General features: G+C 56.7%; 38 protein-coding genes, 1 other RNA gene and 3 pseudogenes (1 of these 42 running past the window's edge). 21 read left to right on the top strand and 21 right to left on the bottom strand.

The window, feature by feature from the left end; all coding sequences use genetic code 11:
* Positions 1–720 carry the 3' portion of a DUF5722 domain-containing protein gene (locus tag DW082_RS11675; RefSeq protein WP_118458782.1) on the top strand. The gene continues 1,512 nt to the left of window position 1, outside the view, so 720 of the gene's 2,232 nt are visible here — the last part of the coding sequence; the start codon falls outside the window, past its left edge; it ends in the stop codon at positions 718–720.
* A 211-nt stretch (positions 721–931) separates the two neighbouring features.
* The gene (locus DW082_RS11670; RefSeq protein WP_118458781.1) at positions 932–1,369 is read left to right on the top strand and encodes a PepSY-like domain-containing protein; all 438 of its coding nucleotides are present in this window, start codon (positions 932–934) and stop codon (positions 1,367–1,369) included.
* A 102-nt stretch (positions 1,370–1,471) separates the two neighbouring features.
* On the opposite strand, the gene DW082_RS11665 is transcribed toward DW082_RS11670, so the two are convergent.
* From DW082_RS11665 to DW082_RS11655, 3 genes are all read right to left on the bottom strand, one after another.
* Positions 1,472–2,014, bottom strand: a complete 543-nt coding sequence (locus tag DW082_RS11665) for a porin family protein (protein ID WP_101571323.1) — start codon at positions 2,012–2,014, stop codon at positions 1,472–1,474.
* Positions 2,015–2,359: 345 nt separating this feature from the next.
* Entirely contained in the window at positions 2,360–3,265 is a 906-nt protein-coding gene (locus DW082_RS11660) for a Ppx/GppA family phosphatase (protein WP_118458779.1), read from the bottom strand.
* 21 nt (positions 3,266–3,286) lie between these two features.
* On the bottom strand, positions 3,287–5,338 hold the full coding sequence (locus DW082_RS11655; RefSeq protein ID WP_118458777.1) for an RNA degradosome polyphosphate kinase: 2,052 nt from the start codon (positions 5,336–5,338) through the stop codon (positions 3,287–3,289).
* 282 nt (positions 5,339–5,620) lie between these two features.
* Between DW082_RS11655 and DW082_RS11650 the strand changes: the two genes are divergently transcribed.
* On the top strand, positions 5,621–6,916 hold the full coding sequence (locus DW082_RS11650) for a cysteate synthase (protein WP_101571317.1): 1,296 nt from the start codon (positions 5,621–5,623) through the stop codon (positions 6,914–6,916).
* A 98-nt stretch (positions 6,917–7,014) separates the two neighbouring features.
* Here DW082_RS11650 and DW082_RS11645 read toward each other — a convergent pair whose 3' ends face one another.
* The 5 genes from DW082_RS11645 to DW082_RS11625 all read right to left on the bottom strand — a co-directional run bounded on the left by DW082_RS11645 (position 7,015) and on the right by DW082_RS11625 (position 15,004).
* Positions 7,015–7,473 carry a GNAT family N-acetyltransferase gene (locus tag DW082_RS11645; protein ID WP_118458775.1) on the bottom strand — a complete coding sequence of 153 codons (459 nt, stop codon included), beginning with the start codon at positions 7,471–7,473 and terminating at the stop codon, positions 7,015–7,017.
* 64 nt (positions 7,474–7,537) lie between these two features.
* Positions 7,538–9,529 (bottom strand): glycoside hydrolase family 127 protein, encoded by a 1,992-nt coding sequence (locus DW082_RS11640; RefSeq protein ID WP_118458773.1) that lies wholly within the window; start codon positions 9,527–9,529, stop codon positions 7,538–7,540.
* A gap of 52 nt (positions 9,530–9,581) precedes the next feature.
* Positions 9,582–10,895 carry a TolC family protein gene (locus tag DW082_RS11635; RefSeq protein WP_118458771.1) on the bottom strand — a complete coding sequence of 438 codons (1,314 nt, stop codon included), beginning with the start codon at positions 10,893–10,895 and terminating at the stop codon, positions 9,582–9,584.
* A complete protein-coding gene (locus tag DW082_RS11630) occupies positions 10,892–13,921 on the bottom strand; it encodes an efflux RND transporter permease subunit (protein WP_055202023.1) in 3,030 nt (1,009 codons plus the stop codon). The genes DW082_RS11635 and DW082_RS11630 overlap by 4 nt, the downstream gene beginning before the upstream one ends.
* A gap of 12 nt (positions 13,922–13,933) precedes the next feature.
* Positions 13,934–15,004: an efflux RND transporter periplasmic adaptor subunit gene (locus DW082_RS11625; protein ID WP_118458769.1), complete on the bottom strand. Its 1,071-nt coding sequence runs from the start codon at positions 15,002–15,004 to the stop codon at positions 13,934–13,936.
* Positions 15,005–15,224: 220 nt separating this feature from the next.
* Between DW082_RS11625 and DW082_RS11620 the strand changes: the two genes are divergently transcribed.
* Entirely contained in the window at positions 15,225–16,505 is a 1,281-nt protein-coding gene (locus tag DW082_RS11620; protein ID WP_118458767.1) for a mechanosensitive ion channel family protein, read from the top strand.
* Here the strand turns inward: DW082_RS11620 and DW082_RS11615 are convergent.
* Positions 16,399–17,313 carry a hypothetical protein gene (locus DW082_RS11615; protein WP_147387026.1) on the bottom strand — a complete coding sequence of 305 codons (915 nt, stop codon included), beginning with the start codon at positions 17,311–17,313 and terminating at the stop codon, positions 16,399–16,401. The two genes, DW082_RS11620 and DW082_RS11615, sit on opposite strands and share 107 nt — an antisense overlap.
* Positions 17,314–17,389: 76 nt before the next feature.
* Positions 17,390–18,352 (bottom strand): nucleoside hydrolase, encoded by a 963-nt coding sequence (locus tag DW082_RS11610; RefSeq protein ID WP_259335618.1) that lies wholly within the window; start codon positions 18,350–18,352, stop codon positions 17,390–17,392.
* A 189-nt stretch (positions 18,353–18,541) separates the two neighbouring features.
* Here DW082_RS11610 and DW082_RS11605 point away from each other — a divergent pair, with 189 nt between their 5' ends.
* The gene (locus DW082_RS11605; RefSeq protein ID WP_118458763.1) at positions 18,542–19,882 is read left to right on the top strand and encodes a Gfo/Idh/MocA family oxidoreductase; all 1,341 of its coding nucleotides are present in this window, start codon (positions 18,542–18,544) and stop codon (positions 19,880–19,882) included.
* A gap of 80 nt (positions 19,883–19,962) precedes the next feature.
* Here DW082_RS11605 and DW082_RS11600 read toward each other — a convergent pair whose 3' ends face one another.
* The 4 genes from DW082_RS11600 to DW082_RS15195 form a co-directional block, all read right to left on the bottom strand.
* On the bottom strand, positions 19,963–20,598 hold the full coding sequence (locus DW082_RS11600) for a hypothetical protein (RefSeq protein ID WP_118458761.1): 636 nt from the start codon (positions 20,596–20,598) through the stop codon (positions 19,963–19,965).
* Between the two features lie 25 nt (positions 20,599–20,623).
* Positions 20,624–22,690 (bottom strand): M3 family metallopeptidase, encoded by a 2,067-nt coding sequence (locus tag DW082_RS11595; RefSeq protein WP_055202011.1) that lies wholly within the window; start codon positions 22,688–22,690, stop codon positions 20,624–20,626.
* 80 nt (positions 22,691–22,770) lie between these two features.
* The gene (locus DW082_RS11590) at positions 22,771–24,600 is read right to left on the bottom strand and encodes a putative LPS assembly protein LptD (RefSeq protein WP_259335617.1); all 1,830 of its coding nucleotides are present in this window, start codon (positions 24,598–24,600) and stop codon (positions 22,771–22,773) included.
* Positions 24,591–25,517 (bottom strand): putative LPS assembly protein LptD, encoded by a 927-nt coding sequence (locus tag DW082_RS15195; protein WP_259335616.1) that lies wholly within the window; start codon positions 25,515–25,517, stop codon positions 24,591–24,593. The genes DW082_RS11590 and DW082_RS15195 overlap by 10 nt, the downstream gene beginning before the upstream one ends.
* Positions 25,518–25,605: 88 nt before the next feature.
* Between DW082_RS15195 and DW082_RS11585 the strand changes: the two genes are divergently transcribed.
* The 4 genes from DW082_RS11585 to DW082_RS11570 all read left to right on the top strand — a co-directional run bounded on the left by DW082_RS11585 (position 25,606) and on the right by DW082_RS11570 (position 32,407).
* Positions 25,606–26,787 (top strand): N-acetylmuramoyl-L-alanine amidase, encoded by a 1,182-nt coding sequence (locus tag DW082_RS11585; protein WP_101571301.1) that lies wholly within the window; start codon positions 25,606–25,608, stop codon positions 26,785–26,787.
* 43 nt (positions 26,788–26,830) lie between these two features.
* Positions 26,831–27,781 carry an MlaD family protein gene (locus tag DW082_RS11580; RefSeq protein WP_101571299.1) on the top strand — a complete coding sequence of 317 codons (951 nt, stop codon included), beginning with the start codon at positions 26,831–26,833 and terminating at the stop codon, positions 27,779–27,781.
* Between the two features lie 37 nt (positions 27,782–27,818).
* Complete coding sequence (locus DW082_RS11575) at positions 27,819–30,311, top strand: endonuclease MutS2 (RefSeq protein ID WP_118458759.1); 2,493 nt, start codon at positions 27,819–27,821, stop codon at positions 30,309–30,311.
* A 197-nt stretch (positions 30,312–30,508) separates the two neighbouring features.
* Positions 30,509–32,407 carry an ATP-binding protein gene (locus DW082_RS11570; protein WP_118458757.1) on the top strand — a complete coding sequence of 633 codons (1,899 nt, stop codon included), beginning with the start codon at positions 30,509–30,511 and terminating at the stop codon, positions 32,405–32,407.
* A 196-nt stretch (positions 32,408–32,603) separates the two neighbouring features.
* Here the strand turns inward: DW082_RS11570 and DW082_RS14335 are convergent, their stop codons facing one another.
* Entirely contained in the window at positions 32,604–32,819 is a 216-nt protein-coding gene (locus tag DW082_RS14335; RefSeq protein ID WP_055202000.1) for a hypothetical protein, read from the bottom strand.
* 321 nt (positions 32,820–33,140) lie between these two features.
* Between DW082_RS14335 and DW082_RS11560 the strand changes: the two are divergent.
* Positions 33,141–34,543: pseudogene (locus DW082_RS11560) on the top strand (DUF4419 domain-containing protein).
* A gap of 90 nt (positions 34,544–34,633) precedes the next feature.
* On the opposite strand, the gene ssrA reads toward DW082_RS11560, so the two are convergent.
* Positions 34,634–35,033: a transfer-messenger RNA gene (ssrA, locus tag DW082_RS11555) on the bottom strand.
* Positions 35,034–35,271: 238 nt separating this feature from the next.
* Here ssrA and DW082_RS11550 point away from each other — a divergent pair.
* The 6 genes and pseudogenes from DW082_RS11550 to DW082_RS15190 all read left to right on the top strand — a co-directional run bounded on the left by DW082_RS11550 (position 35,272) and on the right by DW082_RS15190 (position 42,976).
* Positions 35,272–36,012: a cell division ATP-binding protein FtsE gene (locus tag DW082_RS11550; protein WP_118458786.1), complete on the top strand. Its 741-nt coding sequence runs from the start codon at positions 35,272–35,274 to the stop codon at positions 36,010–36,012.
* A 142-nt stretch (positions 36,013–36,154) separates the two neighbouring features.
* Positions 36,155–38,119, top strand: a complete 1,965-nt coding sequence (gene gyrB / locus DW082_RS11545; protein WP_055201970.1) for a DNA topoisomerase (ATP-hydrolyzing) subunit B — start codon at positions 36,155–36,157, stop codon at positions 38,117–38,119.
* A gap of 56 nt (positions 38,120–38,175) precedes the next feature.
* Positions 38,176–38,622 (top strand): GatB/YqeY domain-containing protein, encoded by a 447-nt coding sequence (locus DW082_RS11540; RefSeq protein WP_101571287.1) that lies wholly within the window; start codon positions 38,176–38,178, stop codon positions 38,620–38,622.
* Between the two features lie 269 nt (positions 38,623–38,891).
* Positions 38,892–41,372 carry a TonB-dependent receptor gene (locus DW082_RS11535; protein ID WP_147387024.1) on the top strand — a complete coding sequence of 827 codons (2,481 nt, stop codon included), beginning with the start codon at positions 38,892–38,894 and terminating at the stop codon, positions 41,370–41,372.
* A 17-nt stretch (positions 41,373–41,389) separates the two neighbouring features.
* Positions 41,390–42,199 (top strand): DUF5689 domain-containing protein, encoded by an 810-nt coding sequence (locus DW082_RS11530; protein ID WP_101571283.1) that lies wholly within the window; start codon positions 41,390–41,392, stop codon positions 42,197–42,199.
* A pseudogene (locus DW082_RS15190) lies at positions 42,180–42,976 on the top strand (DUF5689 domain-containing protein). Before DW082_RS11530 ends, DW082_RS15190 begins: the two are co-directional and overlap by 20 nt.
* On the opposite strand, the pseudogene obgE reads toward DW082_RS15190, so the two are convergent.
* Positions 42,970–43,967: pseudogene (gene obgE / locus DW082_RS11515) on the bottom strand (GTPase ObgE). The pseudogenes DW082_RS15190 and obgE sit on opposite strands and share 7 nt — an antisense overlap.
* A 72-nt stretch (positions 43,968–44,039) precedes the next feature.
* Between obgE and DW082_RS11510 the strand changes: the two are divergent.
* From DW082_RS11510 to era, 3 genes are all read left to right on the top strand, one after another.
* Complete coding sequence (locus DW082_RS11510) at positions 44,040–44,912, top strand: DNA/RNA non-specific endonuclease (RefSeq protein WP_101571279.1); 873 nt, start codon at positions 44,040–44,042, stop codon at positions 44,910–44,912.
* A 145-nt stretch (positions 44,913–45,057) separates the two neighbouring features.
* Positions 45,058–45,519 carry a DUF4890 domain-containing protein gene (locus tag DW082_RS11505; RefSeq protein ID WP_118458747.1) on the top strand — a complete coding sequence of 154 codons (462 nt, stop codon included), beginning with the start codon at positions 45,058–45,060 and terminating at the stop codon, positions 45,517–45,519.
* 132 nt (positions 45,520–45,651) lie between these two features.
* Positions 45,652–46,533, top strand: a complete 882-nt coding sequence (gene era, locus DW082_RS11500; protein ID WP_055201954.1) for a GTPase Era — start codon at positions 45,652–45,654, stop codon at positions 46,531–46,533.
* A gap of 69 nt (positions 46,534–46,602) precedes the next feature.
* Here era and DW082_RS11495 read toward each other — a convergent pair whose 3' ends face one another.
* From DW082_RS11495 to DW082_RS11485, 4 genes are read right to left on the bottom strand one after another with little or no spacing between them, the layout of a single operon-like run.
* Positions 46,603–49,392, bottom strand: a complete 2,790-nt coding sequence (locus tag DW082_RS11495) for an alpha-L-rhamnosidase (protein WP_118458745.1) — start codon at positions 49,390–49,392, stop codon at positions 46,603–46,605.
* 20 nt (positions 49,393–49,412) lie between these two features.
* Positions 49,413–50,996, bottom strand: coding sequence for a glycosyl hydrolase (locus tag DW082_RS11490; RefSeq protein ID WP_259335619.1), 1,584 nt, complete (start codon positions 50,994–50,996; stop codon positions 49,413–49,415).
* Complete coding sequence (locus tag DW082_RS15185; protein WP_259335615.1) at positions 50,915–51,577, bottom strand: hypothetical protein; 663 nt, start codon at positions 51,575–51,577, stop codon at positions 50,915–50,917. Before DW082_RS15185 ends, DW082_RS11490 begins: the two co-directional genes overlap by 82 nt.
* A gap of 22 nt (positions 51,578–51,599) precedes the next feature.
* A complete protein-coding gene (locus DW082_RS11485; RefSeq protein WP_118458741.1) occupies positions 51,600–52,832 on the bottom strand; it encodes a glycoside hydrolase family 99-like domain-containing protein in 1,233 nt (410 codons plus the stop codon).
* A 194-nt stretch (positions 52,833–53,026) separates the two neighbouring features.
* Between DW082_RS11485 and DW082_RS11480 the strand changes: the two genes are divergently transcribed.
* A complete protein-coding gene (locus tag DW082_RS11480; RefSeq protein WP_118458739.1) occupies positions 53,027–55,435 on the top strand; it encodes an outer membrane beta-barrel family protein in 2,409 nt (802 codons plus the stop codon).
* 264 nt (positions 55,436–55,699) lie between these two features.
* Positions 55,700–57,616 carry a BACON domain-containing protein gene (locus DW082_RS11475; protein WP_118458737.1) on the top strand — a complete coding sequence of 639 codons (1,917 nt, stop codon included), beginning with the start codon at positions 55,700–55,702 and terminating at the stop codon, positions 57,614–57,616.
* Positions 57,617–57,671: the final 55 nt, after the last annotated feature.

The following is a 57,671-nucleotide window of genomic DNA, read 5'->3' as shown; positions in this document are numbered from 1 at the left end:
ACGAACATGGGCGTCAAGCCGATCACCATTTATACGGATACGTATCTCAAGTCGATGCGAATGTGCTACAACATCGCTCGGCAGTACGATCCGAATACCGAGGTGTTCGCTTCCTTTACGCATTCGTGGACGGAGGCCGCTTCGGACAGTTACGCTTCCCGCGACATGCTCGATCTGCTGAGGAAATTCGGTACGGCGGAAGGCGACTTCCAATGGGCGGTGGCTTACCATCCTTATCCGCAGGATCTGAACGATGCGAAAACCTGGAACGATAATAAGGCTTCGTTCAACATGAATACGAAGCTGGTGACGTTCAAAAACCTCGAAGTGCTGAGCGCCTGGGCCCAAAAATCGGAAAATAAGTACAAGAAGACGATCAAGCGTTCGGTATGGCTTTCCGAAAACGGAACCAATTCGAGAACCTATGCGGACATGTATCTTAAAGAACAGGCCGCCGGTTTCGCTTATGCCTGGAAAAAGCTGAAAAAGCTCGACGGCATCGACGCGATGCAGTGGCATAACTGGATCGATCATCCCGAGGAATACGGCCTGCGGATCGGATTGCGCAAATTCCCGAACGATCCCGACGATCCGATGGGTAGAAAACTCGTATGGTATGCCTATCAGGCAGCCGGGACGTCAACCGAGGATGCGGTTTTCGAACCTTATAAGGCGGTGATCGGAATCGACAATTGGAATATTATCCAAGAGGTTCAGTAATCCGTTCGAAAAATTACGGGGTTCGGAATTGTTCCGGACAGGAACCGAAGTAAAGCAAAGACGCTGATTGAAAGCGTCTTTGCTTTTCCGTATTCCGAGCGTAGCCGGGCCGCGCCTCCGGCGTTCGTCCGTAAACTGCGGCCCGATAAGTTTTAGGTATTACCTTTGCAGGGAGTCTAAACGATTATTATTTAAAAAAAAATTAGGAGCTATGAAAAAAGCGTTTGTTTTGTTGGCCTGCCTGTTCGCGATGCAACTCACCGTTTCCGCCGACGACGGCACGCCGATCGAGGTGAACAACCTGCCGGTAAAGGCGCAGCAATTTCTGAAAGCCTGTTTCCCGGATAACACGGTGTCTTACGCCAAAGTGGAAAACGAGTGGACCGGCAAAGAGTACGAGGTGTTGTTCGAGGATGGCACCAAAGTAAAATTCGACAAAAAGGGAGAGTGGGAGGAAGTAGACGGCGGATATGCCGTTATTCCGGCTAACACCGTTCCCGTTTTGATCAAAAAGCACGTTGCCGAGAAGCATCCGAAGCAGAAAATCGTGAAGATCGAACGGGATCGTAAAGGTTACGAGATCAAGTTGGATAACGGTTTCGAGCTGAAATTCGATACTAAATTCAAGCTGACCGGTTACGACGATTAGCGAAAAGCAACATGAGAAACAGGGCGTCTTTCGAAAGAAAGACGCCCTGTTTTTTTAAATCCGCTCCGGTCGTATCCGGGCGTTTGCCTGTCTCGGTCGCGATTAAAATCTCCAACCGGCGGTAACGGCGAATACGCTGTTGCGCGTGACGATGTCCTTGTCTTTGGCGAGGCTGGTCAGGCCGATGTTGTAGCGGGCGTCCAGGATCAGGCCGCAGTTGAACAGGTATGAAACGCCGACCGGTACGGCAACGTCCGCTTTCTTGTAAGCAGCCTTGACGTCGACGTCGTTGTTTTTGGCTTTGAGCAGAAAGCCCGGCTGAATACCGGCTTTGACGGCCAGTCCTTTTACGAGGTAGAAGTTCGCCAGGATCGGTATGTTCAGGTTATCGGTCTTCACTTTGACGCCTTCGCCTTTGGTTCCCTGACGCGAGTAGAGTACGTCTGCCGACAGGGCGAACAGGTTGCTGAAACGGTAGTCTGCGAATACGCCGGCTGTCAGGCCCGTTTTGTAATCTCCGTCGAGCAGGGTTTGGTTCGACAGGTTGATGCCCACTTTGGGGCCGAATCCGAATCCGGTTTCCTGGGCGGATGCATAGGTAGCTACCGTAAATAAAGCCGCGATCGATAACAGTACTTTTTTCATGACGATTAAGTTTTTTAGTTAAACAATTCAAGAGCGTTAAAACACTTGGTGCGCGCCCGCTTTTGTGCGGGACGTTTCGGTTGATTTTAACGACACGCCGGCTTGGTCGTCTTTGTTGAGAGTAGAACGGCCGGAGCTTCGTTTAGTTACAAAGTCCGGTCGTTTTTGAAATGCGTAAAATGTGTTTTTGTTCGGAACGTATGCTGTAATAGTTTTGTTGTCAGCGTATTGGCGCGTGTGTTGGAGAAGTGAAAAATTATATTGCGGAACTGTTTTTTCCGGTGCGGCCGTCCGCAGTACTGTGGCGTTCCGGACTTTTCCGTTCGAAAAAACGGGAGCCTGCCGTCAGTCTTCCCGGTCGTTCAGGTAACGGATGTAAAGCGCGTGCGCGATGCCGTCGGTAATGCCGATCGTCGGCACGCAGATGCTGTCCGCATGGACCCGTTCGGCGATGTTCAGGAAGATTTCCGCTGCCGGGATGATGACGTCGGCCCGGTCGGGGTTCAGGCGGAATGCGGAGATCCGCTCTTCGACCGTCAGCGCTTTCAGTTCGTCGTAGATGGCCTTCAGGTCGGCCACGTCGAGCCGGTTGTCGTTCTTATTGCCTTTGAGCCGGTAGAGCTTGTTGATGTTGCCGCCCGTGCCGATGATTTTCAGATCCGGATAATCGGCGGCCAGTACGGCCAGGTCGCGGTTCAGCGACTCGATGTCGGCGAGTTTGACCATGCCGCCCAGCGAGCGTACCGTCCCGATGTCGTACGAGTTGGAACCGATCAGTTTCCCGTTCGAGATGACGCTGACTTCGGTGCTGCCGCCGCCGACGTCGACATAAATGTAATGTCCTTCGCGGCCGAGCAGGTCGGCAATGTGGCTGTCGTAAACCATCCGCGCCTCTTCGAGCCCGTTGATGATTTCCAGCCGGATGCCGGTCTTGTTGTGCACTTTCCGGGCGATCTGCATACCGTTCGAGGCGTCGCGCATCGCCGACGTCGCGCAGGCGCGGTAGGCCGTTACGTCGTACACTTTCATCAGCAGTCGGAAAGCCTTCACCGTGCGCAGCAGTTGTTTCTCCTTTTCGTCGGAAATGCTTCCCGTGCCGAATACCTCTTCGCCGAGCCGCAAAGGGACGCGTAGCAGTACGGTTTTGGTCATTTTGTCGGGCGAGTCGCCGTCGTTGACGCTTTTAATCAGCAGTCGTACGGCGTTCGATCCGATGTCGATCGCCGCGAAATTCAGTTTTTTGTTTTGCATGTTTCGGAAAGAGTTTAAAAGTTACAGGTCTCCGCTGAGGTCGTGATAGTGTTCGTATAGTTTCTGTTGCGAACGGAACGGCGGTTCTCCGTTGTCGTAGATGAGGTTTCGGCCGGTGCCGTCGACGATCCGCGCCGCCACGTTGTCGGCCAGTCCGAATTCGACGATCGTTTTCAGTTCCCGTCGGATCTCCGGATCGTAGACCGGGGCGTAGGCTTCGATCCGGTGGTCGATGTTGCGCGGCATCCAGTCGGCCGATCCGATATAGTATTGTTCGTCCCCGCCGTTGCAGAAGATCAGGATACGCGCGTGTTCCAGGTAACGGTCGATGATGCCGCGGATTTCGATGCGATCGCTTTTCGGACCGAGTCCGGCGACCAGGGAACAGTTGCCCCGCACCAGCAGGCGGATCCTGACGCCGGCCGCCGAAGCTTCATACAGTTTCTGGACGATTTTGGCGTCGGTGATGTGGTTGATTTTACACAAGATATAGGCTTCTTTGCCGTTTTTGGCATTGAATATTTCGTTGTTTATCAGCGCGTACAATTTTTTGCGCATCCCTTGCGGCGAAACGATCAGCTTCCGGAAGGCGATCGTTTTGTATGGCTGGTGGATGAATTCGAATACCCGGTCGACTTCCCGGACGATCGTTTTGTCGGCCGTAAAAAGGACGGTGTCGGTGTAGGTGCGGGCGTTTCCTTCGTGAAAGTTGCCGGTGCTGATGCAGGCGACATTGCCTTTTGTCGAGGCGATATGGGTCAGTTTGCAGTGTACCTTCAGTCCTTCGACGCCGAAAAGCACCTGGATGCCGGCGTCCTGCATTTTTTTCGACCAGCCGATGTTCGACGCTTCGTCGAAGCGGGCCATCAGTTCTACCATGACCGTTACTTTCTTGCCGTGCTTGGCGGCGCAGATCAGCGCTTTGACCACTTTGGAATCTTTGGCGAGCCGGTAAACCGTCGTTTTGATGCTGCGCACGTCGCGGCTCAGCGCCGCTTCCCGCAGCACCTTGATATAGTTCGAAAAGCTGTGGTAGGGATAGTGCATAAAAACGTCCCGGCGGCGGATCTCGTCGAGCGCGCTGCCGAGGCTGTCCATCGACGGAACGGGGGCGGGCACCCGCTTTTCGAACTTCAAATCGCTGCGGCTGCAATCCGGGAAAGCCATCAGGTCTTTCATATTGTGGTAGCGCGACCCGCCGACGCAGGCGTCGTAGCGGTCGATGCGGAATTTGCGCTTCAGATAGCGCAGCATCTCTTCGGGCATTCGCTGGTCGTAAACGAAGCGGATCGCTTCCCCCTTTTTGCGGTTCCTGACGCCCCGGGCCACTTTTTCGACCAGTCCTTCGTCGATGTCGCCGTCCAGCGCCATCTCGGCGTCGCGCGTGAATTTCAGCGTGTAGGCTTCGAACGATTCGTAACCCAGCCCGGCGAAGATGAACGGCAGGCAGAAACGCACCACGTCGTCGAGGAAGATGATGCAGGTCGTGTCGCCGTCCGACGGCAGCACGATGAAACGGTCGAACTCGCGGGTCGGCAGTTCGATCAGCGCGAAGTCGCGCACCGGTTTTCCGGTTGCGACATTTCGGCGAATCATTTTGATGGACAGATAGATGCTTGAGTCCGTCAGTTCGTCGAGCTTCGATCCCTGCGTCATGATCAACGGATAGGTGGCGCTGTTCAGATCCGTCCGGTACACCGTGCGGATGTAGCGCTGCTGCTCATCGGTGAGCTGCTGCTCGTTGACGATGAAAATGCCTTCGGAGGCCAGTTTTCCCTTTAGGTTTTCGAACGTTTCGTCGAATTCCTGCGAATAATCTTTGGTCAGCCGGGTGATTTCGCGCAGCTCGCGGATGGTCGATGCGGGCCGGTTCTGCGGTTCGTTGTCGTATTCCACGATCCGTTTCATCGTGGAGACCCGCACCCGGAAAAATTCGTCGAGGTTGTTCGAATAGATGCCGAGGAACTTCAGCCGTTCCAGCAGCGGAACATTGTCCCGTTGCGCTTCCTGTAGAATCCGGTGATTGAAATACATCCAGCTGATGTCGCGGTCCAGTGTCGTTTTTGCTCCCATGTCAGTCTCCGTCTTTTGATTGCCCGCCACTAAGGTAGGCTTTTCCTTCCGGAAAAAAAAGAGCGCTGCTCCCCGGATTTTGTGCGATGGCCGATCCGGTCGCATTCGTCGGGCAAAGGGGAAATCGGACGTAAGTATAAAGACGTATTTTGCGGTATCTGTGGTTGTTGCGGGGTCTGTATCCGGTCGTTTCTGTTGGCTGTTTCTTAAAATTGTCCTACTTTTGTAAAGCGTCCCGGTCGTTCGGGAAACGCAGAAACGATAGTTCATCCGATTAAGAACATGGAAAATTTTAACGCCACCAGGTATAAGTTGCAGAATGTCGCGACGAAACGGATTTTCGAAGACGAGGGCTGGACGCTCGACGATACGCAGAGTTCGCATCCGTCGCTGATCCGCGCCGTTTACGAATCGCAGCAAATCCATCCGCACGGCGAGGAGCACGGGATTTACCGTTTCGCCGAATGGTTGCCGGTCAAAAGGATGCTGGCTGGTTCGTGCGCGCCGGTAACTTACAAGAGCAAAGGGCTTGCGCAGAAACTTGGGCTTAAAAATTTGTATATTACGTTCAACGGTTATTTCCCGGAGATCGGGGCCCGGATGTCTACCTGCTCGTTCAAAGAGACGGAGGCGTATTCGGTTTGCGGAAGGCTGAACGGCAGCCACAAGGACAAAGTGCTGGTGGTGGCTTCGGCCGGCAATACGGCGCGCGCTTTTGCCAAAGTCTGTTCCGATAACCGTATTCCGCTGCTGCTGAGCGTGCCGGAAGACAACATCGACGCGCTGTGGTTCGACGCGCCGCTGAACGATTGCGTGAAACTGATCGTTTCGCAGAAGGGAAGCGACTATTTCGATGCGATCCATCTGAGTAACCTCGCCCTGCAATCCGATAAATTTTTCGCAGAAGGCGGCGCCAAGAACGTGGCTCGCCGCGACGGGATGGCGACCACGGTGCTTTCGGCCGTAACGCATATCGGCCGGATTCCGGACTACTATTTCCAAGCCGTAGGCAGCGGAACCGGAGCGATCGCCGCCTGGGAAGCCAACCTGCGCCTGATCGAGGACGGTCGGTTCGGCAATCACAAAATGCGGCTGATGGTGTCGCAGAACGCGCCGTTCGTGCCGATGTACAATGCATGGAAAGCCCGCTCGCGCGAAATGCTGCCTTACAACGACGACTGCGCCCGTATCGACGCCGAAGAGATCGACGCCAAAGTGCTGTCGAACCGCAAGCCGCCCTACGGGATCAAAGGCGGGCTCTTCGATGCGTTGACCGATACCGGCGGCGATATCCTGGTTGCGACCAACGAAGCAGCGCGCGCCGCTAAAGAGCTTTTCCTGGAGTGCGAAGGCGTGGATATTTACTCCGCTCCGGCCGTGGCGCTGGCTACGCTGATCCAGGCGGTGCGCGACGGCGAGGTCGATCCGGAAAAGATCGTTATGCTGAACGTTACCGGCGGTGGGGAGAAACGCTTTATGCAGGGCAAAAAATTACATTACCTGAAGCCGTCGGCCGTCTTCCCGATCGATCCGGATGCAAAAGAGGTGGCCGAAAAAGTAGGTCGCCTGTTTTCGTAGCGAGGCGCGACTTATATAAGAACGAAAAACGACCGGCAGTCTGTCGGTCGTTTTCCTTTTTTTCGTAATTACGGGATTTCGCCCGCCGGAACGTTTTCCTACTCGGGAAATTTTTCCAGATAGACGAGCCACATTCCGGGATAGGCCTCTCTTTCACGGAAAGGACGGTAGTCCAGCCGCCGATAAAGAGCCTGGTTCCGAACGCTGCTATGGCTTGTGAAGAGTTCGCATCGCATCGGTGGATACTCTTTTTCGATCGATCCGAGCAGTTCGGTGCCGATCCCTTTTCTCCGTTGTTGATGCCCGACGATCAGTTTGCCGATGAATAGCGTGCGACCGTCCGTATGCGCGCGGACGGAGCCGACGATTCTGCCGCAGCCGTCGGTCGCTTTCAGTACGACGCCCGTTTCGAATTCCGCTCGCAGCTCTTGCAGCGTTTGCAGCAAAGGGGGAATCCGGAAGTCGTTCAGCAATTCGGCTTCGCTTCGGTAAGCGAGGTATTGCAGATCCAGGATCTGTTGCAGGTCGCATCTTTCCGCCCGGGTTATCGTCGTCATATCCGTATTCACGTTCGAAGCGCTGCACGACTCGTGCAGGCGCTTCGAACATAGGGTGAAAATATTATTTCTTATAAATGTCCGGAATCTCGGGACGCCCGACGCCTACGGTCACGTTGACGCGCCAATCCACGTTGTTCGTGTACAGGTGACGGAAGTCGAACGGCTGTTGCGCCCATACGCGGAAGATATTGCCTTCCTGCCAGGTATTTCCGGCCGAGGTGTAGTCGCACATCCGCAGGATGTGTTTGTTGCCCGCTTCGTCCTTGCACGGTACGTCGAACGTCATCCAGATCGCCGGCGTTTCCGGGTTTTCGACCAACTGAACGTCGATGTAGTTGTCCGTGTCGCGCATGAATTCGTAGCGGTACATCGGCGGTTCGGTCACGCCGTCGCGACGCGGAATCAGCCGCGAGTCGAACGCCAGGACGATCGGCCCGCGGACAATGGCGGCGTCGCCTACGCCCGACGGCGCATCGACCACGCGCGCGCGCATGTCCAGTTCGACCTCGATCTTATCGTTGTCGTTCCAAGTGCGTTCGATCGAAGCGTACGTGCCCGGCAGGATGTAACCGTCGTAAGGTTCTCCGTTGATCTTGATGGCAGTGCGCTTGCTCCACTGCGGGATGCGCAGTTCGAGCGCGAAGGCTTCGCTTTGGGGCAAATTCACGGTCGCCGCCACGTTCCCCTGTACCGGGTATTCGCTTTCCATATTGATTTTCAGCGGTTGTCCGGAAGGCGTCTTGACGGTGCTGTTCATTTTGCCGTACAGGTTGATTGCGGCGCCGTCGGCGGTGGTCATCACGGCCCAGGAGGGAGTGATCATCAGTCCGCGCGGACCGTTGGCTACGCAGCAGCTCATCACCACGTCCGGGAACTGCTGGTGGCTGTGTACCCGTTCGCCCATCAGGCCGGCGTAATACGACCACCATTCTCCTTTCGGCGACATCGAGGCGAGCAGGGCGTTGTAAAGGCTGGTTTCCAGTTCGTCCGCATAGCGGCTGTCGCCGGTCAGGCGCAACATTTGATACAGGAACTTCATCCAGGTTGCCGTCACGCAGGTCTCCATCCCCTGATACATCGGTTCGGTTTGGCGCATCTTGCCATGGCACCAGATTTCGGCCATCGAACCCGATCCGACGATCATGATTTCGTCGCGGATGATCGTGTTGATCAACTTGTGGCAGGCCTCGAAATAGAGCGGATCGCCCGTAATGCGGTACATTTCGCACAGCCCTTCGAAACACGACATCATTTCGTAGGCTTTCGGCGCGCCGCTCATTTTCCATAACGGAGTGCCCGACACGGCTTCCTGAACCAGCCGTAGTCCGGTCGGCGTCAGCTTGTTCGGCGTGTCCCACGACTTGATGATATATTCGGCGAAATCGAGGTAGCGTTTATCCCCGGTTTTCTGGTACAGCAGCGCGATCGGTTCCAATACCGAGCAGGAGGCCAGCCCTTTCCAGCCGATCCATCCGGTTGCGGCGATGTTGACCCCGCTTCCCGGACCGGTTTCTGAGATCAGGTTGTCGGCCACTTTACAGGCGGCGTCGAGCACGCTTTTGTCCTGCGTCTGGTCGTAATAGGCCAGCAGGCCGAGCATGACGTATTTACGGCCCCAAATATCCCATTCGCCGAGGTGGTTCTCGTCGAGATAGGTGCCGATGTATCCGTTTTTGTCCTGCGTGGCGATCAGTTCCTGGACGGCTTTATCTACCACGGCGCGGTTCTCGGCGGTCGGCGCATAACCGTAGCCCTGCATGGCCGCTGTGTACCATTTACCCCAGAACTCGGAGCGGAAGCCCCAATTTCCGTCCGGTTTGTCGCGGAACGGCTGTACGACCCGTTCGATGTCTTGGGCCATCAACCGGTTGTCGATGCACAGGTCGAGTTTTTCGCCCAGGTAGCCGCCGAAATGGGTGGCTCCGTAAGCGGCCGGTTCGAGCACGTTGCGTACTTTGATCGTGGAGGCCGGCGCGGAAGTTTTTTTCTCTTTCCCGTAAGCTTGGGGGGCGAGCAGCGCTGCGGCTGCGGCGAGAAGTAAAAGTTTTTTCATAAGGTTGATTCGGTTCTTCGTTTATTGTACAAAGATAAAAAATTGTACGGAGTTATTCCAGATAAGACAAAATGTTTCCGCTGATCTGCTGTAACGAGATTTCGCACAGCTTCGTGTTGTATTGCGCCGAGAGAATGCGTTCCTCGGCGTCCAGCAGGCTTTTTTGGGCTTCCCGCATCTCGATGCCCGACAGGTCGCCGAGCAGGTAGCGCTCCATTGCGATTTCGTGGTTCTCGGTCGCTGCGACGAGGTTCTCCTCTTCGAGTTTCAGCAGTTCGAGGTTGTTGCGGTAAGCCTGCCAGAAGTCGGCCAGGTCGGCCCGTAGCGACAGTTCGAGCTGTTGCCGGGTGAGCTCGGCGTTTTCGATCTGGATGCGGGCGTTGCGTTGTTCGCGCCGTCGGTTGCCGTCGAACAGCGTGATGCCGAGCGTCGCGCCGACGTCCGGACCCCAGGTTTGCCGCTGCCGGTTGGCGTTGTTGCCGTAACGGTTCAGTTGGTAACCGTATCCTGCGTTCAGTTTGACGTAAGGATAGTTTCGAGCTTGGAGCGTTTTCAGATCCAGTCCGGCGAGCGCCGTATTGCGGTCGGCTTTGAGCAGCGAGGCGTTCGTTTGCAGCATCCGCTCGAGCAATTCACCTTCTTCGAGCCGGCTGTTGACCCGGATCAGCGAGTCGCAGATTTGCAGCGGAGCGTTGACGTCCGGGCCCGCCATCAGTTCGTTCAGCCGGATCAGCGACGCCTGCACCAGTTCCTGCTGGTTGATATACTGCGAACTGTCGGCATTGAAATCCACGCGCGCTTGTTGCAGGTCGAGCCGCGAAAAGTTACCGATCCGGTAACGGGCTTCGACGATCCGCAGCCGCTCTTTCGACAGCGAGACGGCGTAAAGAAAATTTTTCAGCCGGATTTTCTGCTGTACGTAATTGTAATATTCGGCGGTCAGTCCCGCTACGAAATCCTCGATAGCGATCCGCGCATTGACTTCGCCGAGACCGCGCAGTTCCTCCAATCGCTTGTAATTGGTTTGCACCCGGAATCCGTCGAAAAGCGTCCAGCCGAGGTCGAGTCCCGCGTTTACCGTTTGGTCGTAAACTCCGGAAACGCTGCCGCGTTCTCCTTCGGCGCTTTCAGTGCGGTTTTCGCTCAGGGCGCCCGAATAACCGGCCGCCAGGTCGAGCGACGGCAGGCGGCCGGCATTGGCCGCCGTCACGTTGTTCGCGGCGATCTGTTGTTCGTTTTTCGAAATGCGGATCGCGTAGTTCTTCTCGAGTCCCTCCTGCAGGCAGGTTTGCAGCGTGTAGGTCTGCTGTGCCGACAACATTCCGCACAGACATCCCGCTACGATCGACAAAACGTATTTTCTCATGCTTGCTTCTTTAATCGGTTCGTGGAGACATAGGTGTATATGGCCGGGACGATGTACAGCGTCATGATCGTCGAAACCAGCATGCCGCCCACCACGGCGATCCCCATTGCAATCCGTCCGTTGGCTCCCTCTCCGGTGGCGAAGGCGAGCGGCAGCAGCCCGAGAATGGTAGAGGCGCTGGTCATCAGGATCGGGCGTAGGCGTTGCAGCGCCGCTTCTTCGATGGCCTGCATCTTGGCGACGCCCGTTCCCTGTTTCTGGTTGGCGAATTCGACGATCAGGATACCGTTCTTGGCGACCAGGCCGATCAGCATGATGATCCCGATCTGGCTGAAAATATTCATCGTCTGCCCGGTCGCGAACATAAATATCAGCGCTCCGGCGACAGCCAGCGGTACGGTCAGCATGATGACGAACGGGTCTTTGAAACTTTCGAACTGGGCGGCGAGGATCAGGTAGATCAGTACGATGGCCAGCACGAAGGCGAACATCAGGCTCGACGAACTTTCGCGGAACTCTTTCGAGTCGCCGGCCAGCGCGGTGCGGAACGTGTCGTCTAGTACCTCTTTCGCGATTTTGTCCATCTCGTCGAGTCCCTGACCGATCGTTTTGCCTTCGGCCAGGCCTGCGGAGATCGTGGCCGAAACGAAACGGTTGTAGCGGTAGAGCTGCGGCGGCGCGATGCCTTCGGCCAGGCTCACCAGGTTGTCCAACTGGATCATCTCGCCTTTGTCGCTGCGGATATAGATCGATTTCAGGTCGACCGGCTTGTTGCGCTGCTGCCGGTTGATCTCGCCGAGTATTTCGTATTGTTTCCCGTTCATGTAGAAATACCCCATGCGCTGGCCGCTGAGCCCGTATTGCAGCGTCTGCGCGATGTCGCGGGTGCTGACGCCCATCAGGTTGGATTTGTCGCGGTTGATCGAAATGCGGGCTTCGGGTTTGCTGAATTTTAGGTTGACGTCGGCCATCTGGAAGGTCGGGTTGTCGTAGACCCTGGCCATGAACTCCGGCAGTACCTCCTGCAATTTTTCGAGGTTGGTAGCCTGTAACACGTACTGAATCGGCATCGATCCGCGTCGGCCGCCGAAAGTCGATTGCTGCTGCACGAACGCGCGGGCCATCGTCTTGCTTTTGACCGCTTTGGATAGCTGTTCGGCGATATCCATCTGCGACCGTTGGCGTTCGGTGATGTCTTTCAGCGCGATCTGCACGTTTCCGCTGCCGCTCGATACGCGGGCCGTGACGGCCCGGGATTCGGGAACCAGCGTATCGACCAGCCGGTTGATGTCCTCGGTATAGTCGCGTATGTATTCGTAAGTGACGCCTTCCGGTCCGCGCGTATTGATCGTAATCATCGAACGGTCTTCCAGCGGCGCCATCTCGGACGGAATCCGGCTCCACAGGACGTAGATAATGCCGACCATCGCCAGCACGATCGGGAAGGCGAGCACCCTGCGGCGCAGGAACGCCGCCAGCGTGCGGCTGTAAAAACGGTTCATGCCGACGAAGAACGGTTCGGTCTTGCGGTAGAACCACCCCGGCCGGTCGCGGTGCTTCAACAGCTTGGTCGCCAGCATCGGTGTGAAAGTCAGCGCCGAGAATGCCGAAATGATCACCGCGCCGGCCACTACGAGGCTGAATTCCCGGAACAGCCGGCCGGTCATGCCCTCCATGAATACGATCGGGAAAAAGACGGCCACCAACGTGATGGTCGTCGAGATGACGGCGAAAAAGATCTCCTTAGCTCCTTCGATACCGGCCTCCTTCGGACTCATGCCGCGTTCGATGCGGATGTAGATATTTTCGGTCATCACGATCGCGTCGTCGACGACCAGTCCGACGGCCAGCACCACGGCCAGCATCGACAGCACGTTGATCGAGAATCCGGCCAGGTACATCACGAAGAACGATCCGATCAGCGAGACGGGGATTACTACGCACGGCACCAGCGTCACGCGCCAGTCGCGCAGGAACAGGAAAATGATGACGATCACCAGGAAGAAGGCTTCGTATACGGTGCTTTCGACTTCGTTGATCGAGGCGCGGATGAATTTCGTGTTGTCGAATCCGTAGCTGGTTTCCACGTCTTCGGGCAGATCCTTTTTCATCCGTTCCATCCGTTCGTAGACCGCGTCGGCGATCTCGATGTGGTTGGCTCCGGGCTGCGGGATCACGACGACGCCGACCATCGGCACCCCGTTCATCTTCATGTAGCTGCGGGTGTCCTGCGGGCCGAGCTCCGCCCGTCCGATGTCGCGGAATCGGATGATTCGGTTGTTCTCTTCTTTGATTATTAGACTGTTGAATTCTTCTGCGGAGTGCATCAGTCCGAGCGTGCGAATGGTCAGTTCCGTGGTGTTTCCCTCGATGCTGCCCGACGGGAGTTCGACGTTCTCGCGGTCTACGGCGTTTTTCACGTCGACCGGCGTAAGGCCGAAACCGGCCATTTTGACCGGGTCGAGCCACAGCCGCATCGAGTAGCGCTTTTCACCCCAGATCGAAACGCTGCTGACGTCGCTGATCGTTTGAAGTTGTTCTTTAACCGTCAGGTCGGCGATTTCGCTCAGTTCCAGCAGCGAGCGTTTGTCGCTGCGGATGGCGACCATCAGGATCGGCGAAGCGTCCGCATCGGCTTTCGATACGGTCGGCGGATCGCAGTCGCGCGGCAGGTAGCGTTGTGCGCGCGAGACTTTGTCGCGCACGTCGTTGGCGGCGGTTTCGAGGTCGACCGACAGTTCGAATTCGACCGTGATGCGACTCGATCCCTGGCTGCTGACGCTCGACAGCGAGCGGATGCCGGGGATGCCGTTGATGTTTTGTTCGAGCGGCTCGGTAATCTGGTTCTCGATTACGTCGGCGTTCGCGCCCGGGTAGGAGCACGAGACTGAAATGATCGGGTTGTCGACGCTCGGATACTCCCGCACGCCGAGGTAATTGTACCCGATGAGGCCGAACAGCAGGATGATCACGGTCATCACCGTGGCGAGCACCGGCCGCCGGATACTGATTTCTGAAATATTCATACGGCGGCGGAATTAGTCGATACGGTCGAGTTTCACTTGCAGTCCGGTACGCAACTGCAACGTTCCAGAGGTAATCAGCGTGTCGCCCGTCTGCAATCCGCTGACCACTTCGACCTGAGCGTCGGTGCGCAGTCCGGTTTCGATCTGCACCGGCTGGGCTGTTCCGTTCCTGTACAGGAAGACCTTGTCTACGCCCAGTTCCGGGACGACGGCTTCGGTCGGAATGACAATGGCGTTCAGTACCTTGCGCGTTTGCGCATACACGTTGGCGAAGCGGCCGGGCATCAGTTTCCGGTCGGCGTTCGGATAGAGCGCTCTCACCGGAAGCAGGTGGTTGGCGTCGAGGCTCGAACCGATGGCGTAAACCGAGGCTTCGAACGGTTTGAGTTCCCCGGTCAGCCGGAAAGTGACGCGCGTTCCCTTACGGATCTCGGACGCGTATTGTTCGGGTACCGAAAATTCGATTTTCAGCGGAGAAGTCTTGGTCAGTTTGGCCACGACTACCGACGGCGAAGCGTAAGCCCCCTCGCTGACGTGGCGCAGCCCGATGATCCCGTCGAACGGCGCACGCAGTTCGGTCAGGCCGATATTGGCTTTGACCAGGGCGATGTCGGCGTTCAGGGTCGCCAGTTCGGTGCGCGCCTGTTCGTAGGCTTCCTGGCTGACGGCATCCTTTTCGAGCAGTGCGCTCTGACGGTACACGCGGTCTTCGGCCAGCTTCAATTGGGCTTCGAATTTCGATAGCTGGGCCTGAAGCGGCTTGTCGTTCACTTTGGCCAGCAGATCGCCTTTGCGCACGACGGTTCCTTCGGTAAAATTGATCTGCTCGATTTTGCCGGATGTTTCGAACGTCAGGTCGACTTCCTCATCCGGAAGCAGGGTGGCGATTGTGAAAATGCCGTCGCTCAGTTCCTGTTCGCGGACGATCTGCGCGTTTACGTTCAGTATGTTGGCTCTGGAAGAGGCCGGCGGTGCGTCGATACCGGCATCCGGTTTTTTTTCGCGTATCAGCCGGTAAGTGCCCAGACCGATCGCGACGACAAGAATCAGGGCGGTAATTGCCCATTTCGTCTTTTTGTGCATGCGAAGTAAAAAGTTAAGTTAAGGAAGTCAGGTTCCTGCAAATATAGAAAATTCGTTTCAAAATCGAATGTGCCCCGGACGTTTTTTCGTATTCTTTTGCCTGGCGGGCAGACGTTGCGCGGGCGTTTGTTTGCCGGTTTCCGGCATTTGTCGCGGGCGGTTCGGGCATTGGCCAAATATTTGCTCGTAAACTTCGGATAAATGTTGATTTTCAGTTTTTATGGAAGATAGTGTTCTGGTTAAATGGGCGCACAACCTGCTCGTGCAGGTCGGTATCGAGCCCGAGACGGCCCATCTGCTCGATCAGTTCGTCATCATCGCGATGATCCTGCTTTGCGCGTTGGCGGCCGACGTCATTTGTCGTTTCGTCATTCTCGCCGTCGGCAGGCGGATCATCGTCCGGACGAAGAAGCGTTGGGGCGAACTGTTGTTCAATCGGGACGTGCTGCGCAAGTTCTCGAACATCGTTCCGGTCGCATTGATCTATATCCTGATTCCGCTGGCTTTTCCGGAACATTCCGAAACGCCCGTGCTGCTCCGGAAAATCTGTTTGCTGTACGTTATTTTCGTGGTCGTCATGTTCGTCAACATGCTGCTGAAGGTGTTTTTCGGCATTTTGGAACAGAAAGAAACCCTGCACGACCGCCCGTTGAAAGGCCTGCTTCAAATCCTGCAGGTCGGTCTGTTCTTTTTGGCGGCGATCGTGGTGACCAGCCTGCTGATCGGCCGTTCGCCGCTGAAGCTGCTGGCCGGGTTGGGCGCTTCGGCGGCGATCCTGATGCTGATATTCAAGGACACGATCATGGGGTTCGTGGCCGGAGTCATGTTGTCCGCCAACAAAATGTTGAGACCGGGCGACTGGATCAGTATGCCGAAGTACAACGTGGACGGCACGGTGCTCGAAGTGACGCTGAATACGGTCAAGATACAGAATTTCGACAATACGGTTACGACCGTTCCGCCTTTCATCCTGACCGGCGATTCGTTCCAGAACTGGCGCTGGATGCAGGAGTCCGGCGGCAGGCGGATCATGCGTTCGATCAACATCGATTTGGGCAGCGTCCGGTTCTGTACGCCCGAAATGACCGAAAAATATAAGGATATAGAGCTGTTGCACGACTATGTCGTTCAGCGCGAGACCGAATTCGACCGGTACCGTAACGGTGCGGAAAACCCGAACGGCGCCGATTTTTTCCGGCTGACCAACCTGACTGTTTTCCGAGCTTACCTGAACCTCTACTTGAAAAAATTGGCCGTCGTCAACCACGAGCTTACCTGCATGGTGCGCCATCTACAGCCCACTCCGAACGGGATTCCGGTCGAGGTGTACTGTTTTTCGGTCATCAAGGAGTGGGTCGCCTACGAAAGCGTCCAGGCCGATCTGTTCGACCATATCATCGCGGTCGTGCCCGAATTCGACCTGGTGCTGTTTCAGAATCCTTCCGGCAACGACATCCAGCGGATTTTCCGTCCGGCGCGGAATGTTGCGGCCGGAGCGTAGGGTCAGCGGCGATAACTTTTGTTATTTTCCTTTTTATCGACCTTTTGCGTCCGATCCTTCTCTCGGTCGTTGCGGCGGTCGTCGTTTCTCCGCGAAGCGTCGCGCGCGCTACGTCCGGAGATGGATTTTTGGTTCCGCGGACGGTATTCGGGGCGCTGCGGCCGGTCGGTGCTCGAGGCCGCTGCGGCCGAACCGGATGTCCCGGCGGAACGGCGGGACGGTTGCCCGGCATTTGCGGACGCGGAGGGTGCGGGGGGCGTACGACCGGGCGCGGAGGTTTGGGCGCGGGCCGACGGTGCGGCGCATCGGGCCGGAAGTAAGACCAGCCGTGGCGGTAAACGGGAGGCGGAACCCGTCCCGGATGACGGTGCGCGTAGTATGCGTTCCAGTACCGACTGTATTCGCGGAACCTGCCGAGGATGATGCGGAAGTCCGCCGACGAACGTCCGATTCCGAAATGGAGCGAAACGTTGATCCAGTTGCGGTCTTTGCCGCGCCGGTAATAGTCCATCACGGCGCGCAACGGATATCCCGATCGGCGCGACAGTTCGATTCCGGCCAGCAGGTCGCTCGGCGAGTATCCTTTGCGGAGGTAGTACCGTAGGTCGTTGCACGGGAAATTGTATTCCCGTGCGGCCCAGATCACGAACTGGTCGGAATAAGGGGCCGCGTAATTGTTGATTTGCACGCCCCATTCGTACAGATCGCCGTCATCGTAATCGTCGTCGTCGAAATAGCGGTCCGCCGGGTGTGCGAAGACCGCGTATCCGAGGAACAGGCTCCCCAGGATCAGTATGATTCTTTTCATGGCTTCCATTCGGTTGGTTGTTTTCCGTAAAACGTTTTCCTTCGGCAAAAGTTACGTCCGGAGCGGCTTGCGAAAGTTATTTCCGTACCGTGGGCTGATGCATCATCAATGCTTCGATCGTAGCCGTAACCTGTTCGGTCGGCATTTTCGGCAGCAGCCGCGCGTGTCGGCCGGCCGGATCGGGTGTCCAGTGATCGTTGCTGTCGGCCGGCGTGACCGTCAGCGTGCCGGTTTCGAGACCGAAATAGGGTTCGGCTCCGCGTACGGCGACCAGTACGGCCGACTGATCCCAACTGTTCCGTCCTTCCGGATTATCCTGTTCGAGACACATTTTATAGGCTTCGCGCACCGGACTCCCTTCGACCGGCATGGCGGCGGTCTGCTTGCCGGTGATGATCTTTTCGCCGATGTCGAATCCGCTCAAAACGATCGGGGTCGGCCAGTTCTCGAATACGTACTGACTGGCCGGCGCGTCCATCATCACGTTGAACTCCTTGCCTTCCGGAAAATACCCGGCCATCGAAACCAGCCGTTTCACTTTGGCCGCGACCAGTTCTTTGCCGGACAGCGGGCTGTCGGCGTCCGGCCCCGATTCGAGCAGGTCTTTCAGGTTCGTGAAAAAGCCGACCGTCACGACGACGACGCTGGTGTCCGGTTGCGCGTTCAGCACCCGCCGGTAAACCGATACGGCGTCTTCGGCCTGCGATGCGCTTTCGACCTTATGCGGGAAACGGGACGGAAGTTCTTCGGTCCACTTCAGCCCTTTATGCCAGGTATCCATACTGACCCCTTCGCCTTTCGGCGCGCCGACGGGAATCCCGGGCCGCCCGAAATAGGTGTTCAGTACGTCGATGCACGGCGCGGTGGTCTCCTGTTTATTCGACGAGACGGTGGCCAGGATATCGACTTCGCCGGAGTCGGCCAGCGCATGCAGTACGGCCATGGCGCCCACGTCGTCGTAGTCGGGAGCCATATCCGTGTCGAAAATCAGCGAAACGGGTTGCTTTTTCGGCGCGCAGGCCGCGCAGCACAGTGCCAACAGTAGGTAAAAAAAACGTTTTCATAGGTTTTTCGATTAAGTTGTCGAAATGTAAAGATAACGAACGGACGCGGGATATGCAAAACGGAATCGTTTTTTTAAAATATTTTGTTTTTCCCGGGCGAAATGAGTAACTTGCCTACATGATTTCCCAAAAACAAAAAACCGAAATTATTAAACCAACTGAAAATGAGTTCTGAATCGAAATTCTCACGCCGCGATTTTCTGAAAGTTTCCGCACTCGGCGCAGCCGGGGCGTTACTGATGCCCTCCGGGCTGGCGGCTGCTGCGAAAAGCAAAAAAAATGAAAAAACCGCTGCCAACGACACGATCAACATCGGTTTTATCGGCCTCGGTCAGCAGGCGATGCACCTGCTCAACGGTTTCATTACCATCGACGGGGTGAAAGTAGTGGCCGGCTGCGACGTCTACGACGTGAAACGCGCCCGCTTCGATAAGCGCGTGAAGAAATACTACGCCGATCACGGCGAAAAATGCAAGGTCGACCTGTACGAAGATTATCAAGAGCTGCTGGCGCGTCCCGATATCGACGCGGTCGTGATCGCCACGCCGGATCACCAGCATGCGATCATCGCTATCGCCGCCTGCAAGGCCGGCAAAGACGTTTACCTCGAAAAACCGATGACGCTGACCATTTATGAAGGACAGCAGCTTCGCAAAGCGGTGCGTAAGTACAGCCGCATCCTGCAAATCGGCAGCCAGCAGCGTTCCGACGCCGAATTTATCCACGCTGCCAACCTGTGCCGCGAGGGGGAACTCGGCAAGATCGGGCTGATCAAGGTGCATGTGGGCGGTTCGCCGACTCCCTACACGCTGCCGAAACAGGAAGTGCCGGCCGGCCTGAATTGGGACAAGTGGCTCGGTCCGCTGCCCGAAACCATTTATTACAATTCGGATTTGAACCCGGTCATCACGATCGATCCCGAGCAGAACGAACAGCTCTGGGGCGCATGGCGCTGGTATCAGGGCATGGGCGGCGGCCTGATGACCGATTGGGGCGCGCACATGTTCGACATCGCGCAGTGGGCGATGGGCAAGGACGGCAACGGCCCGGTCGAGATTATTCCCGCCGGATACAGCTATTACGATCACCTGACTTATAAATACGACAACGGAACGACCGTTACCGAACAGGAGTTCGACGGAGGCAAGCAGGGACTCAAAATTTACGGCGACAACGGCTGGATCCAGGTGTGCCGCGGCGAATTCCTCGCTTCCGACCCGAAATTCATGCCGAAGGCCGAGAAACAGCAGGACAGCAGCGTGCCTTACGAGACGAAAGTCGGGCACTACCAGACCTTTATCAACTCGATGCGTTCGCGGATCGATCCGAACGTTCCGGTGGAAGTGGGACATAGTTCCTGCACGGTCTGCAATTTGGGCAACATCGCCAACGAACTGAAGCGTCCGGTGGTGTGGAACCCGATCGTCGAGAAATTCATGAACGATCCGGAAGCCACTAAACGGATGCATTACCAGTACCGCGACGGATATTCGCTGGACGTTTAGCGTTCCGGCATCGAAACGGAAGCGGAGGAAATGTCGTTTTTTTTTCCTCCGCTTTCGTTTTTGTCTGTCCGCAAGGACGGTCAGTCCAGATAAACTTTTTGATAGGTAAGCTGTCCGAGTCCGTCGTTGGCTACGAGGGTTTCCGGTTCGAACAGGATCTCGAACCGGCGCTGGGGCCGGCCGGCTTCCTGAGGGTTCAGTACCAGTTCCGATTCGGAGCTCAGTCCCCAGCGTCCGTCCTCGCGCTGTTCGGTCGTTTCGGTGAAACGGACGACCGTATAGGTGTAGTCGCCCCTCAGGTGCAGCATCCGGTTGCCTTCCCCGCCGCCCGCGTTGCTACGGTACATGCCCGCGATCAGGCCGTTCGGATCGCAGTGGGTCGCCCGGTCGAAACCGAAAGGTTCACGGACGACCATCCGGACCGGGCCGTTCGACGAGTCGGCTTCTTGCCGGATCTCGGCGTGGCAGAACATGTGAACCCGCTCGTGGGGGGCCGGCCGCATTTGTTCGTAGTTTGCGACGACTTCCGGATACGCCCCGCTGCGGTCGAGCAGGTAGGTACGGCCGGTCGCGCAGTCGAAAAACCGGGCCGTGTCGTCGTAGCAGACGAATTCGCCTCCGAAATAGTCGGACGGAAGCGGTTTCGCACGGTTGCATCCGGAGGCCCACAGGCCGATTCCAAGCAATCCCAGCAGGCAGTAACGTCGGTTTTTCATAGCGATTCCCGGTTTGTGTTTCGGACTATTTGATTCCCATTTTGTCGAATAGCGCCTGCGTGTCGGGTTTATGTCCGCGGAAACGGACGTACAGCTCCATCGGGTGCTCCGAGTTGCCTTTCGACAGGATGTTTTCGCGGAACGACGCGGCCGTCTCCCGGTCGAAAATGCCTTTTTCCTTGAACAGCGAGAACGCGTCCGCTTCGAGCACTTCGGCCCATTTGTAGCTGTAATACCCGGCGGCATAGCCTCCGGCGAAGATGTGCGTGAACGAGGTCGACATGCACTGTCCGTCCACCCGCGGCATCACCTGGGCCCTGGCGACCGCCTTCGCTTCGAAAGCGTCGGCCGGTTCGTTCACGGGGGCGGTAATGCTGTGCCAGGCCATGTCGCACAAACCGAACGATACCTGGCGGATATGCTGGTAGGCGGCCAGGTAGTTCTTGGCGTCGATGATCCGCCGGATCAGCTCGGCCGGCATCTTTTCGCCGGTCTGGTAGTGTACGGCCCAGAGGTCGAGGAACTCTTTCTCGGTAGCCCAGTTCTCCATAATCTGCGACGGCAGTTCGACGAAATCGCGGTAGACCGACGTGCCGGTCATGCCGGGGTAGTTTCCCTGCGAGAAAATGCCGTGCAGCGAGTGTCCGAATTCGTGCAGCATCGTGCTGACCTCGTCGAATGTCAGCAGCGACGGGGTATTCTCGGTCGGTTTCGTGAAGTTGAAAACCAGCGAGACCAGCGGGCGGGTGTCCTGCCCGTCGCGCGCCGACTGGCTGCGGAATTCGGTCATCCAGGCCCCGCCGCGTTTCGAGGCCCGCGGGAAGAAGTCCATGTACAGTACGGCCAGGAATTTCCCGTCGGCGTCGTGCACTTCGTAGGCCTTTACGTCCGGGTGGTAGACCGGGATGTCGGGGTTCTCTTTGAACGAGATTCCGTAGAGTCTGCCGGCCAGGTCGAAAATGCCGGCCTGCACGTTTTCGAGTTTGAAATAGGGCTTGGTCAGCTCTTCGTTGATGCTGTATTTTTCGTTTTTCAGTTTTTCGGAATAGTAGGAAAAATCCCACGGCATCAACTCGCCGGTAAAACCGTTCGCGGCCGCATATTCGGCGACGCTCTTTACGTCGGCATGCGCGGCGCCGATCGCCCGGTCGAGCAGTTCGGTCAGGAAAGCGTTGACCGTCGGGGCGCTTTCGGCCATCCGTTCTTCGAGCACATAGTCGGCGTAAGTATCGTAGCCGAGCAGGCGGGCCACTTGTAGCCGGGTGTCGGCGATCTCTTCGACGATCTTCGAGTTGTCGAACTCGCCGCCGAACGCGCGGGTGTTATACGCTTTCCACAGCTTCTCCTTCAGCTCGCGGTTCGACGAGTACATCATAAACGGCGACATGCTCGGGTATTGCAGCGTGACGACCCACCCTTCGAGGTTACGCTCTTTGGCCTCGGCCGCCGCTCCTTCGCGGACAAAGTCGGGCAGTTCGGCGACCTGCGCCGAGTCGGTGATGTGCAGGATAAAGGCGTTGGTCGCGCCGAGCGTGTTCTGGTTGAATTTCTGGGTCAGTTGCGACAGTTTGGCGGTTAACTCGCGGTAGGTCTTTTTATCCGTTTCGGACAGCGCCGCGCCGTTGCGCGCGAAATCCTTGTAGGTCTTTTCGAGCAGGCGAGACTGTTCGGGCGTCAGGGCGAGCGAGTCGCGTCGGGCGTAGACCGCTTTGACCCGTTCGAAAAGCGCCGGATTCAGCGTGATGTCGTTGCTGAATTCGGTCAGAACAGGCGAGATTTCCAGCGCCAGGTTCTGCATCGTGTCGTTCGTGTTCGCTTCGTTCAGGTTGAAAAAGACGCTGCTGACGTTGTCGAGGCGTTCTCCGCTGAACGCAAGCGCTTCGACGGTATTCGCAAAGGTCGGTTCGTCGGGATTGTTCACGATGCGGTCGATGTCCGCGCGGGCCTCTTCGAGCGCTTTGTCGAAAGCCGGTTTGTAATCTTCGTTTGTGATTTGCGGGAACAGCGGCGCTTCGTAGGGCGCGGTGGACGTCACCAGCAGCGGATTCTTTTTTTCGCCGCAGGCTCCCAGCGTCAGGACGGGAATAGCCATACAATACAAAATTATTTTTTTCATTTCAAAGCAGTATAGAGATTGCAAATATCGTACTAACTAACGCGGCCCGCGACCGTTTAATTGTCGTAGAAGTTGTCGTAGAAGCTGCTGTTGCGGTCGTACTTGAGGTCTTTCAGCATCGAAGCCTTCACGTTGATCGTGAAGCTCCAGCTCTTGCGGAACCCGATCGGAACCCAGTTGAACGACATCTGCCAGCAGTGCAGGTCGCGGGTCAGCGTGAAGGTTCCCGGCGTGATTTTTTTCGATCCGAAGTCGTAACCGCCGTTGAACGTAACCCCCCATTTGGGCGTCAGGTTGACGCTGCCGTTGAAGCCGAGGGTTTGGACGATATTGGCCTGAAGCCCGGGCTTCGTATAGCTGAAGCTGTAATTGAATCCGAAATTCCACGGGATGCTGAAGTCGTAGTAAGTGGCCGACATCATTTGCCGCCGGGTGAACGGGTCGATTTGGTTGTAGCCGGGCTGCGTGAACATGTCGGTATATTCCGGAGGCACTTCGGTCGTCCCGCTGTTGATGTCGTTGATGGCTGCCGGCGACGAGGATCCCCGGTTTTTCGAATTGAACGAATAGCCGAACGAGGTGCTGACGCTCGTGAGCCGTCCCAGTTTCCCTTTCCGCAGCATGAACTTGTTGACCTTTCGTCCGTTGGCGTCTATCTGATAAGGATCGAGCGTCGCGTTGACGTTCAGTCCGACGTTTTTGAACAGGTTGGTGCGCAGGTTGATCGAGAAAGGAGCCAGGTTCAGCGAGTCGGCCAGGAAATTGTAGGACGACGTGATGCTGAAGTTGTCGATCAGCTTGATCTTCCGGAATCCCGAGGTGTCTTTGTTGCTGCGCACTTTCATTTCCAGCGTTTGGGTGAGTCCGAAGGATATGCCCGCGCTACGCCCCGCGCTCGGCACCCCGTACAGACCCTCCTCGAACGGCGAATAGCGCCTCATGTTACCCAGCGTATCGCTCTGCACGTATTTGTAATACCCGTATTTGGCGGCTCCGAAATCGGGGCGGTAGTTGAAGCTGATCGTCGGGGTCAGCGTGTGGCGGAACGCCTGCACGGCAGCCGTTTTTTTGAACTGGTAGGTTCCGTACAGCTTGGTCGTGGCGCTGACCGAGAAACTGTAATCGTACAGCCGGTAGAAGCCGGTGGTCGTATCGCCGTTGACGACCGACCGGGAAACCGGGTCCCACTCCTTGTCGATCTTACGGAAGTACCAGCGTTCCTGATAGTTTGCCGAAGGACTGACGTTGATGTAGTTGAGCAGGTTCAGCGACGTGGAGATCGGAATGTTGTGGTTGACGCCGTTCTTCATCTGCTTGAACATCCGGTCGGTGAACAGATCCCTTTCTTTGACTTTTACGTTGTTGCCGAGCGTTCCCGTGTAGGTGAACGAAATTTTCTCGTACCAGCGCTGCTTGCCGACGGCCTCCTTGCGCCGGAACGGATAGACGCGCGATACGCTGAAAACCACGTTCGGGAAACTCAGCGAAACGGTCGTGTCCTGCGAGTTCTGCGAGTGCTGCATGTTGGTCGATAAAGAGAACGGCGTACCGGCCCACGATTTGGAGTAGGAGATGCTGGAGTTGGTTTGCGTGTTCAGGTAGTCGTTGATCGTCTGCGCCCCGTATTTGCTGTAACCGCTGGTTGAAAAGTTCACGCTGGCCGAGAAGGTCGAGTTCGGGCGGAACTTCGCGTCCTGCTGGTGCGTCCATTGCAGGTTGAAGTTGTTCATGTTGACGTAGTCGGGCTCGTCGCGTTCGCCGATGATGTCTTTTGAAAAGTAGAAATTCAGGCCGCCCCGGTATTTGTACCGCTTGACATACCGCGACGCGAGGCTCGCCTGCCACGATCCCAGCGTGTAGAAACCGCCCTGGACGGTCATGTCCATGTAGTCGTTGAATGCGAAATAGTATCCGGCGTCCCGCAGGAAAAAGCCTTTATGGCCTCCTCGCCCCAGGTCGGCATGATGAAACCGGAGTGGCGTCCGCTCATCGTCGGAAAGAAGCCGAACGGCAGTCCGAGGAAATAGATCGGCACGTCTTCCATCACCAGGTACGACGGGCCGACGATCACCTTCTTGCCCGGAATGGTCTTGGCCTTGGTCATTGCCAGGTAGAAGTGCGGGTGATCCAAGTCGCAGGTGGTGTATTTGCCGTTGGCGATGTTGATCGTGTTGTCGGGCATTTTCTTGACGCGCGAGCCTTTCAGGTAGCCTTCGCCGTCCTGCGTCGTCACGCCTTTGATACGGGCCTTTTCGGTGGCGATGTTGTAGGTGATCGTGTCCATCTGGTAGGTCGATCCTCCGTCGGTGAATTCGGGCCGGGTGTTCGTCTTGGTGGTCGTATCTTCGCGTCCGTAGGCGAAGATGATCTTGTCGTCCATGTTGATTTTCATGAAGTCCGCCTTCAGGTTTTTATCCTGGTAGTCGACGTCGCCTTTCTCGTAGATGTAGACCGTTTTGTTACGAAGATCGTAAACCAGCGAATCCTGGTTTTTCCCCGAAATTACGTCGTCGAGGAACGATTTGCGCTGCGCGGTGTCTTTCTTGGAAGTATCCCGCGCGGCGACGGCCGCACTGTCGGCCGCCGCATATTGCGGCGTCGCGGAAGAATCCAGTCCGGGGACGGAGTCTGCGGCCGCGTGCGCGATCGCAACGTTTTCCGTCAGCGAATCGCGTCCTGCGGTATCCTGCAAAAAGGATTCGTCCGAAGAGGCCGGATAAGCCCTCTCGCGGCTGAAAACAAGCTGTCCAAACGGGATCAGACATAGCAGGAGTAAGATATATTTCGCTTTTTTTAGCCGCAAATCCCAACAAATAATTTAACTTTGCAAAGTTATCAAATTTCGTCCGCAAAAATAGTTAAAAAAAAAGAGTTCTCTAACGTTTGCCGTAATGAAAGTTTCAAGCCTCACGTTTTTAACGGTTTCGGTCGTTTTTCTTTCGCTTTTCGGCGTCGTTATTACTGCTAACGCGCAAAAGAAGGAAATCGGTATAAATACCGTCGTAATTGATGCGGGACACGGCGGACGGGACGCGGGAGCCGTCGGCCGGATTTACAAGGAAAAAGATATCAATCTGGACGTTGCGCTCCGTTTGGGAAAGATGATCGGCCAGAAATATCCCGATGTCAAAGTGGTGTATACGCGCAAGACCGACGTGCTGATTCCGTTGAACGAACGGGGAAACATCGCTAACAAGGCCGGAGCGGATCTGTTCATTTCGATCCATATCAACAGCAACAAATCTTCCGCGCCGTCGGGCACGTCGACTTACGTGATGGGGGTCGACAAGGCCGGCAAGAACCTCGATGTCGCGATGAAGGAGAACGACGTGATTTCGTACGAAGACGATTATTCGACCAAATACCAGGGATACGTGCCCGGCTCGCCGGAATCGTTCATTATCTTTTCGCTGATCCAGTCCGCTTACTTGTCGCAAAGCTGCACGTTCGCGGATATGGTGCAGAAACAGTTTGCCAGTCAGACCAAAATGCAGAACCGCGGCGTGCACCAGGCCGGTTTTTTGGTGCTGTGGTCGGCGGCGATGCCGAGCATCCTGGCGGAGTTCGGGTTTATTTCGAATCCCGCGGAGGAGAAGTTCGTCGGTTCGGACAAAGGGCGCGAGACGTATGCGCGCTGTTTGTTCAACGCATTCAGCGAGTACAAGGTGCGCAGCGAGGGACGTGGCACACGGATTGTTTTGAGTGACGACGACGGGGACGATTCGCAGCCGAGGAACGATTCTGCGGCGGATTTCGCCCGGGACGAGCCGGAAACGGCCGCAACGGAGAGCGTCGCGGACGACAGCGGCGGGGAGATCGTCTACCGGGTTCAAGTCGCTTCGGCCCCGCAGAAACTGCCGAAGAATTCGTCCCGTTTCGGGCCTTATCGCGGCGAGGTGCAGGAGATCGTGATCGGCGGCACGTACAAATATTTCGTCGGCGGCACGTCGTCTTACCACGAAGCGTTATCTTTGCAAACCCAGGTGCGCAAGAGTATCCGGGACGCGTTCCTGGTCGCATTCGACGGCGATAAAACGATCCCGGTCGGCGAAGCGCGCCGCAGGCAGCAGTGATTGAACGAACGATTGTGAATAACGGACAGATAAAATTTTAGGCATGAAATTGAAACTGAGCAGAGAATTTAAGATAGGCTTTTTCGGGATACTGATGATCGCGGCGTTGTATTGGGGGATCAATTTCCTTAAGGGACGGGATTTGTTCACGTCGTCGGTGCATTACTATGCCGTATACGATCAGGTGAACGGCCTGCAGTCGTCGGCCGCCGTGCTGATCAAAGGTTATAAGGTGGGGTCGATCAGCGATATCAGCTTCGATCCGGAACGGTCGGATAAGGTGGTCGTGGAATTTTCGATCAAGTCGAAATTCAAGATTCCGGACGATACCAAGGCGCGGATTTTCAGCGACGGGCTTATGGGCGGCAAGGCCGTCGAACTGGAACTGGGCAAGTCGGCCAAATACCTGCAACAGGGCGATACGCTCTTTTCGGAGATCAACAAGGATTTCCTGGAGGTGGCCGGCAGCGAGTTCGAGTTCCTGAAACAGCGCGCCAACGACGTGATCAACCAACTGATGATTACGCTCGGACATATCAATACGCTGATGGCCGACAACAAGGACAACCTGAATGCGACATTCACGAACATCGCTTCGATATCGGGTAATCTCAACGAAGTGATCGCCGGGGAGAAAAACAACGTTCGCGAGATCGTGCAGAACCTGAACGAGTTGTCCAAAACGCTGAACGGCAAGTCAGGACAGATCGACCGGATCGTCACCAACGTCGAGAATTTCAGCGATTCGCTAAGCAAGTCGAAGATTCCGACGATGATCGCGCAGGTGACCACGACGCTCGAATCGCTGAACACGACGCTCGAAAAAGTCAACCACGGAGACGGCACGGTCGGTCGGTTCCTGAACGACCAGGCGTTGTATGACGAACTGGTGGACGCCACGGCGAATCTGTCGGCCCTGCTGGAAGATCTGAAAGCGCACCCGAGCCGTTATATCAACGTGTCGGTGTTCGGCCGGCGCAACCGGGACGAATAGCGCGTCCGTTTACCGTATTAATTTTTTTCCGAAAGTTTTGGTTTATCCCGATAATTTTGAGAATAAGATCGGTTTCGATCGTATCCGTAGCCAGGTCAAGGCGCTCTGCGTGACGCAGGGCGCAGTCGATAAACTTTTCGAGGCGGCGTTCAGTGACGACTACGAGTCGGTCGTCGCGCGTCTCGGTCAGGTTTTCGAGATGCGAACGGTGTTGATGATGGACAACGGACTGCCCGAAGGCAGCTTTGTCGATATGGACGCGTTCCTGAAAAAAGGGGCCGTCGAGGGCTCTTTCCTGGATGTCGGCGAGTTGGCGGCGTTGCGCAAAGGGTTGGCGATGGTCCACGGGCTGGTCGCCTTTTTCAATGCCCGTACCGACGAGCAGTATCCGCAGTTGAGGGCCCTGTGCAGCGGGGTCGACGGTTTTCCGGAGATCATCAACCACATCGACTCGATCGTCGACAAGTTCGGAAAGGTGCGGGACAACGCTTCCGCGGAACTGTTCTCGCTGCGCCGGACGATCCGCGACCGGGAGAGCCAGGTGTCGCGCCGCCTGCAACAGATCATGGGACAGGCGCAGGCTTCGGGCATCGTGGACGGCGACGTGTCGGTCTCGATCCGCGAAGGGCGCGCCGTGATCCCGGTGGCCGCCGCCAATAAAAAGAAAATCAAAGGCCTGATCCACGACGAGTCGGCGACCGGCAAGACGGTCTATATCGAACCGATCGAGGTCGTGGAGCTCAACAACGAACTGAAGGCGCTCGAATACGAGGAGCGCCGCGAGGTCGTGCGTATCCTGACCCGTTTTACCGATGCGATCCGTCCCGACCTGCCCCGTATCCGCGAGTCGGGCGATTTCCTGACGACGATGGATTTCATCCGGGCCAAGGCGCGTTTCGCGCTGGCCAACGACTGTACGTTGCCGATCGTCGAGAACCGCAGTTCGATCCGCCTGATCCGGGCCCGGCATACGCTGCTCGCGCAGACGTTGCGGCGCGAAGGGAAGGAGATCGTTCCGCTCGACCTGACCCTGACCGACGACAAGCATATCCTGGTGATTTCGGGGCCGAACGCCGGCGGCAAATCGGTCTGTCTGAAAACGGTCGGGCTGCTGCAATACATGCTTCAGAAGGGGTTTCTCGTGTCGGTTTCCGAAAATTCGGAGATGGGGATTTTCAAAGATATCTTCATCGACATCGGCGACGAGCAGTCGATCGAAAACGACCTGAGTACTTACAGTTCGCACTTGCTGAATATGAAGAATATCCTCCGCAGCGCGGGGGAGCGTTCGCTGATTTTGATCGACGAGTTCGGCACGGGTACCGAGCCGATCATCGGCGGAGCGATTGCCGAGGCGCTGCTTGAGAAGTTCGAACAGCGGCGCTGTTTCGGCGTGATTACCACGCATTATTCGAATCTGAAATACTACGCCAGCAATGCGCGCGGCATTCAGAACGGCGCGATGACGTTCGACGTGCAGAACATCCGCCCGTTGTTCCGGCTCGAAATGGGGAAGCCGGGCAGTTCGTTCGCCGTCGAGATCGCCCGCAAGATCGGGCTTCCGGAAGAGATCATCCGCAGCGCGTCGGAAAAAGCCGGCAGCGACCATATCAACATCGAGCGCCAGTTGCGCGAGATCGCCCGCGACCGCCGTTACTGGGAGCAAAAGCGCGATAAAATCCGTCAGGCCGAAAAGCGCGTGGACGAACTTTCCGAAAAATATCAGTCCGAGCTGGAAACGCTGAAGGCGGAGCGCAGCCGGCTGTTGCGCGAGGCGAAGGCCGAGGCGCGGCAGATTACCGCCGAAGCGAACAAACAGATCGAAAATACGATCCGGGTGATCCGCGAGTCGCAGGCAGACAAGGAAAAGACATTGGCGGTACGGCGCAAAATGGAGGAGTTTAAAGAGACGCTGGAGCAGGATTCCGCCGGAGACGAAGCGATCGACCGGAAAATCGAGCAGATCCGCCGGCGCGAACAGCGCCGTGCCGAACGCCGCAACCGCAAGCCGGAGACCGGGAGTGTGACGCCTGCGCCGCCCCCCGAAAAGCCCCGGATCGTAGAGCCGGGCGTTAAAGTGCGGATCAAAGGGCAGGATGCCGTAGGCGAGGTTGTTAGCGTGAGCGGTAAGCGGGCCACCGTCGGTTTCGGGCAAATTCTGACGACTCTCGACGCCGAGCGGCTGGAACCCATCTCGAATGCCGAATATAAAAAGGCGGTGCGCAACGAACGTTCCGCGCCCGCTCCGGTCACGAATTACAGTACGGCCGAACGCCGGCTGCAATTTACCCAGCAGATCGACGTGCGCGGTATGCGGGTGTCCGAAGCGCTGCAGGCTACGCAGGATTTTGTCGACGAGGCGATCATGCTGGGCTTTTCCGAAATCCGGATTTTGCACGGCAAAGGTACCGGGGCCCTCAAAGAGGAGATTCGCAATTACCTGCGCGCGGTCGATCTGGTCAAAAGCGCCCGGGACGAGCACGAAGAACTCGGCGGGGCCGGCATTACGGTCGTCAAGTTGGATTTATAGATTGAATTTTACGGAAAGCGGTCGTCGCCCTGGCGGGCGTCGCGGCCGCTTTCTGTTTGCAGTGCATTCTTACTGGGGTGTTTCCGATAACGTTTGGACGACGGTCGGAAAAATCCGGTGAAAAAATATCCGCAGAGGTATCTTCGAACGCGATTATTTATACTTTTACTATCGGACTGCTATCCAAAAAGTGTGACATGAACGAAAACGACCGCTTTTTTCCTCCTGAAAAGCACGATCATTCGATCGAAAACAAATACCGAAACGTCATTTCCGTTCTGGCGGCTCACCGGATCGCTCTGTGGGAATACGATATCCCGACGGGAGCCTGCTGTTTCGACGACGATTATTTCCGGGTGCTGGGGCTCCGGGATGCCGGCATCGAATTCGCGGATATCGACGATTTTTACCGTTTCGCGCATCCCGACGACGTCGATTCTTACAGAAACGCTTTCGAATGCATGTTGGCATCCGATACCAAAGTATCCAAGATACGGGTGCGCTGCGTCGGCCGAGAGGGGCAGGCGGTTTGGCTGGAAGACTGTTTTTTCTCCTGCGAGCCGGACGAACAGGGTTGTCCCCGCAAATTGATCGCCTATACGTCGAACATCACTTCCCGCTGCGAAAAAGAGGCCCGCATCCGGAGCCTCGAAGAGCGGAACCGGAAAATCGTCGAGGCATTGCCGGAATTTATTTTTATCCTGGACGACCGTTTTGTTATTACCGACGTGTTGATGTCTCGGGGCACGATCCTGCTCCATCCGGTGAACGAGCTGATCGGAGCGGACGGGCGGACGATCTATTCGCCGGAGGTGAGCGATCTGTTCGTTCGCAATATACGGGAGTGCCTGCAGGACGGTCAGATTAAAGAGATCGAATATCCGCTGGACAAGGACGGACGGCACTATTTTCAGGCGCGGATCGCCCCGTTTGAAGGGAACAGGGTGCTCGCGCTGATCCACGACGTGGGCGACCGCGTCCGGCACACCGAGGAACTGATCGTCGCGAAGAAAAAAGCGGTGGAGGCCGACCGGTTGAAATCGGTTTTTCTGGCCACCATGAGCCACGAAATACGGACTCCGCTGAATGCGATCGTCGGGTTTTCGGAGTTGCTCGCCGCCGACGACTGCGATGCGCATAGGGAGGAATACTTGGATATCATTCGCAAAAACAGCAACCTGTTGCTGCAGTTGATCAACGATATTCTCGATCTCTCGCGGATCGAATCCGGACGGGCGGAAACCCATTTTCAGCAGGTGGAAATTACCGGATTGCTCGAGGAGGTGGAGAAAGTGCACCGGCTGAAAATGAAGGAAGGAGTCGGTTTCAGAATAGAGTGCCCGCGGCTGCCGGTATGGATCTCTTCCGACCGCAATCGGTTGACGCAGGTGCTTTTCAATTTCCTTTCGAACGCGATCAAAAATACGGATCGGGGGTGGATCACCCTCGGAGCGAAGTTGCGGAACGATTGGTTGGAACTATTTGTGACCGATACCGGACGGGGTATCCCGCAGGAGAAAGTCCCGCTTATTTTCGACCGTTTCGAAAAGCTGAACGATTTTGTGCAGGGGACGGGGCTGGGGCTTTCCATCTGCCGGAGCATCGCCGAGCGACTCGGCGGACGGATCGAGGTGCGTTCGCAGGTCGGCGAGGGGAGTACGTTTACGCTTTGTTTGCCTTGCTGTTCGGCCGCGGCCGTATGCACGGATGCGGAAGGCTCGGCGGACAGACGGCGGAAAGTGATTCTGGTCGCCGAGGATGTGGAAACCAATTTCAAATTGCTCGAAGCCGCGCTGTCCAAAGAATACGTGCTTCGGTGGGTGCCGAACGGGCAGGAGGCGGTGCTCAGCTTCGTGCGCGAACGTCCCGACCTGATCCTGATGGATATCCGGATGCCGGTGATGAACGGGATTGAGGCGACCGAAAAAATCCGCGCGATCTCGCCCGACGTTCCGATCGTCGCCGTGACGGCGCACGTCTTTTACAGCGAGAAGGAACAAGCTTTGGCCGCCGGATGCAATACGGTCGTTTCGAAGCCTTATTCGCCGGACGATTTGAGAAAAACGGTGCGAAGGCTACTCGGAACGGATGCCTGAGGCGTTTCGTTTTCAAAATGCCGGCCGGCGCTACAAATAGCGCCGGCCGGTGTTCGTGATAGGCTGCATGTCGGCGATTGTCCGGCATGAATCGGGGCGTTGCGAACCGGCTGCGGCATTTGCAGGCCGGCCGCGTCGGTGCGGATATTCGTTTCGGATGACGATCCGTATTTTCAGCGCGGACGCAGGAACGATTTTATTTCGTCTCCCGCATCGAATCGCTGATGTGCTGGGCCTTCTCTTTGACGGAATCCGCCGCTCGGGCTACTTTTTCTTTTACGGCATGTTTTACGTGCGTCGCATGCTGCTGGACGCTGTCGGATACATCCGAAATCTTTTCGGCCGTCCGGTCGATGCCGGCATCGATTTTCCGTTTTACCTTTTCGGCCTTTTCCTTGACGCGGTCGTTCATGGTTGTAAATTTTAAAGGTTCTGTGATTTTTTTCGGGACGGTCATGCGACGGCACGGGCGCGGAGCAAACCGCGAGCGGCTGTCCTTCGGACGGTTCCGATCCTGAAATTTCCAAGAACCGCGCCATTTTTGATCCCTGCGGAAAGTCCGAGAAGTTTCGGCGTTCATTTTACGATTTCGGCGAATTGTCCGTTGGACGATAATATTTCGATATCGCGTTTGCCGTATTTTTAATAAATAATGTTATATTTGTCTACGGTCGTCCGTTGAAGTACAGACTTGTCCGAAGAATTGACATCGGAAACGACAAAATCCGGTATTATGAAAAAATTACTGTTCTGCCTGTGTCTGTTCGGGAACCTTTCCGCGTTTGCCCAACATAAAGTTACTTTCGAAGTCGAGGAACTTTCGAAACCCGAAAAATTGCTTCCCGTGCGATCCTGCGAGGATATTTACAAAAGGCTTATCTTGTCCGAAGCCGGATTGGAGCCGTATCAGCTAAAGGAAAATTTAAATTATCCGTTTAGTATCATAGCCAAGGGCGAGATTCCGGATAGTCTGGTTTCCTTCCAGTACAATTCTTTTTTTTACGGGATGTATCAGGCTTATGCGGATCATAGACCGTTCGTTTTGTCCCCGGACATGATCTGGCTGTTGGTTAGCCAGGGGTTTGCACGGCATGTGAAAGCCGACCCGGAGTCCGTGAGGCATTATTTTGCCGATTTTACCGGGAAACAATCGTTGATTGTGAAGACAGACAAGAGACCGGATGATCCCGATTTCGCATGGGAGGAAACTTTTTCCGAATTTACCGAACAGATCGGAAAGTATGGCGGGGATAAATTGGTCGGGTTGCTGACCTGTGATTTTTCGACGACGACACCTTTGGAAAAGGTGGCTTCCGAAGTGACCTTGATGGAGGCCGCGAAACCGTATTTCGAGTTTATCGTGCTGCGTATCGTTTGCGGAATTCCCGAAATAACGCTCGAGGGAACGCCGGAAGATTGGGAGAAAGTATTGTGTAAGGCCAGAGGGTTGAAAGAATACGGGCTGGAATGGTGGATTTCCGAACTGGAGCCCCTTTTGGAAGAGTTCGTCAAAGCGTCGAAAGGCGAAATAGACCAAGAGTTCTGGCGCAATATGTTTAAATATCATTCGCAGAAGAAATACGGAGCGCCCAAGATAATAGACGGATGGATCGTCAAGTTCTTCCCGTACGATAAAGAGGGAAAAAGGAACGACCTGGAACGGTTGGTAGGGACGGATTGTCTGCCTGACGAGATTGTAAAAGTCGATTTGAAATTTCTGGAAGAACACGGCGATAAGATTGTTGAGACGCCCCTGGAGCTTTGGGCCGGTTTTGTAGGCTTGGAGCAGAACAAAGATAATTTTGCTCTTAAGCCGCGGATCGGTTGGATGATCCGGAAAAAAAACATTCGGAATGACGGGTTGAAAAATAAATTGAAAACCGATGCCCGGCAGAAAGGCAGGGAAGATGGCATTTCTATTCGGGTCAAAGAGTTTCCGTCTGTTTTGCTGGAACTCACACGGGTTAATAAATTGAAAATGGAATTTACGGACGAGATCGATATCCCGGATGAGCTGGCAAAAGTAAAGATCGGGGAATTAGAGCTGTCTGGGAGGATCGACGAAGAAGGAATCGACGGATCCGGAATCTATTTCCCGATACTGAAATCAGGGTGAACGGCAGGCAGGCACAATAGATGTAATCGCGTAATCTCAAAAAAACATCCCGCTTTACTTTTTCAGCGTAAAGCGGGATATTTTCGTTTAACAGACGACAATTGGCCTGTTTGTGGAGCTGGAGGGAGTCGAACCCTCGTCCAAACAAGGAACCCAAAAGCTTTCTACACGCTTATCCTTCGGTTGATCCTTCTGCCGCAACCTGGTCGAAGGCGACCCAGTTACGGCCCCAGCCTATTGATTTTCGCGAATCGTTATAGGCATCCGATCCGCTATTTCCGTTTGAATGATACCCCGGTGCCTTCCGCTACGGAACGAAGCTTCGGCGGGGTACTCGTCCGACAGCCTCCTTGGACTGCCGGATTAAGCCATTTTACTCTGTAAAATTAAGCAGCGAGTTGATAGCTATTATCGCCATTTGTAGTTTGAGCATTCAGTTTTACGAGAGTCCACACAACGCTCGGCGTGCTTACAATCAGACTCTGCCTGCTGTCAAAACCGGTCAGCCCCTGATCGGGATCGCACGGTAGTACGATCCCGGTACAAAGATATACGTTTTTTCGGAAGAATTATTTTTACGGGCAATATAAATTCGTCCGGAGATATCCGGGGACGTTTCGGGGACGTGAAAAATATCAACACTTCATCAACAAACGGGAGATGCTGTCCAAACAATCGGTATCTTTGTTTTGTTAAATGTGCCCGCACGGAAAATGTGTGTCGGCGGGCCGGATCAAATTTGAAAGCGATGAATCCGAATGCGGTGATAGAACTACGGGATGTGGCGATTTTCCATTTCGACGATGCCCTGCGGGAGGTCAGTTTCCGGGGTAACGGCAGAACCAGCGATATGGTGCTGTCGGATGTCAATCTGACGGTGTTTCCCGGCGAACTGGTCTATCTGATCGGCCGGGTCGGGTCGGGCAAGAGTTCGTTGCTCAAGACGCTTTACGCCGAACTGCCGCTGCGCGAAGGAGGCGGGATGGTCGTCGGGTTCGACCTGCGGCGGATGCGCCGCAAAGACGTGCCGTACCTTCGGCGCCGGATCGGAATCGTGTTTCAGGATTACCAATTGCTGACCGACCGGAACGTTTTTCAGAACCTGCATTTTGTGCTGAAGGCGACCGGGTGGAAAAACGAATTGCAGATCCGCAGCAAGATCGCCGAAGTGCTCGACATGGTAAGCCTGCAAAACAAGGAGTATAAGATGCCGTTCCAGTTGTCGGGCGGCGAACAGCAGCGGTTGGCGATCGCCCGGGCCCTGCTGAACAACCCGCAGGTGATTCTCGCCGACGAGCCTACCGGCAACCTCGATCCCGCCGCCGCAGACGGGATCATGCAGTTGTTCGCGTCGATCGTCGCACGCGGGTGCGCCGTGCTGATGTCGACGCATAACATCAGCAATATCCAGCAGTATCCGTCCCGTACGCTGCGTTTTCATCAGGGAAAAGTGGCCGAGATTGATCTCCATTCGATCCTTGGAATTTAGCGGAAAAATGACTATCTTTGTTCGAATCGTTCCGGGCGTTTCGGTGGGCCGGAATGCCGTGCGCCGGGGCGGGATCCGTTCGGCCGGAACGGTTCTGGCCGGCAACTTTTTGGCAGAGTAAATTAATAGAAAGGAAAAATATATGAGCGTAGAGGAAAAAGATCAGATCCAACAAACCGGGGAGGCGTACTCCGCTTCCAGCATTCAGGTGCTCGAGGGCCTCGAGGCGGTGCGCAAGCGCCCCGCGATGTATATCGGGGACGTCGGAGTCCGGGGGTTGCACCATTTGGTGTACGAAGTGGTCGACAACTCGATCGACGAGGCGTTGGCCGGGTACTGTTCCCGCATCGACGTTTTCGTCAACGAGGACAACTCGATCACCGTTAAGGACGACGGGCGCGGTATTCCGACCGATATGCACGAGAAGGAAGGGCGTCCCGCCCTCGAAGTGGTGCTTACGGTGCTGCATGCCGGCGGTAAGTTCAACAAGGACAGTTATAAGGTGTCGGGCGGTCTGCACGGCGTCGGCGTGTCCTGCGTGAATGCGCTCTCCACGCTGCTGGTCGCCGAAGTGCACCGCGGAGGAAAAATCTTCCGGGAAAACTTCAGCAAGGGCGTTCCGCAGGGAACCATGGAAATCATCGGCGAGACGACCGAGGACGATCACGGAACGATCATTACCTTCAAACCCGACAGTTCGATCTTTACGGTCACCGAATACGATTATGAGACGCTGGCCTCGCGCCTGCGCGAATTGGCTTACCTGAACAAGGGAATTAAGCTCAATATCACCGACCTGCGCACGAAGAACGAAAACGGGGAGTCCGTTCACGACGAATATTACTCGACCGAAGGGTTGAAAGAATTCGTCAAGTTCCTCGACGCCAGCCGCGAATCGCTGATCGAAAACACGATCTATATCGATACCGAAAAAGACGGCGTTCCGGTCGAGGTGGCGATGCAGTACAATACGAGTTTCTCCGAGAACGTGCATTCGTACGTCAACAATATCAATACGATCGAGGGCGGTACGCACCTGACCGGTTTCCGCCGGGCGCTGACCCGGACGCTGAAGAAATACGCCGAAGATTCGGGTATGCTGGCCAAGCTGAAATTCGAGATCAACGGCGACGACTTCCGCGAAGGGCTTACCGCGATCGTCTCGGTCAAGGTGCAGGAGCCGCAGTTCGAAGGACAGACCAAGACCAAACTCGGCAACGGCGAAGTCGCCGGCGTCGTCGATCAGGCGATTTCCGGCGCGTTGACGCACTATCTGGAAGAGAACCCGAAAGACGCCCGCGCCATCGTGTCGAAGGTGATCCTGGCCGCCACGGCCCGGCATGCGGCCCGCAAGGCGCGCGAACTCGTACAGCGCAAAACGGTGTTGTCCGGATCGGGGCTGCCCGGCAAGCTGGCCGACTGCGCGTCGCGCGATCGCGATCAGGCCGAGATTTTCTTCGTCGAGGGCGATTCCGCAGGCGGTTCGGCCAAACAGGGCCGCGACCGGAATTTTCAGGCTATCATGCCGTTGAGGGGTAAGATACTGAATGTCGAGAAGGCGATGGAGCACCGGATCTTCGAGAACGAGGAGATCCGCAATATCTTCACTGCGCTCGGCGTGACGATCGGAACCGAAGACGACAGCAAGGCGCTGAACCTCGATAAGTTGCGTTACGGCCGCGTGATTATTATGACCGATGCCGATGTCGACGGCAGCCACATCGCGACGTTGATGCTAACGTTCTTCTTCCGCTACATGAACAACCTGATCAAAAACGGACACGTCTATATCGCGACGCCGCCGCTCTATCAGGTCAAAAAGGGTAAGAATAGTCGCTATTGTTGGACGGAAGAGGAGCGCGAGGCGGCTTTGGCGGAATTCGGGTCGAAAGGGGCCCATGTACAGCGTTACAAAGGTCTGGGGGAAATGAATCCCGAACAGTTGTGGGAAACGACCATGTCGCCCGAAACGCGTATCCTGCGTCAGGTGAATATCGAGAGCGCCGCCGAAGCGGATCGTATCTTCTCGATGCTGATGGGCGACGACGTGCCGCCGCGCCGGGAATTTATCGAAAGGCATGCCAAGTATGCCAACATCGATATTTAGCGGCGTGCGGCCGGAGCCGGACAAATCGTTGAACATAGAAATTAAAAAATACCGATATGAGTCTGGAAAAAGAGATTAACGACGGAATCAAAGCGGCGATGCTCGCCAAGGAGAAAGTGCGTCTGGCAGGCCTGCGGGCCGTGAAGGCGGAGATCCTGCTGGCCAAAACGGCCGATGGATCGGACGAAATCAGCGACGGCGCCGTGCTGAAAATTATTCAGAAGCTGGTAAAACAGCGCAAGGAGTCGGCCGCCGTTTATACGCAGAACAACCGACCGGAACTGGCCGAAAACGAATTGGCCGAGGCGGCCGTGCTGGAAGTGTTTATGCCGAAACAATTGAGCGGAGAAGAACTGGAGACCGTCCTGAAAGCGATTATCGCGCAGGTGGGAGCCGCTTCGCCGGCGGATATGGGAAAGGTGATGGGAGTGGCCACCAAACAGCTTGCCGGGCAGGCCGACGGCCGCGCGATTTCCGAGGCGGTCAAAAAATTATTGCAGTAGCGCTCACAGCGTAATAAACCGATCGAACGGCGTGGGAATGTCTGTAAAAGGCATTCCCACGTTTGTTTCGTATCCTTGCGGAATCGTGTGAAATATTGCTGTAAAGCAAAATAATGTTCTAAAAAGTTGTATAAATCGTTCGGTTTGCGTAACTTCATAGCCCGGACGGTTTTTTTTGCGTGCTTGCTCGATCGGAGGGAGAGCGGTGGCGGAGGTGTTTTGCCGGAAGCGGAGGGGCCGTGCGCCCGTGCGGGTTAAAACTGTCTGCCATGAACAAACGGTGGTTGCCGATTCTCGGGATGCTTGTTTTTTCCGTGTCGCTGCACGGGCAGGGCAGCGTCGTGGTTTTCGACGAACAGCAGCGTTTCGATGTCGTCGACCGTTACGAACCGGACGGCGATACCGTTTCCTTGTGGTTGTCCGTGCCGCTTTCGGCTTACGACGGGCCGTTCGCTTCGCTGTCGCGGTATCGTTTTTCGTTCGTCCGTTATGCGAGGCGCGGTTATGCGTGGAATTGCAGCCGCCGGTTGCTGAACGGGATCGATCTGGACAATCCGGTTACCGGCGAGCCGTTCTGGAATGTGCTAACGGCCGTTCGCCAGACTCCCGTCCGGCTGGATGAACAGCCGGGGATCGCGCCGTCCGTTTCGACGGTCGGCAATGCCGGTAACATTTGCGAATACGATCTCGACGTTTTGCACGAGCCGCCCGGCGGCCGTGCAGGCTGGATGTTTACCGACCGCCGTTTCCGGCAGGGTTTGCGTGCGGGAATCGCGACCGGAACCTTGGGCGGCGGCTGGGCTTTCGCAGCGGCCGGAACCCGGCGCTGGGGGCGTGACCGGCATATCCGGGGCGTCTACGCCGACGAGTGGTCGCTGTGTCTTTCGCTCGGGCGCCGGCTCGGCGCGAAAAATTCCCTTTCCGCCGTGTTCCTGATGGCCCCGTCCGAGCGGGGATTGCGCAGCGCTTCGACCGGCGAAGCATTCGAAGCGTCCGGAGATCGTCTTTACAATCCGGCCTGGGGATACCAGCAGGGACGCGTCCGCCCGTCCCGCGTCCGCTGCGAACGGACGCCGATGGCGCTGATTACCTGGCGTTGCGGAGCGGACGCCCGCTGGAACCTTACTACGACCGTTTCGGCTCTGTGGGGCACCTCTTCGCGTTCGGCGCTCGACTGGTACGACGCGCGCAATCCGTTGCCCGACTATTACCGCTACCTGCCCGGTTCCTACGAGAATCCGGAGGTGTCCGGGGCCGTCTCCGCGGCATGGAGGCAGCGCGACGTCCGGGTTACGCAGATCGATTGGGAGGAGTTGTACCTCGCCAACGGAAATCGCGATACGCTGCCGGCCGCCTATGTGCTGGGCAGCGCCGTAGATCGGTTCCGGAACTGGCAGTTCGTTTCTTGTTTCGATTACCATCCTTCCCGGACGCTGCGATTGCGGGGAGGGGTGCGCGTGCGGATCGACCGGACGACCGCTTACAACCGGCTGGACGACTTGCTCGGTGCCGCTTTTCTGTTCGACATCGACCCGTACCTGATCGACGATCGCTATTTCGGCGACAAATTGCAGAATAACCTGCGCGCGCCTGACCGCCGGGTGGCCGTCGGGGAGCGGTACGGGTACGACTACGACCTGGATTACGTCTGCGGCGAAGGGTGGCTTACGGCCGATCTGAGGAACCGCTCCGACGAGCGTTTCGGCGGATACGTCGCGTTGCGGGTAGCCCAGGTCGGATATTCCCGCAACGGGCGTTATGAGAAGGAATTGTTTCCGGGAAGCGACTCCTACGGGCGCTCCTCCCGGCTGCATTTTACCGAATATACGCTCAAGGGCGGGATCGATTGCCTGTTCACGCCGGCGCATACGTTGCGCCTCGACCTGCTGTACGAGGACGTCGCTCCGGCCGCGCGCGATGTGTTCGTGTCGATCGATTATCGGAACCGTACGGTTGGCGATCCGCGTACGGCGAACCGGTTCGGCGGCGAGCTGAGCTACCGGTACGCGGGCCGGACCGTTCGACTCGAACTGTGCGCGTATGCGACGGTTTCGCGCGGCGAATCCGAAGTGCGCCGCTACTACGACGATATCGCGTCGGTCTATTCCGACATGGAACTTTCGGGGATCGGGAAACTGTATGCAGGAGTCGAGTTCGGGGCCGAGGTGCTGCTTACGCGGCGGTTCGCTCTGCGTGTCGCCGCATCGCAGGCCCGTAACAGTTACCGGAACGATCCGTCGGTACGCATCCTGTCCGACAAGGATGGCAGTGTGATCGCCGACCGCGCCCGTTCGTTGCTGAAAGGGTATCGCCTGGGCGGGTCGCCGCAGCGGATCGCTTCGGCTGAATTGAGCTACCGGGGGGCGAAACTGTGGATGGCTTCGCTGTCGGTCAATTATGCGGCCGACCATTACACGACGGTCAGTCCGCTGAACCGGATGGGCCGGGTGTACGATTATGCCGCTTCGCCGGAAGACTTGCGAGCGCTGACGGAGCAGGAGCGTTTTCCGGAGGCTTTTACGATCGATCTGTTCGTGTCGAAATCGTTTCGACTCGGCAGTCGTTACCTGTCGGTAAGCGCGGCGGTGAACAATCTGGCCAACCGCAAGGAGATCGTTTACAGCGGTTACGAACAGATGCGGCTGCGCAAAAGCGGGACGGGGTTAAACCAGAGCATCACGGCTTTCGGATCGAAGTACCTGTACGCCTATCCGCGCACCTATTACCTGACTGTGAATTTTCGTTTTTAGATTTGACGAGGTCGAAAATGAATGGATTTATAAAAATATGGATCGGATGCGCTGCGGCGCTGTTGGCCGCCGGGTGCGGTTATGACGATTTCGGCGAACCGCATCCTGCGGATGAAACCGCGCCGTTGCCCAATATGTCGGTCGCCACGCTCCGCGAACGGTGTGCGGTGGGCCCGGTTGCGTTTTCCGGCTCCGGGGTCGTGTTGTCGGGGTATGTGACCACATCCGACCGGGCCGATAATTTCTACCGGACGCTGATGCTCGAGGACAATTCCGGCGCGGTCGAGGTCTGCGCCGGACTGTACGATCTGCACAACGATTATCCGGTCGGTTGCCGGTTGACGTTGTCCGCCGACGGCCTGACCGCGGCGCTGGACGACGGGTTGTTGCGGATCGGTTTGCGGGGCGGTTCGGCGACGGAACCCGTCGCCCCGATGGAGAGTCCGGCGATCGTGCGGCGTCATCTGTTGCGAACCGGCGAAACGATCCTGCCGACAGCGCTGCCGACGACGATCGCCGGGTTGAACGACGACCGGATCGGCTGTTTGGTGCGGATCGCCCGGCTGTGCCTCGATACGCCGTCGGATACGACCTGGGCCGTCCCTGCGGCGGTATCGGCCGACGGTACGCCGCGCAGCGCCTTGTTGAAATTCCGGTGCGGAGCGGATTCTGTTTATGTCTATACGAGCGGTTACGCTTCGTTTGCCGGCGAACGGGTTCCGCACGGGCCGGTTTCGGTGACCGGTATTCTGCTGCCCGGAAAAGTGGGCGGACGCCGGGTGTATGAACTTAAAATGCGTGATTTGAATGATGTACAGGTTGATTAGCTGCTGTCTGCTGTTGCTGTTGGCCGGCTGCGTGTCCAAAAACGGTTTCGATCGGGACGACGGAGAGAGTCCCGGGGGCGATCCGGTGTCGGTCGCTTACCTGAAATCGCTGTATCGCGGTTATCCGCTTCGTGTGACCGATGACGTCGAACTGCGCGTCGTCGTAACGGCGAACGATGCTTACGGGGCGTTCCGCAATACGCTGGTCGTGCAGGATGCCACCGGAGGAATCGAGGTCAAAGTCGGCGGACGCGATCTCTTTACCGTATTTCCGGTCGGGCAGAGCGTACGGATCCGTTGCCAGGGGCTGGTGCTGGGCGACTACGGAGGCGTGGTGTCGCTGGGCGCGGCGTCGGACGATTTCGCTTACGAAAACGGGTTCATTCCGCAGTCGGTCTGGCCTCAATTTCTGAAAAAGCAGGGCGGCGTGACCGATATTCGTCCCGATACCCTCGTTTTTTCCGATCTGCGGCCGCCTGGATAAGCCGTTACGTGGCTTTCGAACGGGTGCAGTTCGTCGATGCGGAGTGCTCGGAGAACTGGTGCGACACCATGTCGGATACCGATCGGCATCTGGTCGATCCCGCGGGGGATACGCTGATCGTGAGAACTTCTGCGAAGGCCGACTTCGCAAATTGGCCGCTTCCTTCGGGCAGCGGTTATATCGAAGGGATTCTGAGTTGGTTCAACCGGAATTATCAGTTGAAAGTCGTATCGCCGAAAAATGCGGTGATGGAATTGCCCCGTTTCCGGCCCGCGTATGTTTTCGGTTACTGATTGTCGCGTTGCAGGGCTTCCCAGAGCATGTCTTTGAGTTGTCGGATGTGGTACCCGCTGACCGACGAGATAAAGATCGACGGAATGTCCGGCAGATCGGCGGCGATGGCTTCTTGCAGTTCTTCGTCCAGCAGGTCGCTTTTGGTGATCGCCAGCAGGCGCTGCTTGTCGAGCAGTTCGGGGTTGTATTGTTCCAGTTCGTTCAGCAGGATGCGGTATTCTTCGCGCACGTCTTTCGTGTCGGCCGGGATCATGAACAGCAGGATCGAGTTGCGTTCGATGTGACGCAGGAAGCGCGTTCCGAGCCCTTTGCCGGTATGCGCCCCTTCGATGATGCCGGGGATGTCGGCCATCACGAACGACTTGTGGTCGCGGCATTCGACGATGCCCAGATTCGGTTCGAGGGTCGTGAAAGCGTAATTCGCGATTTTGGCTTCGCCGCCGAAACGGCTGCCAGCAGTGTCGATTTCCCGGCGTTCGGGAATCCGACCAGCCCGACGTCGGCAAGCACTTTCAGTTCGAGGATGAACCATCCTTCGACGCAATCCTCGCCCGGTTGCGCATACCGCGGAGCCTGGTTGGTCGCCGTTTTGAAGTGCCAGTTGCCGAGTCCTCCGCGGCCTCCTTTCAGCAGGACAGCCTCCTGTCCGTCTTCGGTGACTTCGCAGACGATTTCCCCGGTTTCCGCATCGCGTGCGACGGTGCCTAGCGGCACGTTGATGACGACGTCCGTCCCGTTCTTCCCCGAGCAGCGCGCCCCGCTGCCCGCTTCGCCGTCCTCGCCGAAGATGTGACGCTTGTACTTGAGGTGGATCAGCGTCCAGTACTGGCTGTTGCCGCGCAGGACGATGCTGCCTCCGTTGCCTCCGTCTCCGCCGTCCGGGCCGCCGAATTCGATGAATTTCTCGCGGCGGAAATGGCGGGAGCCGGGGCCGCCTTTACCGGAGCGGCCGAATATTTTCACGTAGTCGACGAAGTTGGACGATGGCATAGATTCTGATTTATCGGATGTCTGATGCGTCAAAGATAATATTTTTTTACCTTTGGTGCGGTTTACGCGGCCATGAAAAAACGAACCCCCATAAAAATATCGAGGCAGACCCATTGGAAAATCGTGTTGTTGCTGGTGTTGGCGATCGTCGTGTTGGCGATCGTTTCGCAGGTCGTTGCGGTGCGTCCCTGGACGGGTGGACGGCAAGCGGAACGCGGCGCGCGCTCCGGCGGATCGCCGGAAACCGATCCCGAGATTCTCGCCTGTCCTTTTTTCGCGAACGACGAGTTTGTCGTCCGTTGTCCGGAGGGACGCTATACGATGCTGTACGATACGGCTTATCGTCAGGCTGCCTGGGTAGCTTACCTGCTGACGCGCAGGGATGTATCCGGCAAGGGGGTGAAGCGCAGCGGGGTTTTCAAGAGCGATCCGGAAGTGATCGCCCGCGGGTGGCCTTCGGCCGCAGACCGGGATTATACGGGTAGCGGTTTCGATCGGGGACACCTGCTGCCGTCGGCCGACCGGAACGATACCCCGCAGGAGAACGGGGCTACGTTCCGTTTGTCGAACGTTTCGCCGCAGCGGCCGGGACTGAACCGCGGGACGTGGCGCAGGCTGGAAGAACGGGTGCGGCGCTGGGCGGCGCGTTACGATTCGCTCTACATCGTGACCGGCGGCGAACTGACCCCGTCGCTGCGACGCATCCGGGGCGGCGTCGGGATTCCGCAGCGGTTTTTTAAAACGATTCTGGCGCGGGACGGCGGTACTTTCCGGGCGATCGCTTTCCTGATCCCGAATACGGAGCGTCCGGCCGGGGATTGTTTTCGCTATGCGATCAGCGTCGACAGTCTCGAACGGGTGCTCGGCATGGATTTCTATTCAGCGCTGCCCGACAGCGTCGAAATGCGCGTCGAGGCCTCCTTCGACCGTTCTTTCTGGCGTTAGTTCCGCGTCCGGCAGGGCGTTTTGCCGTTCCGTCCGGTCGTTTCGCCGCGCCGATTCGGCGTTTCGCCGATTTCTCGGAATCGCTCTGCGCCGTTGGAATTATTTTTGCGGAACAGGATTCCTGTAAACATTAAATTTTGAAATTATGAAAGCGAAACATTTTTTTGTATCGGCATTCGCAATGCTGTTTGCCGCGATCGGTGCGACGGCTCAGCCGCAGCACCGCGAACAAATGACTCCCGAGCAGCGGGCCGACCGGATGACGCAGCGCATGACCGAACAGCTTTCGCTGTCGACCGACCAGGCCGAGCAGATCCGCCGGATATTCCTCTCCAATTTCGAAGAGATGAAAGCGGATCGTGCGGTGCGGGCCGACTCTGCGAAGATGAAATCCGACCGTCCGAAGAAATCCGACCGTCCGAAACAGGGAGACAAATCCGACGGCCGTAAGGGGCAGGGCGGTCCGCATGCCGAACGGATGGCCAAAATGGACGAATCGATCAAAAAGGTGCTGACCGAAGAACAGTATGAAAAATGGACGGAACAACGCGCCAAAATGCAGGACCGAAATCGTCCGCGTCCGGAAGAGCAGCCTCAGGACGAATAGGGCGTCCGGTGGAAAGCAGGATGAACGGGAGGACGACGATCGATCGCCGTCCTCCTTTTGCGTGCACATTGCGCCGGATGTTTTTATCGTTTCCGGAAATAAAGCCGTATCTTTGTCCGAAACACATCGTTTATGCATAAATCAGGATTTGTCAACATCATCGGGAACCCGAACATGGGAAAATCGACCCTGATGAACGCGCTGGTCGGGGAACGCCTGTCGATTATCACGTCGAAGGCGCAGACGACCCGCCACCGGATCATGGGGATCGTCAACGGCGACGATTTCCAGATCGTCTATTCCGATACGCCGGGGATACTCAATCCGAATTATAAGTTGCAGGAGTCGATGATGCGTTTCGTACGGAGCGCGCTCTCCGATGCCGACGTGCTGCTGTATGTGACCGACGTGTTCGAAAAACCGGAAGACGACAACGGGATCGTTTCGAAGATCGCCGGCGGCGGGACCAAAACGATCCTGGTGATCAACAAGATCGACCTGACTACGCAGGAGACGCTCGACGCCCTGGTGGAACGGTGGCGGAAAGTGCTGCCCGACGCCGAGATCGTGCCGGTGTCCGCGCTGAACAATTTCAACATCGGCGGGCTGTTCGACCGTATCCTGGCGGCCCTGCCCGAGGGCGAGCCCTATTACCCGAAAGATACGCTGACCGACAAAACGCTGCGCTTTTTCGCGTCGGAGATCATCCGCGAGAAAATCTTGTTGAATTACCAGAAAGAGATTCCGTACTGCACCGAGGTCGTGATCGACGAATACAAAGAGGACGCGGATATGGATCGGATTGCGGCGACGATCTACGTGGCACGGGAAAGCCAGAAGGGAATCGTTATCGGCCATCAGGGCGGTAAGCTCAAAAAGGTGGGCACCGAGGCCCGCGAGGAGCTTGAACAGTTTCTCGATAAAAAGGTTTTTCTGAAATTGTACGTCAAAGTGAACGACAACTGGCGGAACGACGAACGTCAACTGCGCCGGTTCGGGTATATCGAATCGTAAACTTCGGTTTCATAATAAAAGCAAGGCGGATACCGATCGGTATCCGCCTTGCTTTTTGATGGACGCGTGCTATTCGATAACAATCGCGTAGTGTCCCGACGGGAAGCGGTACAGCGGATTTTCCGCGCCTTGTCCGGCGGTCGGATAACGGTTCTTGTCCAGCGGCTGGCCGTTGACCGTAACGGTTTTGCCGTCTGGCAGGGCTACCAGTCCGGAGGCGTTCGCCGGAATTTCGATCTTCCAGTCCATTTTGCCGCCTTCCTGTTTCCAGTCGCTTTTGACTTCGCCGTACGGGGTTTCCAGCGTCGCTTTCGCCCACGGCAGGTAGGCCGTCATCGTCGGTTCGAAACGGGTCACTTTGAAACCGGGGCCCGAAGCGTCCGGACGGATGCCGGCGATGTCTTCATAGAACCACGTGTCGTAGACGCCCTGCATCGGGTGGCTCAGCGAACTTCCTCTCAGGCAGAGTTCCTTGCTGGCTGCATTGACCGGCAGCGTTTCCCACAGCGTCGTGGCGTCGGCGTCGGTCCACATGTAGGCGAAACTGTTTTCGCCGGTTTTGGTGAACATGTCCCAGGCTGCCTGGCTGTTGCCGTAGCGCGACAATGCCTGGCCGATGTGGCCCAATCCGAAGATACCGGTATGCATGAAGTTGTCGTACTTCTCCTTCATGTTGCGGACGGTGGCGTCGGAAACCGCTTTTTCGTCGCCGGCCGGCACCATGCCGTAAGCCAGCGCCATCGCGTTTGCGGTCTGGCTGCCGAACGTTTTGTTCGTTTTGTCGTAGAATTTATCGACGAAAGCCTTGCCGATCCGGTCGCGCAGGGCGGCATAATGCGCCGCGTCTTCCGTTTTGCCGAGTACGGCCGCCGCTTGCGAAACGAGGTCCGCGTCGTGATAGTGGAACGCTGTCGAGCTGACCGGGATCGGGCAGTCGATCGCCGCGTTTCCGTTCGGCGGACACCAGTCGCCCAGACCGTAGGGAACGATGTCGTTCTCGGTCAGCGCCGCGATGTGATCGACCCATTGTTTCATTTCGCCGTAGTAGGTTTCGAGCGCTTCCTTGTTGCCGAAATAGAGGTAGATATCCCACGGGATCTGGACGACGGCGGTGCCCCAGTCCGGCGATGCCACGCCGCACAGGCGGCGTCCCGGGGAGATCATGAACGGAATGCCCGGTTGCTTGTCTGCAAAGTAAAATTCACTGTTGTGCAGCTTCTGATGCAGCGTGTTTTCGAGGAATACCGACGACGAAGAGCTGACGTCGCCCATGTATTTCATCCAGAAGTTATTCATGCCGTAATTCATACTTTCGAACGGCGCTACCGCATGGGCGTCGCCGAGCCAGCCGCAGCGTTCGCGGTGCGGGCAGTCGGTCGGCAGGCCGTGAATGTTGCTCAACATCGTCCGGACGGCCAGTTCGTGCAGGCGATTGATTTGCGGGTCGGCGCATTCGAACGTACCGATTCGTTCGACGTCGGTGTGTACGACCACCGCTTTCAGCCAGTCTTTTTCGGGTTGGGTCGCCGCGCCCGATAGTTCGAGGTAGCGGAATCCGTGGTACGTGAACCGGGGCGTCCATTTTTCCTTGCCTTTTCCGGTGCAGACGTATTCGTCGGTCTGTACGACGCCGGTCGCGGCTACGCCGGTCGTGTTGTATTCGATCGACTTGTCGGCGGCCAGCGTTTCGCCCATCCGCATTTTGATCCGGGTGCCGGCCGGCTGTTCGACGGTCAGCAGCGGGATGGCTGCCACGTTGACGCCGAAATCGTAGATCCAGTTGCCCTGCGGATCCTGCCACAACGCTACCGGAGCGATCTCCTGTTTCATTCGGATCGGTTCTATCAGTTGCGGTTTCAATTCTTTCGGAATAACGCCTCCGGCCGGCAGTGCGGACTGCCAGTCCGCGCACGGAGTTTTCGCATCGGCCCAGCCGGCGATCTCCTTGTTCGCGTCGTATACCTCGCCGGCGTAGAGGTTCGAGCTGAGTACCGGCCCGGGCGCCCATTTCCAGGTTTCGTCCGTGCCGATGATCTTTTTCGAACCGTCCTTATAAGTAATTTCCATTTGCGCCAGCAGGATCGGTTTGCCGTAGCTGAACCCGGGGCCCCATACCTTGCCCTGGTTGTACCAGCCGTCGCCGAGCATCACGCCGATGCAGTTGTCCCCTTTTTTCAGCCGGTCGGTCACGTCGAACGAGCTGTACAGCGCATACAGTTCGTAATTGCTCTGAGCCGGGTCGAGTATCCGGGTCGAGTCTACGCGGCGGCCGTTGAAAAACAGGTCGCTGCACCCGAGACCGGAGAGGTAGATCACGGCGCGCACCGGTTTCGTACCCGGTTGATCCGCGTTGAAAACGGTGCGGAAATAGGGCAGCGGACTGCCTTCCTCCCATTGGGCGGTAATCCATTTCGCTTGCCATTGGTCGGCTGCGGGACCCAGCGAGAACGATGCGGGATCGCTCCACGAAGTCGGTCGGTCGGCGCCGTCCCAGATGCGGACGCGCCACCAGTAACGCTCGCCCGGTTTCAGGTCGGCGCCCTGCGGACGGACGTTCAGTTGCTGGTCGGAAAGTTGTTTGCCGGACGACCATACGTCGGCTTTTCCATTCTTCAAAGCCTTTTCGTCGGAAGCGATTTCGATCTCCCAGGCCGTTTGCACGATGCTGTCGGCTTCCGATTCGATCTGCCAACTGAATACGGCCCGATCGACGCCTTCCGGATCGTCCAGGTCGCGGCAGCGCAGTTCGGTCACTTCCGTGTCGCCTCCGGCGCGTTTCGCTCCGCCGGATCCGTTGCAAGAGTTCAGCGCCGGCAATACCGACAGCAGGATTCCTGCGAGAAACAGTTTGAATTTCATAGTTGTCTGTTGGTTTTAAGTTATTTGGTTTGTCGTATGATCATGCCGTCGTACGGGCCGAAGGGTAGCGGCGCGCCGTTTTCCAGCGGTTTGACTTCGCCTGTCTGCGGATTCCATCCTTCGAGCGATTTGGCGCCGGGAAAGTTTGCCTTGACCGTTTTCGGGGCGTTCGTATCGTTGACGATGAAATAGACGTTCCGTCCGCCGATCCGTTTGTGGCTGTGCAACACCCCGGCGTAGGAGTCCAATACGATATCGCGGTCGAGCACCCCTTCGAGCAGGTAGTTCAGCAGCCGCGCGTTGAACGTCGGTTCGTAGTAGACCGCAGGGGTGAGGGTCTTGTCCCCGACCATCTGGGCGACGGCGCTTTCGACCGCTTCGGACGGGAACGCGTCCGGCGTATTTTTCGGCAGCGCTTCGAGCAGGATCACGCAACCTCCGGCCCGGGCGAACTCCGTGATGCGGGTCAACATCTGCGGCGTAATCGTCTCGACGCCCGGCAGGATCAGCACATCCCAGCGCAGTTCGCCGTGCGCGAGACTTTTGTTCTCCACCTTGGATTGTTCGATCCCGGCCGCGTCGACGTACGAAAATTCCCAGCCGTTGTCGTACAGGCAGTCGCTGACGCGGTCGAACAACTGCGACAGCCGCTGCGCTTCGGGGGCTCCTCCGGCGACGTTGTCCCAGCTTTGCAAGCAGGACGGCAGCGGACGGTATTTCGACCACAGCGTTTCGACCGGGTAGTAGACGGCGATACGCGAAGCCCGCACGCCTCCCGCCAGCATCATTTCGACGCGGGCGATGTAGTCGTTGAACGCTTTGCGACCGTTCGAATCTTCGTGCTGAAGTTGCAGGTAGTTGTTGAAGTCGGTCACTCCGCCGACGATCTGGCGGTTCAGCGATCCTTTGATTTCGATCGTGGGAGCCTCTTTGCCGTCATAGAAATTATAGTCCGAGATCGGGCACGATTCGCACATGACCATCGAATTGCCTTGCAGTTCGGCGGCCGACGACGCCAATCGCGAAGAGTACAGGTAGCGGCGCGTAAAGCTCGGCATACCGGTCAGCACGTCGATGCCCGGTACGTCCATCTCGCGGTAGCAGGCCATGATGCTGCCGTACAGCGGAACCTGCGCCATCATCGTCTCTTCGACGAGCAGATGTCCGCCCGATTTGAGCTTTTGCGTGGAACAATATTCCCGTATCTGACGAAAATAGTTCCGGCTCATGAAATCCGCGATGATCCGGAAATACCGGTAGCGGAGTTTCTCCCCTTCCGGCCCCCGATCCAGCATCATCGGCAGCAGCACGTCTTTCAGATCGGCGCTGTAACGGGTCATGAATTCGGTCGATACGTTTTCTTTCCACGGGTAGACGCCGTATCCGAGGTTCGGGAACGGCAGAGCCATCGACGACGGTTCGTCGGTAAACGTGGAGGTGAAAAGGGTTCCGAGTTTCTCTGTAAAAGCCTGCGCGTAGCGCCGGTGCGTCAGTTCGATGAACCGTTTGGTCACTTCGGGCATCAGCAGACTCGGGTAGCGCGGCGTCGTTCCGCCCCGGTCGGTGCCGGCCTGGAATCCGGTGTAAAGCGGCGCGTGCGAAATCTGGGCGATTGTCCACGTGCCGTCGGGAGCCGTCCACCGGATCCGACCGTCGCGAATCGACGACAGCAGGCTCCGCGCCCGGTCGTATTCCAACTGCCCGTCGACCGAGGCACCGCTTTGACCAGGATCGGCTGTCCCGGCAGCAGCGGCAGGTCGACGGCGGTTCCGCCGTTGACGGTCGTATCTTTAAAAAGAAGGCCTTCCGCCTCCCACTCCGGATGTTCGTCGAGCACGTAGGTGTCGGCCATTCCGGACGGATAGCTTCTTTCGTCATACAGCCACAGGTCCAGTCCGCGCGCTTTCGATGCGTGGACGAACCGATTGAATACTTTCAGCTCTTCGTCGCTTTTGAGGTATTCGTTCGGGTTGACGTTGGTCGCCATGCCGCCGTACCCGTTGGAGATGATCCACTGGATCATCGAGTCCTGCTCCCGGTCGTCGCGCGGCATACTGTGTCGGTTGACGTTCATCCGGTATTCGAGCGTGGGTTTCAGGAAATCGGCTTGCAGTTTCTTTTCGTTCTGTGCGCAGGCGACCGTGCTTCCCAGCAACAGCGCTACGGCGAGTTTGAATCTGATCATCGTTTTTCTGTCGTGTGTTATGTTACTCGGCTGCTGTCGGCGCGGCCTGTCCGAAGACGGCTTTGATCGCTTCGAGATATCCCGTCCCGTGGATCGAGTCCGGTTCGATGTAGCTGCCTTCGGTCCATTCGTTCCAACTGTTGATGTTCAGGATGCGCGGCCCGTTCGGGTCGGCGAGCAGTCTGTCCTTGGTCCGCTGCAGCGCTTCCCGGAAATTTTCGGGGGTGTTGTTGCCGATCGTATAGGTTACCAGGTAGTTTTTAATGCCCTCGGGCGTTTGTTCCACATAGCGCGGAGACGGGTCCCAGCCCATCGTTACATTCGGGTAGTACGGCACGCCGTATTCCGCCCGCGCCTTGTCCCAGAACGCGAAATAGTCGTCCATGGCTCTGATGTAGTCCGTTTGCAGATCGGGCAGCGGCGTGTGGTGGATCCAGACGTACGAAGTTCCCGAGTCGAATCCGAGTTTTTTCAGCAGTTCGGGCGTATTCTCGGCGGCTTTTTCGCCCGGAAGCACCGGATTGCCCCACGTTACCAGGTTCCAGTGAACTCCCGGCAGGCCGGCCGCCACGGCTTTTTCGCGCAGTTTGTCCATAGCTGCGCGGGCCGCTTCGACGGAACCGAAGTTCTCGACGAATTTCTGCACGTCGTAGACCGAAAAGTAGGGCTTGCCGTCCACCGTCCAATAATTCGGTTTCGTAAAATATTCTTTGATAATCAGGTCGCCGATCTTGTCGAACGTTTCGGGCGTCACCCGTCCCGGATAGAGGATTTTCTGTTCGTCGCCTTTCGTGTAGGGGTGGATGTCGAGCCAGTCGTGATTGGCCCACATCAGCGCGAATTTCAGTTTTTCGGTATTCGGCGCTTTCAGGAAGCCTTCGTCCAGCGCGCGGTTCAGGAACGGCCCGTCGTCGTAGTAATACCAGTCGAAAATGAAAACGTCGACCCCGTTGTCGGCTGCCGCGTCGATCTTACGGGCCATCTCCGCCGGGTCTTTTTCGTCGGTATATCCCCAGGCCGGCACTTTGGGCTGCTGCTGGCCGTCGAAACAGGGACGGGCTTTCTTGACCAGTTCCCATTCGGCCCAGCCGTCGCCCTTGAGGCTGTCGTTACGTCGGTCGTGGGTGTGGTAATTCGGGAAATAGTAGCAGGCTACCGTGATCCGGTCGGGGTCTTCCGTCTTTTTCGGAGAGGAGCCGCAGGATGCGAATGCAACAGCCAGCGCGGAGCAGGCGATCGTGGTAAAGATTTTCATTTTGAGTCGGTTTTAGATCGGGTTATATTCGTGGACTAAGGTACGAAAAACTGTGCATTCTCCCAAAAAAAAGTGCGGCGGATTCCGCTGGGGAGAGGAGCCGACTCCGGTCGCGTTTCCCGAATTCGGATATTTTATTTTACATTTGTCGTTTCGAATACCTAACCCTGACCTAACCCGATTAACCGAACTGCATGAGACTGCTTTGCCTGTTGCTGTTGACTTTTTTCGCGGCGCCCGCGGCCGCTTCTCCGATCTGCGTGGCGGGAAGACTGGCTGAAACCGGCTCCGGAAAGGCGATCGATTTCGCCGAAATCTACCTTTTTACCGGCGGGAACGTCCGGCCGGCGCGTCAGACGCTGCCGGACGAGCAGGGCGGTTTCCGGCTGGATTCCGTCGATCCGGGTGCTTATACGCTGATGATCCGCCTGATAGGATACGACGTGCTGACCCGCGAGGTCGCGCTGGAACATTCGGCCGGCACGGTCGATTTGGGCGTGCTGTACCTTACCCCGCTGGAGAACGGGATCGCCGAAGTGGAGGTCGTCGCCGCGAGAAAACAGCTCGTTTACAAGCTCGACAAAAAAGTGGTGGACGCTTCGTCCAACATCATGGGCGGCGGCGGGTCGGCCGTGGATATTCTGGAGAATACCCCTTCGGTGCGCGTGGATGCGGAGGGAAACCTGTCGTTTCGCGGCAGCAGCGGGTTTACGGTCTACGTGGACGGCAAGCCCAGCGTGTTTTCCGGTTCGCAGGCGCTCGAACAGATTCCCGCCGGGCATATCGAGAACATCGAAATCATTACGACTCCGTCGGCGAGGCACGACGCGGAGGGCGATGTGGGCATTATCAACGTCATTACCAAAAAGCATACGCAACGCGGGCTCAGCGGCACGGTGAACCTGTCCGGCAGCACGGCGTTGTCGCGCAACGTCGATTTCCTGTTGACCCGTCAGAACGAGGCTTCCCGTTGGTATGCCGGCGGCGTGTGGTTCGACAAATTGCGCAAAAGCGATTTCGAGCAGCAGAAGACGACGGTCGTGGACGACCTTACCACCACGTCGCGTTCGAAAGGGCCGCGCGTCGGGGATAATTACAATTATACGCTGAAGGCGGGATGGGCGTACGCGCTTCTGCGCACGTCGTTCTCGGTGGACGTCGAAGGCGGATACCGGGGCAATAAGCGCAACGGCCGACTGGATTACCGGGAGAGCCGCTTTTCGCAGGGAACGGGCGACGGCGAGATCGGCGACTACCGAAGCCTGGACGATTACGACAACCGCGAAACCATCGGCCTGGGAACCGTGGCCGTCGGACACAGGTTCAACGACAAAGGACACGAGCTTTCGGCCAGTTTTTATTATAAATACGGCGGAGGCGCGGTCGAATATTTCCAGAGCGATCTCTTCAATCTGCAGGGCGAACGCGAGCAAGGGCACCGCGCCTGGGAATCCGAGTACCGCATCACGGCCCGCGGAAACCTGGACTACGTGCTGCCGTACAGCAAAACCGGGAAGATCGAGGCCGGTTACCAGTATTACTCTTACCTGGAGGACAGCAAGTACGAAATGCAGTTCTGGAATCCCGAGACGAAAACGTTTTACTGGCGCGACGACATTTACAATACTTCTTATTTCCGCGAGAACGTCAATTCGGTCTACGCGATTCTGTCCGAGAACCTGCGCGCGCTGGAGATCCAGGCCGGCGTCCGGGGCGAATATACCCACACCCGCCTGCGCAGTTCGATCGCCGGGGCCAGCCGCGACAAACGGCGTTTCGAGGGGTTTCCGTCGATGCACTTGGGATATACGTTTCCGCGCGGCCACCGGCTGCTGGTTTCCTATTCGCGGCGAACCACCCGCCCGCAGCTTTTTTACATGGAGCCCTATATTACTTTCCGCGATTACTATACGGCCGAGATCGGCAATCCCGATATCCGTCCCGAATACATCCATTCGTACGAACTGACCTACCGGAAAAGTTTCCGGGACAACAACGTTTCGGCGACTTTTTTCCACCGTTCGCGCAGGGACAAGATCGAACGGCTCCGGGTGCCTTACGAGGCGGGCGTCACGCTCGACTCGATGGCCAACGTGGGGCACGACTATTCGACCGGCGTGGAGCTGACCGCCGTCGTTCGCGTCGCGCGCTGGTGGAATACCTCGCTGAACGGCAATCTGTATTATTATAAGATACGCAACGAGTTGGCCGCCGGGGGCGGACGCGAATCGAGTACGAATTACGACATCATGTGGAACAATGCCTTCGATGCCGGCAAAAATACGCGGATTCAGTTGGACGCCAACTTCGTAGGGCCTTCGGTCACGACCCAGGGGCGTACCGATGCTTTTTGGTACGTCAATCTCGCCGTCCGGCAGCAGTTCTTCAAACGGAAGCTTTCCGCGACGCTCTCCTGCCGGGATCTGTTCGGCAGCGCGCGTTATGTCAGCGATATCCGTACGGCCGACCTGCAGTCGTTGACGCGCATCCGTCCCAAATATCCGCTGATCGCCCTGACGTTGGGGTATGTTTTCAACAGTTTTAAGGCAAAAACGGATCCGGCGAAGGAGAGTCATGACCTGTTCGAGGGCACCAACCATTGACCGGAATGTCTTATTTTCCTATAAAACCGGCCTGAAAATTTCGAAAAAGGGTTCGTTTTTCGGAACGGGACGGAACGGCCGTTCGGCGCGGCGCGGGATTGTAAGGGGGTGAGAATGTTCGCTGTTTCCGTCCGGCGCGACGCTGCGAAAGGGTGCAAAATAATTTTTCCCGACAAATTTCGAGTCAATTTATCGTATTTATTTGATTAATTATGAAAAAATTCTTTATATTTGTTCAATCTAAAATCTCTAAATGCTCAAACTATGAAAAAATTTACTTTATGCAGTTTATTATTGCTGTCTTCGGTAATATTCTGGCGGTGCGAGGATGATTTCCAGTCGTCTATGAAGTTGGGCGACTTCTCATTCATGCTCGATACGACCACCTGGAAAGTTCCCGTCGACGGTGGACGGGATTACCGGGTGATCGAGGCGCCGGGCGATTGGACTGTAAAGATCCAATATCCGGAAGGAACCACTGACAAGTGGGTGAAGATCAGCGATACCACGGGTAGTTTCGGTAAATATAAACTGACTCTTGTCGCCGGCGCGAACACTTCCTACGAGTTTGCCCGCGAGGCTTCTTTGGTTTTCTCCAGCGGAGAACAGACCGAAACCATGAAGATTTACCAGCCGACCCCGATCGGAGCCGTGGTTAAACAGGACACCTATAACGTGGAAGCGGGCGATACGGTGATCAAAGTCGAATTCACGGTGAACGTGCCGTACGACTATTCGATCAGCGACAACGCGCAGAAGTGGATTATCCCTGTGTTGGGTAAAGCGGTGGACAACGTGACGCTTCAGTTCCAGATTCTGGCCAGCAACCGGAGCCGCGAACGCGTCGGGACGATCACGATCTATCCGGAAGGAGGCGAAGCCGTACCGGTTACGGTTACGCAGGCCGGCGCTTCGGAACTGATCGAGTACCCGATCTACGAAGAGACCGATCTCCGCGGAAACGTTTCGTTCGTGAAGAACAGCGACGGATCGATGGATGCGTGGTTCCTGCGTTCGACTCCGATGAAGTTCCAGAGCGAACCGCATATGTATAATAAGACGGGCTGGTGGTATGCTGTTACCGATAATACCAACAACGCACATTGGGGTAAAGACGCGTACGATCTGGGCAGCGGCCCCATTGCATTGAAATTCTACGCTTCCACGGCATTCAATCAGTTGTACTACATGGGCAGCGGTTCTTGCACCTTTACCTTGTATCCGTGGGATACGGATTATGCGACGAGTATGGCCAAAACGCCGGTCTTCCAGAAGACTATGACTTATGACGGCGGATGGGCTTATCCTACCGGAGCGGGCGAATACCTGCCTGCCGGAAATTATCTGGCTGTTGTCGAAGGAAGCGCGGGCAACTCGGTAATGGTAACGACGAACGAACCGGACGACGAAGTTTGGGCTTACGCCAACGGCGCTTCGACCAAGAAATTCCTGGCGCTGTCTTACGAAGTGTACTTCCAGAATCCTGGCGTAGAGTTCGATAATTTCAACGCATACGACTTCTCGGCGATGGTTAAGGCGCATTCGGCTGACGGTCAGTCGTGGGATGAACCCGAATTTGTCTTCACTGCGAACAATGCGATGCTGTCGCAGCGAGATAACCTGGGATATGCTAACAATATGGCGATAGCCAAAGTCGGTTCGGATTATTTCATGGCGTTGTCTCACGATGAAAACGGAATCTGGATGGCTAAATCCGCCAACGGAAAAGATAACTGGGAGATTCTGGGCGACAAGAGTATCCTTGAAAGCGGTAAGGTAGTTTCGATGTTCATCAACGACGCGATGATTTACCTCTACTTCCAGGTCGGCAGCGACATTCACGTCGCAACGACGAGCGCCGGCAGCAGTGATTGGTACACGACGCTGAAAGATAACGGATCGGTACTGACGGTTCCCAGCGGTGTAGGCGGCGTTTCGGTCGTGTACAATGCGAACATCAGTAAATACCAGATTCTCTATTCGCAGAGCGACGTGATCTCTTCTTACGTAGCCGATGCCGGTACCGATAAATTCGAAGCGGGCGACATCGTTGTGGATGGAACCAGAGCGGGGGCGACCCAGGTAGGTTACTTCACGAATGAAGCCGGTATCGTTCCGGACGAAGCTAAGACGTGGGTCGGCTATCAGTACTCTCGGGGACTTATCGCGATGCCTTTGTAATAAGGATTTAAAGGGTTTTTAAATCCTGTCTATAAAACTAAGGGGTTCGGCAAAT

Origin of the sequence: Alistipes sp. AF48-12 (genome assembly GCF_003477565.1) — a bacterium.
Lineage (GTDB): Bacteria > Bacteroidota > Bacteroidia > Bacteroidales > Rikenellaceae > Alistipes_A > Alistipes_A hominis.
This window is presented reverse-complemented; position numbering and strand designations above follow the sequence as displayed.

Excerpts from the sequence above, each read along its gene's own strand:
- DW082_RS11535 (WP_147387024.1), top strand. The coding sequence starts at position 38,892 with ATGAACAAACGGTGGTTGCCGATTCTCGGGATGCTTGTTTTTTCCGTG.
- DW082_RS11625 (WP_118458769.1), bottom strand. The coding sequence starts at position 15,004 with ATGCACAAAAAGACGAAATGGGCAATTACCGCCCTGATTCTTGTCGTC.
- DW082_RS11495 (WP_118458745.1), bottom strand. The coding sequence starts at position 49,392 with ATGAAATTCAAACTGTTTCTCGCAGGAATCCTGCTGTCGGTATTGCCG.
- DW082_RS11570 (WP_118458757.1), top strand. The coding sequence starts at position 30,509 with ATGAACGAAAACGACCGCTTTTTTCCTCCTGAAAAGCACGATCATTCG.
- DW082_RS11660 (WP_118458779.1), bottom strand. The coding sequence starts at position 3,265 with ATGCAAAACAAAAAACTGAATTTCGCGGCGATCGACATCGGATCGAAC.
- gyrB (WP_055201970.1), top strand. The coding sequence starts at position 36,155 with ATGAGCGTAGAGGAAAAAGATCAGATCCAACAAACCGGGGAGGCGTAC.
- DW082_RS14335 (WP_055202000.1), bottom strand. The coding sequence starts at position 32,819 with ATGAACGACCGCGTCAAGGAAAAGGCCGAAAAGGTAAAACGGAAAATC.
- DW082_RS11550 (WP_118458786.1), top strand. The coding sequence starts at position 35,272 with ATGAATCCGAATGCGGTGATAGAACTACGGGATGTGGCGATTTTCCAT.
- DW082_RS11600 (WP_118458761.1), bottom strand. The coding sequence starts at position 20,598 with ATGAAAAACCGACGTTACTGCCTGCTGGGATTGCTTGGAATCGGCCTG.
- DW082_RS11665 (WP_101571323.1), bottom strand. The coding sequence starts at position 2,014 with ATGAAAAAAGTACTGTTATCGATCGCGGCTTTATTTACGGTAGCTACC.
- DW082_RS11590 (WP_259335617.1), bottom strand. The coding sequence starts at position 24,600 with ATGGACATGACCGTCCAGGGCGGTTTCTACACGCTGGGATCGTGGCAG.
- era (WP_055201954.1), top strand. The coding sequence starts at position 45,652 with ATGCATAAATCAGGATTTGTCAACATCATCGGGAACCCGAACATGGGA.
- DW082_RS11510 (WP_101571279.1), top strand. The coding sequence starts at position 44,040 with ATGAAAAAACGAACCCCCATAAAAATATCGAGGCAGACCCATTGGAAA.
- DW082_RS11585 (WP_101571301.1), top strand. The coding sequence starts at position 25,606 with ATGAAAGTTTCAAGCCTCACGTTTTTAACGGTTTCGGTCGTTTTTCTT.
- DW082_RS11595 (WP_055202011.1), bottom strand. The coding sequence starts at position 22,690 with ATGGCTATTCCCGTCCTGACGCTGGGAGCCTGCGGCGAAAAAAAGAAT.
- DW082_RS11580 (WP_101571299.1), top strand. The coding sequence starts at position 26,831 with ATGAAATTGAAACTGAGCAGAGAATTTAAGATAGGCTTTTTCGGGATA.
- DW082_RS11480 (WP_118458739.1), top strand. The coding sequence starts at position 53,027 with ATGAGACTGCTTTGCCTGTTGCTGTTGACTTTTTTCGCGGCGCCCGCG.
- DW082_RS11670 (WP_118458781.1), top strand. The coding sequence starts at position 932 with ATGAAAAAAGCGTTTGTTTTGTTGGCCTGCCTGTTCGCGATGCAACTC.
- DW082_RS11505 (WP_118458747.1), top strand. The coding sequence starts at position 45,058 with ATGAAAGCGAAACATTTTTTTGTATCGGCATTCGCAATGCTGTTTGCC.
- DW082_RS11475 (WP_118458737.1), top strand. The coding sequence starts at position 55,700 with ATGAAAAAATTTACTTTATGCAGTTTATTATTGCTGTCTTCGGTAATA.
- DW082_RS11655 (WP_118458777.1), bottom strand. The coding sequence starts at position 5,338 with ATGGGAGCAAAAACGACACTGGACCGCGACATCAGCTGGATGTATTTC.
- DW082_RS11605 (WP_118458763.1), top strand. The coding sequence starts at position 18,542 with ATGAGTTCTGAATCGAAATTCTCACGCCGCGATTTTCTGAAAGTTTCC.
- DW082_RS11620 (WP_118458767.1), top strand. The coding sequence starts at position 15,225 with ATGGAAGATAGTGTTCTGGTTAAATGGGCGCACAACCTGCTCGTGCAG.
- DW082_RS11530 (WP_101571283.1), top strand. The coding sequence starts at position 41,390 with ATGAATGGATTTATAAAAATATGGATCGGATGCGCTGCGGCGCTGTTG.
- DW082_RS11630 (WP_055202023.1), bottom strand. The coding sequence starts at position 13,921 with ATGAATATTTCAGAAATCAGTATCCGGCGGCCGGTGCTCGCCACGGTG.
- DW082_RS11540 (WP_101571287.1), top strand. The coding sequence starts at position 38,176 with ATGAGTCTGGAAAAAGAGATTAACGACGGAATCAAAGCGGCGATGCTC.
- DW082_RS11485 (WP_118458741.1), bottom strand. The coding sequence starts at position 52,832 with ATGAAAATCTTTACCACGATCGCCTGCTCCGCGCTGGCTGTTGCATTC.
- DW082_RS11615 (WP_147387026.1), bottom strand. The coding sequence starts at position 17,313 with ATGAAAAGAATCATACTGATCCTGGGGAGCCTGTTCCTCGGATACGCG.
- DW082_RS15185 (WP_259335615.1), bottom strand. The coding sequence starts at position 51,577 with ATGATCAGATTCAAACTCGCCGTAGCGCTGTTGCTGGGAAGCACGGTC.
- DW082_RS11635 (WP_118458771.1), bottom strand. The coding sequence starts at position 10,895 with ATGAGAAAATACGTTTTGTCGATCGTAGCGGGATGTCTGTGCGGAATG.
- DW082_RS11650 (WP_101571317.1), top strand. The coding sequence starts at position 5,621 with ATGGAAAATTTTAACGCCACCAGGTATAAGTTGCAGAATGTCGCGACG.
- DW082_RS11645 (WP_118458775.1), bottom strand. The coding sequence starts at position 7,473 with ATGACGACGATAACCCGGGCGGAAAGATGCGACCTGCAACAGATCCTG.
- DW082_RS11640 (WP_118458773.1), bottom strand. The coding sequence starts at position 9,529 with ATGAAAAAACTTTTACTTCTCGCCGCAGCCGCAGCGCTGCTCGCCCCC.